This window comes from Pseudomonas sp. RW409 (genome assembly GCF_003184125.1).
Taxonomy (GTDB): domain Bacteria; phylum Pseudomonadota; class Gammaproteobacteria; order Pseudomonadales; family Pseudomonadaceae; genus Aquipseudomonas; species Aquipseudomonas chlororaphis_I.
In genome coordinates, this window is record NZ_QHHP01000040.1 from 1 (window position 1) to 57,671 (window position 57,671).

Below are 57,671 nucleotides of genomic sequence, written 5' to 3' on the forward strand. Positions count from 1 at the left end.
ATGGATCTGTCAGTGGGGGGCTGCCGGTCGGTACGCCGCCGCCCCTGGCGCAACAGCAGCGGGTCAACAGTCAGCTGCAACGCTCGATGAGCAACCTCAACAACACAGTAGCGGCCATCGCTGCCCAGCAGGCCGCGCAAGCGGCCGGGCGCGCGGCGGCGCTGACCGCTCCGCAGACCCTGCACAACGGCCTGGGGGGCAATGGCCTGAATGTGCTGGTCGGGGCCGACGGCAAGCCGCTGTTCGTCAACGCCGAAGGGCCGGTACAGACCGATACCAACGGCAAGGCGCTGGTGTCGATCAAACAGACCGCCGACAAGGCGATTCTCAACTGGGAAACCTTCAACATCGGCCGTGACACCACTGTCGAGTTCCAGCAGAACGCCGAATGGGCCGTGCTCAACCGCGTCAACAACAGCACCTCGCCGAGCCAGATCCAGGGCGCGCTCAAGGCCGACGGCACGGTGATGATCCTCAACCGTAACGGCGTGGTATTCAGCGGCAGCAGCCAGATCAATGTGCGCAACCTGGTGGCGGCAGCCACCACCATCAGCGACGAGCAGTTCAACAACCGTGGGCTGTTCAGCGCCAGCGACAGCGCGCCGACGTTCAGCGACGCCGCCGGCAAGGTTCTGGTGGAGCAGGGCGCGCAACTGCAGACCCATGTGCCAGGTTCTTCCACCTCCAGCGGCGGTTATGTGTTGTTGCTCGGCAAGGAAGTGGATAACGCAGGTAGCATCAACACCCCGCGAGGCCAGACCGCTCTGGTCGCCGGCGACAGTTTTGTGATCAAGAAAGGCTACAGCACCGACGGTAACCCGACCTCGACCACCCGCGGCAACGAAGTCGTCGCTTCAGGCGGCGGCAAGGTCAGCAACCACGGCTCGATCCAGGCGGCTACCGGCGACATCACCCTGAGTGCCCAGGAGGTGCTGCAAAAAGGCCTGGCCCTGAGCAGCACTTCGGTGGACGCCCGCGGCACCCTGCATCTGAATGCCCGGGGCAGCGACGCCAAGGTCACCCTGGGCGAGGGCAGTGCCAGCGCCATCCTGATCGACAGCAGCACCGCCCTGGACAGCCAGCGGGATGGGCTATTGACGCCAGCCTTGAACCTGGCTGGAAACGCGACGCCGGCTGATACCTATCGTCGCGACCAGTCACTGGTGGAGATCGTCAGTGGCGGCACCGTGGACTTCCAGAGCGGTTCGATCACCCTGGCCACTGGCGGCCAGGTCGCGGTGAATGCCGGGCAGCGCAGCCTGGTGCGCGACGGTGCGGTGATCGATGTGTCGGGGGCGGTGGGCGTCAAGGTGGCGATGGAGTCCAACAGCGTCAAGGTCAATATCCAGGGCAACGAGCAGCGTGATGCCTCGGTCAACCGCGACAGCAAGAACCTCAACAACAACGATGTCTGGGTCGATGCCCGCGAGCTGGTGCTGGTCCCGGCAGGGACCAACGGCTACGCCACGGATCGCTGGTACACCGCTGGCGGCTTGCTGGAGGTGGGCGGTTATCTGGGCACCCAGCCGCACAACGTCGGCGAATGGATGGCCCAGGGCGGCAGCGTACGTCTGAGCGGCAATGAGGTGGTGACTCAGCAGGGTTCGCAGATCAACCTCTCCGGCGGCACCCTGGACGTGCAGGACGGGATGATCCAGCAGACCTGGCTGCGGGCCGCCGATGGCCGGCTGATCGAGCTGTCCAGGGCCCCGGGTGACATTCTCTACAGCGGGCTCTACAAAGGCTTCGAAGAGCACAGCGTGCGCTGGGGCCAGACCGAGTACCACTACAACTCGTTGATTGCTCCCCGCGAGCGCTTGGAGCAAGGCTACAGCGTAGGTCGAGATGCCGGCCGTCTGGAAGTCAGCACCCGCAATGCGGTACTCGAGGGGCAGATCGTCGGTGACACCTTCCAGGGCGACCGCCAGACTCAGGCCCCGCGTCCGGGGCTCGACGGCTACCAGCAGGGACAGAACGCCGTGGCCCGGGGCGGGCAGTTGGTGGTGGGGGCTTATGTGCCTTACTACGTCAAGGACAGCGCCAGCCTGCAGTACGCCCTGGGTGCCGATGCCAATACCGTCAAGCAAGTGGTGCTGGGACAGGCCGCGACGATAGCCAATGGGCTGGACCTGGACACTGTCCTGCCCGATGAGCGCAAGGGCACCTTGTGGCTCGACACCGAGCAGCTCAACGGTTTCAAACTCAGCAGCGTCAAGGTCGCTGCCACCGGCAGCATCCTGGTTGAGGGTGCTTTGGAAGTCAGTCCCGGTGGCGATATCACCCTGTACGGTCCTCAGGTGCAGGTTGATGCCGGCCTGACGGCGCATGGCGGCAATCTGGCCCTGGGCAATGTGCTGCAGCAGATCACCAGCAACGGCAAGCTCGACACCACCCTGGCGGCGACGGGGGGCAAGCGCGCGACGCTGACGGTTGGCAGTGGCGTCCGGCTGGACACCAGCGGCCTGTGGAGCAACCTGTTGCTGGACCCCGCCGATGGCAGTCGCTTGCCTTACCTCAATGGCGGCAGCGTCTCGCTGCGCAGCAGCGCCGATGTCGCACTGGAGAGCGGCAGCCTGATCGACGTGTCATCGGGCGCGACGCTTATGAGCGACGGCAAGACCCGCGCTGGCAAGGGCGGTAATCTCACCCTGGCGGCCAATGCCAACAGCGCAGCGGCCATCGGCACGCTCACCCTGGACGGCGAGCTGCGCGGCCATGGTGTGAACGGTGGCGGCACCTTGAGCCTCCAGAGTGGCAAGGTGCTGATCGGTGAGCGCGCCGCCGATACAGCTGCCGACACCCTGGTGCTGGCCCCGCAGTTCTTCGACAAAGGCTTCGCCGCGTATGACATCACCGGCAACCAGGGCCTGCGGGTGGCCGATGGTGCACAGGTCGAAGTGACCCAACCGGTCTATCTGTTGGGCGATCAGGCCAGGAGCACAGCGACTGGAGCGGACCCGACCTCTGCGTTGGAACACCGGCTTCCCGGGCTTTACCAGGAAGACCCGATCAAGGCTGTACTCAGCCAGCGCCAGGGCGCGAGTATCAGCCTGCGGGCCGGCACCGCGCGCTCGAGCGCGGCGGACATGGCCAGTACCCAGCTGGTGGTGGGCAAGGGCGCGGCCATTAGCGTAGACCCCGGCCAGTCGATCGCCCTGGGCAGTATTGGCCAGTTGACCCTGGACGGTGCATTGAATGCCTGGGGCGGCGCCATCACCTTGAGCGGCATCTCGGTTGCGCCGGATGTGGCCGAAGCCGTCGAGAGCGCCGGTCATGGCCGTTCGATCTGGGTGGGGGAACAGGCGGTGCTCGATGTCGCCGCGCGGGCGGTCACCGCGACCGATGCCCTGCGGCGTCGCTACGGGAAGGTGGACGCAGGTGGCACCATCGTGATCGGTGGGCAAATCGACCCGCAGACCGGCATCGCCAGCGCGGCCAATCAATTTGTGGTGGTGCGTGAAGGCGCGCGCCTGGAGGCTTCCGGTGCCCAAGCCATGGTCGATGTGGCGGGTCAAGGGGCTGTGGCGATTGCCAGCAGTGGCGGCAGTATTTCCCTGGCGTCGAATAACGGCCTGTACCTGGACGGCAGTTTTAACGCCCGCGCGGGTGGCAGCGGTGCGGCCGGCGGCTCGCTGGATGTGGCGCTGGAGGTACCGCTCTACCGCACCAGTGCGTCGCAGCGGGTACGCCAGGCGCGAGAAATGGTGGTTGGCCAGGTCAGCGCCGACAGCCTGTTGCCCAGTGGCGCCGGTCCCGAAACCGTGCAAGACACCCTTGCCTATGGCCATGCCCGGCTGGGGCTGGATAAAGTTCAGGCGGGGGGCTTCGATAACCTGTCGCTGCTCAGCAATGGCCTGATCAGTTTCGACGGCGCGCTGTCGCTGTCTCTGGGGCAGAGCCTGCAGTTGTATGCCGGTGCCCTGGCGTTGAGCGATAGCGCTGCGGCCGGTTCGCGAGTGCAACTGGCCGCACCTTATATACGCTTGGCGGGTGTCGGTGCGGTGGATGCGCCTGACCGCTCGATTCGCCCTACGGTGCAGGGCGGGGTTTCGACCCAGGCTTCAACGGGCAGCCTGTTGGTCACGGCGGGTAACGTACTGGATATCCGCGACGGTGTGAGTATCGGTGCCCATGGCACCACCGCCAGCGGCCTGAGCCAGGCCATCGACCGCCGTGCTTTCGACGACACGCAACTGATCAGCCAGGGCGATATGCGCTTTCTGGCCAGCACCATCGATTTGCGCAACACCAACCTGAGCACCCAGTCCGACTTGCGGCTGGCCGCTGCGCAGATCTACCCGGCCACCGGCGCGGTGGCGCAGGTGCTCGCGGGTTATCGGGGCAATGGCCTGGACTACGATCCAGACCGGACCCTGAGTATCGGGCGCACCGGCAGCGTCGATCCGGCGCAACCCTATTCGGTGTTCGGCAAGCTGACTCTTGGGGCGGCGGTCATCGAGCAGGGCGGCGTGCTGCGGGCGCCCCTGGGCAATATTTCCCTGGGCACCCAGGAGGGGATATTGCGCTACACCAAACAGCTCAACCTGCTGCCGGGCAGCCTGACGTCGGTCAGCGCCGCGGGCCTGACCTTGCCCTATGGCGGCACGGTGGACGGCGTGACCTGGCGTTTCGACGGTAAACAAGTGGACTTGCTGGGCGTGGGCGGCACCAGTTCCAACGCCAACCTGGTGGTGGGCGCGCAGTTGCTGGGGCAGTCGATCGAGGTGCAGCAGGGCGCGGTACTGGACCTCTCCGGCGGCGGCCAGTTGCTGGGTGCGGCATTCGTTTCCGGGCGCGGTGGTTCGACCGATGCGCGCTACAACCCGCTGGTGCAGTTTGGCGCCAATGGTCGCTTCACCTTGCCGGGGCTGGACACCAACCCGGTGTACGCCATCGTGCCCGGAGTCCAGGCGAATGTTGCGCCCAGCGGTGGCGAGGCGGGGGCGACGACGCCCCTGGTGGGCCAGCAGATCAGCATCGACGCAGGCGTCCCCGGCTTGCCGGCGGGCACCTACACCTTGCTGCCTTCGACCTATGCCTTGCTGCCGGGGGCGTTCCGGGTCGAGATCAATGGCTTGGCCGCGCCATTCGGCGCGACCGCGCTGACCCGTGGCACGGTCATGAGCAACGGCTCCTGGTCCAGCGCGGGCCGGCTGTCCATCGCCCAGACCGGGATTCAGGATGCCTTGAGCCGCCAGGTGATCCTGACCCCGGCCGTGGTGCTGCGCAGTTACTCGCAATATAACGAAACCCCGTATGCCGATTTTGTCCGTAGCGATGCCGCGCGCCAGGGAGTGCCTCGCGCAGCGCTGGAGGCCGACGGCAAAACCTTGCGGGTCAGCCTGGTCGCCGGCCAGGGCAATGCCTCCAATGGTTTCGAGTTCGCCGGAGTGGCACGTTCGGCATCGGCCGAAGGCGGTTTTGGCGCGAGCCTGGAGGTAATGTCCGGATCGAGCGGCAGCGGCAGCGCGATCGAGATTCTGCCTGCCGGGGCCACTGCCAACGGCAATGGGGTGTCGTTCCATGCCGATGATCTGAATGCCATTGGTACAGCTCGCATGAGCATTGGCGGAGCACCGAACGTGGTGTATGGCCAAGGTGGCAATTTTGTCCAGTTCGACGCGAACAGTGCCGCTGAGTCGGTGACTCTGCGCCAGGGCGCGACTTTGTCGGCCCCTGAAGTGTTCCTCGTTTCCGGTCGATCCAATGGTGCGATTCAAGTCGAGCAGGGTGCATCGATCAATACCCTGGGGCGTGGCGATGTGGCCTATGACTCCACCGACGGTTTTATCTACCAACCGGGACTTCGCAGCGTGTTGGCCGTCTCCAACGGCGTGCTGCAAATGCTCGCGCCGACCAAGGACGATGCGGGCCGGGGGCCCGGCAGTATCTTGATCGGTGACTGTGTTCAGGCTACTTGCCAGGGCGAAACCACGCTGTACTCCCAGGGCACCATTGCCTTTGCCACCACCAACACCTTCAGGCTGGGTGATGCGGTGCGTTACGGCACCCGTCATCTGGCCCTGGCGGTCGGCGGGGTCAATGTCGGCAGCCCAGAGGCCCTGGCCGCTGCCCAGGCGCGCAATGCCCTGCCGTCGGGGTTGACCCTCAATCAGGACGTCATGAATCGTTTGTTGCGCGGCGATATCGCGAGTGGGGCGCCGGCCCTGGAAACCCTGTCGTTGACCGCCGGCCAGTCATTGAATTTCTACGGCAGCACCACCCTGAGCACCCTGGACAGCAATGGCCAGTCGATGCTCGACAACCTGATGCTCAGTACCCCGGCGATCTACGGCGACGGCGCGGCCGGCGATGTGGCACTGATCCAGACCGGCAACCTGATCTGGAACGGGGCAGCCGGTACGCCCGCTGCGGTGATCGCCAACGGTGCCGGCACCGGCAGCGGCACCCTGGAGATCCAGGCCCGGCGCATCGAATTCGGCTATGGCCCCAACACTCAGCCCGATCCTTTGGCCGACTACGCGCGCCTGGCCCTGGGTTTTGCCAATGTCAATCTCAGCGCCAGCGAGCGCCTGACCGCCAACCATAAGGGCAGCCTGGCGGTCTATCAGTCCCAGGGGGCCTATGAAGCTGGCAAGGGCTTCGTCTACAGCGGCGGCAACCTGAATATCAGCACGCCGTTGCTGACCGGCGAGGCGGGGTCGGTCAACCGCATCACGGCGGGGGGCGACCTGCGGTTGAGTCGCGCACCGGGCCAGCAGGCGGCCTTGCCGGCCATCGACAGCCTTGGCGCTGAAGTGTTGCTGGCCGGCAACAACGTCGAACTGGACAGCGCCGTGGTCCTGCCCAGCGGCAAGCTGACGGTCAATGCCGAGCATGGGTTGAACCTGACCGACCGCGCCCATCTGGACCTGGCCGGGCGCCAGGTCATGTTCAACGAAGTCAGCCAATACAGTTGGGGCGGCGATGTGATTCTGCAAAGCCGCGAGGGCGATATCCGCCAGGCGGCAGGGTCGCTGATCGATCTGTCGGCGCAGAACAACCATGGTGGGAGCCTGAAGGTGGTAGCCGTGGACGAGGGCGGCGGTCAGGTGGATCTACAAGGCCAGCTGCTCGGTGCCAGCTCGGGGCATTACGACGCCGGCGGCACCCTGGTGCCTTACAAGGCTGGCAGCGTCGATATCCGCGCCCAGACCCTGGGGGATTTCGCCGCGCTCAACCAGCGCCTCAACCAGGGCCAGGTGTTCGGCGCCCGCAGTTTCCAGATCAAGCGCGGCGACCTGACGATCGGCAGCGAACTCAAGGCCGGCGAAGTCAACGTTTCCGTGGATAACGGCCAGTTGACGGTGCTGGGTAGCATCGATGCCAGTGGCGAGCGGGTCGGCAGCATTCGCCTGGCTGCCAGCCAGGGCCTGACCCTGGCCGGCAGTGCCTTGCTCGATACCCATGGCACGGCCCTGCGGGTCGACAGCTACGGCAAGATCATCGATTCGCCGAATCGTGCGATGGTCGAACTCAACTCCGGCCTTGGCCAACTGACCCTGGCTGACGGTGCACGCATCGACCTGCGCCACGGCACCTCGGTCGCTGCCGGTACGGCGCCTGGCCAGTACGACGGCCAGGCCCGCGGGACGCTGGAACTCAATGCTCCGCGCCTGGATGCCAGCGACCCGACCCTGGGCGATATCGCCATCGATGCCAGTGGCCGGCTGAACATCCTGGGGGCTCGCTCCATCGCGGTAAACGGCACCGCCCGTTACACCGATGCCCCTGAGGGCACGGCGCCGGCTGCCAGCGGTCGGCCGTACCAGGTGATCGATCAGGCCTACCTGGACGCCAAGCATCAGGACAGCCAGCGCTTTATCGACAATGCCTTGAGCAATGCCAGCCTGATGAATGGCAAGTTGGCTGGCTTGAACAACGCCACCTATGCCGACGCCTTTCACCTGCGCCCGGGGCTGGAGATCGTCACCCAGGGCGATCTGGTGATCAGCGGCGACCTGGATCTCTCCGGTTATCGCTATACCAGTGTCAATCCCCATGCGCAGAAAACCTCGGTGTATGGCTCGGGCGAGCCGGGCAACCTGGTGATTCGCGCCGGTGGCAACCTGGACCTCTACGGCAGCATCAACGACGGTTTTGCACCACCACCGCCGACCCCGGACGATGCCGGCTGGGTGTTGACCCCTGGTCGTCAGGCCTTTGGTGGCGATGTGGTGGTGCCGGGGCCGGGTGTGACGCTGGCGGACGGTAGCCTGTTCCCGGCCGGCAAGACCCTCAACTATGCATTGCCGATCAAACCGGTGCGCCTGGCGCAGGGCACCTTGCTGCCGGTCGAGGCGACCCTGCAGGCACCGCTGGAACTGCCGGCCGGTACGGTGCTGCAAGCGGCCGTGCGCGACAGTGCCGGCAATCAGGTGTATGCCGCCGGTACTCTGATCCGCGAGGCCGTGACCCTGGCCAGCGGCATGACCCTGGACGCTGGCACACGGCTGCCCGCGGCGGCCTCGCTGGGCGCCATGATCTGGCCGGCCGGGGTGCCTTTACCAAGCCGCGACAGCTTTGACTCGAACAATCCGGACGGCGTGCAACTGGCCGGCTCGCTGGCGCTCAAGGTAGGCGCGTTGATTCCGTCGGAAACCGATATCAAGTTGCCGTCCGGGGTGATTTCGGTGCCGCTGCGCACGGTGACCAGTGGGCGCCAGGGCAGCAATTGGGCCGTCGCTTCATTGTTGCCGGAGGGCTCGTTGTCCTGGTCGATGCGCCTGGTTTCGGGGGCTGATACCCAGGCCGCCGACACCCGGGCGATCAAACCGGTGATGGCCGGTGACCTGACCTTGGCCGACACTCATTACGCGGTCTTTGAGGGGCACGAGACCATCATTATTCCGGGGACTCCGGAGCGTCCGGGCGGCGCATGGTTTTGGAGCGACCTGGGGGTGTTGATCGACCCGAGCTTCGTTGAAGGCACACGGGTTTCTCCTGCTGATGAAGGCTGGTGTGTCGATGGCCTGTGCAATCGCTTCAACTACGTCTGGAGTGATCTCGGGGTGTTGATCGACCCTAGTTTTATCGAGGGTACGCCGGTGACGGCGGAGTATGAGTCCTGGTGTTCAGACGGATTGTGTGTCTCGTTGGGCGAAGCCATCCCCGGTACGCCGGAGCAAGTCATCGTCGGCCCGGTGAACAAGGTGGTACCGGTCACCCAGAACTTCAGCGTACTGCGCACCGGTACTGGGGATCTGGACCTGCTGGCGGCGGGTAATGTGGCCATGCAGTCGTCGTATGGCCTGTATACCGCGGGTGCTTCCAGTGCGTCGCGGGCCGGCGACGCAGCGCAGGGTTTTGACCAGCCGCGCAGTCGGACTGCCAATGGTAGCGTGCTCGGCAGTGGTGCCGCGGCTTATGAAGGCCTGGTCAGCGAAGCTTCGGGCAGCCCGTATGCGGCCTGGTATCCAGATCAGGGCGGCAACCTGCTGCTGCGCACGGGGGGAACCCTGACTGGCGACATTCTCAGCAACTACAGTCTTCCGCGTAACGAAAACGCCCGTGCACAACTGCCCAGCGCCAACCTGGCCGACTGGCTATGGCGCCAGGGTAGCGGTGATAGCCAAGGGGTGACGCCGATTCCAACCAGTTGGTGGATCAACTACGGCACTTATGTGCCGGCCAAGGGTGCGGTCAACTCAATCAATCCCGAGAACGAGTTGATCGGGCAGATGCCAATCCTGCTGGGGTTTACCGGTATTGGTACCCTGGGGGGAGGTAACCTGATCGTGGATGTCGGGAGCGATGCCGGTATGCTTGCCCGTCGCGGCAGCGCCGACGGGCAGTCGTCGCCGCGCAGCCAAGGGCTGGTGCTGGCGGTGGGCAGCACTGGACGGGTGGGGGCTGACGGTCGGTTGATCCTGGCCGGTGGTGGCGACCTCGACCTGCGTGTCGGCGGTGATCTCAACCCAGGGCTGACGGCGCGGGCGTCGATCAGAAGCAATAGCGATAGCCTCGAATCGTTTGACTACACCCAGCAGAATCTCAATCTCAACGGTGTCCTGAGTAATCTGCGTGGCGCGCTCAACGTGGAGACCGGTCGGCTTGGCGGTATCGCCTTGAAGTACGGCAGCCTGCCGATTGATAACGACTCCAGTGAGGCGCGAGCGTATGACCCGTTCCAGGCCAGCCTGGGAGCCGCCAGCGGCGGTGTGACCTTGATGTTGGGTGATGCAGCGGCAAACCTCACGACCCGGGGCGATCTGGTGCTGGCGGGCACCGGCGATCCGGGGCGGGTGGCCAGCGAGAACTCCTCAGCCTTCACCTATCAGGGAACGACTTACGGATCGGGTGGCTATGGCTGGTTCTCGCTGTGGACCGATAACACTGCTATCAACCTGTTTTCGGCGGGTGGCAATCTGACCCCAAGCGTGCAAACGGGCGCGCTACGTCCGAACAGCACTATTCCTGTACCTGCATCCGAGCAGAACTACTCCACTACCGACGGCCGTTTTATCTTTCCGTCCCAGTTGACCACAGTGGCCGCCAGCGGCAGCATTTTCCTCGGCTCGTCGGCACTGGGCGCGAGCACCCCAAGCGCTCCCAACTACTCCTTGCTGTTGGCGCCTTCGCATAATGGTCGGCTGGATCTGTTGGCCGGCGATTCGATTTATGCCGGTGGCTACTCGGTCAACCGCTCGGGCGCAGACCTGGATACCTTGCCGACACCGTTCAGACCCGCTTTTGCTGGTTGGGACGCTGCTCGGAATCTCATAGTGAGCAACCTCAGCAGCGACGCCATTGCACCTACGATCAGCGAGCTGTCGCTGTTTGCCTTCGGCGCCAATACTGCCAGTGCCAACAGCGCCATCCAGTCATCACGGCTGTATGCGGCCCAGGGCGATATTGTTGGTTTTCGCGGTGGCGAGATACTGAGTTTCACCAGCGGTTCGCGACTGGGCCAGACTTGGTACGAAGCTGCGGGTCCCGTGTGGATGAAAGCCGGTCGCGATATCGTCAATTCGGGCACAGCCCTGGGGCGCCCGAGCACCATACCGGTAGTCATCGGCAATACCCTGGCCGACAAGACAGGCGCGGGTACCAGCATCGGCAACCTGTTCGTGCAGAATGCCGGGACCGATATTTCCGTGGTTTCCGCTGGCCGCGATCTGCTCTACAGCTCCTTCAACGTCGCCGGCCCCGGCACGCTGGAGATCAGCGCCGGCCGCAATATCCTGATGCAGGACAAGGCCTCGGTGAACAGTCTCGGTCCGGTGGTGGCCGGTGACTCGCGGCCTGGCGCCAGCATCGTCATGCAGGCCGGTGTCGGGGCCGCGGGCCTGGATTACCTGAAGTTCGTCACGCCGTACCTGGACCCGATCAATCAGGCTCAGGCTGGCGTGCCGCTGGCCGAGCAACGGGACAAAGTCGCCAAGACCTATGAAGCCGAACTGTTGAAGTGGCTCAAGGAGCGCTTTGCCTTCGAGGGTTCCAGTGACGAGGCACGGGGCTACTTTGCCAGCTTGCCGGCGGAGCAGCAGCGGGTCTTCGCCCGTCGCGTCTACTTCGAGGAACTGCGTGAGGGCGGCCGCGAGTACAACGATGCAAACGGCCCGCGTTTCGGCAGCTTCCTGCGCAGTCGCAATGCGATCGCTTCCTTGCTGCCAGCCGCCGATGTGGCGGGCAACCCGATCGTTTACGACGGCGACATCACCCTGTATGGCGGCGCGGGTGTACGCACGCTGTTTGGTGGTGACATCCAGATGCTGACCCCGGGCGGGCAACAGGTATTCGGCATCGAAGGCGAGGCGCCGCCGGCCAGTGCCGGGATCATCACCCAGGGTGCCGGCGATATCCAGTTGTACTCCCAAGGCAGCATTTTGTTGGGCCAGAGCCGGGTCATGACCACCTTTGGCGGGGCGATCCTCGGCTGGTCGAACGCTGGCGATATCAACGCTGGGCGTGGTTCCAAGACCACCGTGATCTATACGCCGCCCAAGCGGGTCTACGACAACTGGGGCAACGTCACGCTGTCGTCGAACGTGCCAAGCTCGGGGGCGGGGATCGCCACCCTGGCACCGATTGCCGAAGTGCCTGCCGGGGATATCGACCTGCTGGCGCCACTGGGTACCATCGATGCCGGCGAGGCAGGGATCAGGGTGTCGGGCAACGTCAATATCTTCGCCTTGCAAGTGGTCAACGCGGCAAACATCCAGACCCAGGGCAAGTCATCCGGGATACCGGTAGTGGCGTCGGTCAATACCGGGGCCCTGACGTCGGCCAGTTCGGCGGCGTCGTCGGCGACCCAGGCCGCCGAGGATGTGGCGCGCCAGCAGCAGGCGGCGGCGCGGCAGAATATGCCGTCGGTGTTTAGTGTGCAGGTGTTGAGCTTCGGCCAGGAACGCCTGGCGCCGACCCAGGATGGCGCTAGCCGGGCCAACCCCGGTTACAACCCGGACAGCCCGGTGCAGGTGCTGGGCGCCGGGCCGCTGAGCGATCAGGCGCGGCAGCAGTTGACCGAGGAGGAGCGGCGGCAACTGACCTTATAGGTTCTCTCGTGGTACCAAGCCTCGGGGTGATCGTTGATCACCCCTTTTTTTGCCTGCACCTGTAGGAGCGGCTGGTCACCGCCTTTGCGACGATTCATGGTTTAGGTGGTGGCATTTTAATGTCATTGCGCATTATTCTGCGCCACCCGAATACGCCTGTGGGCGTCGGGCGGCCTTATTTTCTGAATCAGAACTGGATGGATGCCAATGACTGAAGTCGTCATGAAATACCTGAAACTCGCTGGTTTGCTGCTGGCGACCACGACCTTGTTCGGCTGCGCCACCAGCCGTTCGGTGGTAGATATCGACGGGCCTGAAGTGGCCAGCGGCAACGGCCAGAAGGTGGTGATCAACGTGCTCGACGAGCGTCGTTTTGAAGCCGATCCGCGCAGTGCCGACATTCCTTCGCTGAAGAATGGCGAGATCAACGACAAGGCGATCACCGAGCGCGCGATTGCGCGCAAGCGCAATGGCTATGGCATGGGGCTGGGCGATGTGCTGTTGCCGGAGGGCGTCAAGGTCAGCACGCTGATTGCCAAGAGCATCGGCGCAGCCTACGGCAAAGCCGGTTATCAAGTGGTGCCGAGCACCGAGCAGGCGCCGGATGCCAGGACCATCACCGTGCATGTGGTCGAGTTCTGGTCATGGATGTCGCCGGGGGCCTTCTCCGTTGCGGTGAACAACAAATCGCATCTGAAGGTGGACACCGGTAGCGCGTCCTCGCCTGTCGAGGTCAAGACCTTGAAACGCGAAGGCATGCAGATGATTACCGAGGATGACTGGAAACTGATCACCGAGGCTGGCTTGCAGGCCATCAGCGAGTCCATGGCCAAGCAACTCTGAATCCAGGGTTGTTCAACTGCCGGGCGCCCGCATGCTGATGGCCCCCCGGGTGCTTACTTCCCTGACGCTTGCCCTGTAGCCGCTGCCGTAGGCTGCGATAAGGTCCGAAGGACCTTCAGCGGTCTTGAAACCGTCACGGCCATTCGGCCGATCGCAGCCTGCGGCAGCGGCTACAGGTGTGCGGTGTCAGGCCTGCAGGCGCCAGCCCATGACGTCGAGCAGGTCGCAGCTGTCGCGCAGCAGGATGGCGCTGGCGTTGGCCAGGTGTTGCAGGTCGGCGCTGTCGGCGTCTTTCAGGTCGAGGCGGGCGAGGCTTTCCAGCACTTGGGTGACGGCCAGCAGGCGCGCTGCGCTGTTGGCGTGGAGGACGTCGAGCGGGGTGTTCTTGTCGATCAGCAGGCAGGGGATGCTGCAGTCGATGCCGGTAAGGGGGATGTATTGCTGAGTCATTGGTAACGCTCCTTAAGCTATTTGAAATAGCCGCCCGGTATTCGTCGCCAAACAAATGGGGGTGGCAGCTGTACGTGGGTTGGCGAACCGGAAAAAAGCCTAAGAAAAAACCGGCAGACCCTAAGGCCTCCCACGCACAACTGCCATTGAGCTTTTGACGAAGGCATGACTTCGCAAAAAATTAGGCACTGATGCGTGTCTCTTAAGTTTTATTTCCAGGTCGCCAAACCCGGTCGCCTTATGGATGAGCAAGGACTATAGGGCGGGGGCTCGGCAGCAAACAAGTCAGCACTTTCTGCAAGTTGTGTAGGGCCAATCGCTGTCCGTTGCCCGTTGTTTTACGCGGGTTTCAGAGGGGCAACCTTTTCAGGATCGCCTGATTCAGCCGCCTGATCTTCGTCGTTACGTTCGAGGCAAATTCCTCATGGAGAACGTAGCCATGGCCTTTGTCATCAGGGAAGGCGACCCCACCACAACCGGCGGCAAGGTCATTGCCGGATCAGCCACCACCTTTGTCGTGGATCAACGGGTCGCCCGCATTGCCGACCCGGTGTGGTGCCCGGTGTGCCAGACGGTGGGCTATATCGCCGAAGGCCATCACACCTGGGCGGATAACCACCAAGCCACGGCGGTGGAGGGTGGCCTTGTGCAGTGCGGCTGCCCGACCGGGGCCAACCGCCTGATCGCTACTCAGCGGACGGTCTGCTCCGGGAATCAACCGACTATCCCGCTCGACAGCGATTACATCGGGCCCGCGGTGATCAATACCCAGCGCTGGGCCGACGCCATTCATAAGGGGTATCCGCAGAATGAGTTTGCCGATGCGGTGCCGCGGGATCAGGTACGCGGCCTGAGCGTTGCTCACGGCAATATCGTTTCTCCGCCGCTGTCCGTGCAGGACACACAACATCTGGTGGAACCGGGGTTTCATATCGTGCAAACGCCGATGACCCGCGCTGCGCTGGAGACGGTGCTGTTCGGCCAGGCTGATGAGGCTGTGCTGGAGAAATTCCGCCGGCTCAATCCCCAGCTATCGAGTCCTGCCAAGCCTGGGCAACTTGTTGTGCTCAGTCATCCCGACAACTACCAATGCACCCGTGAAGAAGCCTTGCTGATGGAAGCGGCGGAGAAGGTCAGTGCGGCCTTGGCGTCCATGAGCGATGAGGAAGCGGCCTTTATGCTCAAGCACCGGGCGCAGGTTGAGTCGATACTGTCCTATGGTTCGACTGCTTTAGGTGTTAGCACGGCGGCCGTGGGCAACCATATGGACAGCTTGAAAAGAACCTTGCTGGATATCGAAGAACTCCATCAGAAGTTCTTTCTGCGGGATGGGCATTTGCGCAGCGTTGAGTTCTTCAGTGAAAGGAGAAAGCTGTTTGCACAACTGGATACCAACCTGACCTCCATCACGAAAATGAGCATTGCCTTCCCCGATCACCCCAGCCTTAAAAGCGCCTTGGGGATTTCCAGTCGGAGTCTGGTGCATCGCTGGACCCAGGCGGGTGCGGTAGGTCAGATTCCAGGGTACGCCACGCATATTGAGGGTGTTTCCCGAGCCTCCAAGGTACTTAAGTTGGGTGGTTGGCTTGGGACAGCATTGGGCGGTGGAGCGTCTTATGTGAAGGTTCAGGACGTTTGCTCAGCGGGGAATAAGGAGGCTTGTGAGAAAGTACGGTTCACCGAAGCCGGAAGCTTTACGGGCGGGGTAGCAGGTGGAATGTTTGCGGGAATGGCATTAGGTACCGCCGCGACCGGAACTGTTTGTGTGGCCATCGGAGTCCCTACAGGTGGCATCGGTAGCGTGGTGTGCGGCTTGATAGTCATCGGAGGGGGCTCTTATGCGGCAGGGAAACTGGGTGAAGCTGGGGGCGAGAGCATTGGAGAGTTTATATATGAGAAAGGAAAATGAACCTGATTAGCTCCCCACATGATTTTTTTGTTGTTTTATGCATCCTGACTTTTCTTGGAATATTCAGCATGGGTGGTATCTATCTCTATTGGGGGTACACCCGCATGGAGGAAATACTTGGCCACGTTAAAAACTGCAAGGCAATAACCGGGAGCAGGTTCTATCTTCACATGGGTCCTTGGGGAAGGCTGGTAATGGTCGGCATGGTGGCAGGTTTTTTAGCTCGCCCTACTTCCCATGTTAAAAAAGGCATATTGGACGCCAACGAGATAGATACTTTCCCCCAGCCCTTTAAAAGAAGGCTCATCGTATCGCACTATATTATATGGGGGCTTGGGGGAAGCATGCTGTTGTCGGTTAGTGCAATGAAATTAATTGAGTGCTTCACCTGAATACAAAAAGGCCCTTTAAGGGCCTTTTTTATATCCTGCCGTCCCTCTCATATAGCAGCCAGAATTCCCTTCGGTATCCTCATAACGTTGTTGTGCCACTCATGAGGCTTCCATCTGCGCTTGAAGGAAACCAACGAGCGCGGTTGGCATTACGCGTTTGCTTTGGCATGAAGGCCCACCAGTAGGGCCTTCATTCAGGGCTTACATCCGGGCGACGATGATCACATCAGGGCCGGCGACCGCCCGCTACCGGCCACTCGCCAAGGCATAGATCATCCACAATCGCCTTGCCCATCTCGCTGAAGTAATGGGCGGCCCAGGCATAGCGATCGTCCCGCTCTAGAGCGGCATCCTGGGCCAGATACTTGGCATGAAACAGCAATTGCGATACGTGTTCCAAGGCCTCGCGCAGCGGTACATCTGGATTAACCCGGAACAACGGATGCTGGGCCTCGCCGCAAGGAGCAAAGGTGACGGTACCAAGGGTCTTAATAGTCATTGCGCACCTCCGGCTTGGGCCTTGGTGCAAAGGGTGGCGGGGTGAAGATACTGAGTCAAAACGTCCATGGAACTCACTCCTATTTGAGTGCTACCACGTTCGTTCTCAGGCGAAAGGGTGGCAGCTGTGCGCAGGCTGAGAAACCGGGACAATAGGAAACCCGGCAGGTCCGAAGACCTCCCGCGCACAGCCGCCATAACAAGGTGTGCGAGCGCAAAAAAGCGCCAGCAGTCTAATGCATGGTGGCGCCTGTGCGCCTATTGTTTCCACGGGTTCTCAGGCCCGATCGCTGGATTGGCAGCGACGAAAACAGGATAGATCCTGATAAAAAAATCACAAGACACGCATTTAGACCAAAGATTTCAGTAGAGCCCCCCGATGTCGGGAGTTCAAATCGGTCGTGGCCGGCCAACTCAGCGAGCCTGCTGGTCAGGGGCTCTAATTTTGTTGCGCACGTACAGCACCGCCCCACCGGTGGGCGAGCCGCCACGGGTATCCAGGTCGAACCATTTGCTCTGGCTACGGATCAGGCCACTGAGTTTGGTGTGACCGTACAGTCGGGAGTCGAATGCGGGACGCACCTTGCTGATGGTGGTGCCCAACATGGCCAAGGGCGCCCAGCCGTCCTCTTCGGCGATGTCATCGAGAATCTTGGCGATGAACTCCACCGGCACTTTTGCCGGTCGGCTGGAGGCTGAAGCGGCTGGTTGTTTACCCGGCTCCTCAATGGTGTCTGGGGTGGCCTGGGCTTTGTCGCCTTGAGAGGCGGACTCAGTGACGTCCTGGGCCCGGAGAATTTCGGTGTAGATAAACTTGTCGCAGGCCACGACAAAGGGCTTGGGCGTTTTCTCTTCGCCGAAGCCGTATACCGTCATGCCCTCCTCGCGCAGGCGCCCGGCCAGGCGCGTGAAATCGCTGTCGCTGGACACCAGGCAGAAGCCATCAAAACGCCGGGTATAAAGCAGGTCCATGGCGTCGATGATCAACGAACTGTCAGTGGAATTCTTGCCCTTGGTGTAGGAGAACTGCTGGATGGGCTGGATCGAATGCTCCAGCATCAGCTTCTTCCACCCGCCCAATTGCGGCCCGGTCCAGTCGCCATACATGCGCTTCACGCTGGCGATACCGTACTTGGCGATTTCCTCGAACAGCGCCTCGACAATCGACGCCTGGGCGTTGTCGGCGTCGATCAGCACGGCGAGGTGTTTTTGCTGGTTGGAATGCGTGGATTTGATGGCCATGGTTCATCCTTGTGAGCTGGCGACTGGAGTAGAACGTCTTCCTAAACGAGCATGAAGGGCCGGGCCACGGCGTTTGGAGGGGGCCGTAAGCAGAGCGCTGGGGATCGAAGCTACTATTTTGCCATCGCGCCGTCCACCACCGACTACCGGAAGACATTCAAGGACATTTGATATGTTCACGCAGCCAATTGCGGGCTCACAATCCGCCTGCGATATCATCTTTGAATCCATTACCAACAAGCTGGCAAAAACATGAAAAGACTATGTCTGCCTCTGCTGGCTATCGCCTGTTCCTCCTGCGCAAAAGATCATGAGAAACCGCCAGCAGACTTGAATTTCATTTCTGTCGAACGCAAAGCGGATCTTTCGCTGTATATCGTCCGCTACAAATCAAACATCAACCTTCTGGATCTCTACGCAAGAGGTATGGGAGAAGGTATTGCCTCAGCTCAGTTTATTTGTGCATTAGACGGGGACCATGACTTTTCCGTTGAGCATGAAATTGCGCGCTCTGCCTATGGCAGGATTCAGGCTGATGCAGCTCAAACGAATCAACCACCCTCAAACTTTTTCACTGAAGCTTTTTTGAGTGAAACCCTCGACAAAGGACAATCCCGTCGCGACCTCTCTGTCGAAGAATTGAACACCTTGTTAGCCAACAAAAAGACGATTCCGTGCAAAGCACTTATCACCGCCTATGGCTACAAGACCTATTACTCCAACACCCTGCAGTTGCCAGTTGCTGACCTGCTGCGGGAAATCAATAAGCCCACAGCACCATAGCGCCTGCGGACAACGCGCAGTTTTCAGCCCAGACTGCGCGATACCGCTCCCAAACACCCCAAGCACTCGCTGACAATTCTTCGACACTGGCTGCGGTACTATCCCCGCCTCCGTTTGCCGCAAGAGCCTCGAACCTGCATGTCTCAACCGTTGCCATCGACCGCTTCCAGCATCGCCTTGCCCTGCGTCCTCGCCGGCCCCCTGCTGCGCCGCCTGGAACACACGCGGCTGGTGCTGTGGTTGGTAGGCTCTCGTGCGCTGGAGCTGACGTTGCGTTTGCAGGTCGGCAGCGACGCGGAAAGCCGCGATTACCCGCTTACCGCCGAGCAGTGCCAGGTGATCCCGGTAGGGCAGCATGCCTTTATCCACCTGATCGACCTGCCGCTGGACAATCCCCTGCCCTGCGATGTGCCCATCGACTACGACGTGCTGATCAATCATGCCGATGGTTCAAGTTCAGGCATCGCCGAGTGGGCGCCGCATCTGCTCTACGGGCAAAGGCAGCAGCCGGATTTCGTCCTGCACAGCCGCATTCAGCAATTGGTCCACGGCTCGTGCCGCAAGCCCCATCATTCGGCGGACGAGGGTTTGCTCTGTGTCGATAGCCTGCTGGCGGAAACACCCGATCCGCAGCAACGCCCTGCCCTGTTGCTGATGACCGGCGACCAGGTCTACGCCGACGACGTGGCCGGGCCGATGCTGCGGGCGATTCATGCATTGATCGAGCGCCTGGGCTTGTTCGGCGAGCACCTGGAAGGCGCGGTGGTGAGCGACAGCGCCGCGCTTTATCAGCACCGCGCCAGCTATTACCAACGCGCCGAATTACTGCCGGCGCTGAAAAGCAACGAGACCCTGCGCGAGCGTTTCTTTGGCGGGGTGAAAAAGCCGATCTTCACCAGCAGCAGCGCCGACAACCATTTGGTGACCTTCGCCGAGGTCATGGCCATGTACCTGCTGGTCTGGTCGCCGGTGACCTGGAGTCTGATCGATCCACGCCCGCCGCAGCTCGCAGCCAAGGAGCAACAGCGCTACCAGCGCGAGCAGCTGCGGATCGAGGCGTTCGCCAAGGGCCTGGGTGGTGTGGCGCGGGTGTTCGCCCACCTGCCAAGCCTGATGATCTTCGACGACCACGACATCACCGACGACTGGAATCTCAGCGCCCAGTGGGAAGAAACCGCCTACGGCCACCCGTTTTCCAAACGCATCATCGGCAACGCGCTGATCGCCTACATGCTGTGCCAGGGCTGGGGCAACAACCCGGATGCCTTCGCCACGCCGCTGCAACACACCCGCGCCCTGAGTGCCGAGGCCCAGGGCGATGCGCTCTACCTCGACAGCGCCATCCAGGACACTTTGATCGACGAACTGCTGCGCTTCCAGCAATGGCAATACACCCTGCCCACCACCCCGGCGCTGGTGGTGCTGGACACCCGCACCCGACGCTGGCGCAGCGAGTTCAACCTGGCGCAGCCCTCGGGCCTGCTCGACTGGGAAGCCCTGAGCGAGCTGCAACATGAACTGCTGGATCACCCATCGGCGATCATCGTTTCCCCGGCGCCGGTGTTCGGCGTCAAGCTGATCGAGACGGTGCAGAAGGTCTTCAGCTGGTGCGGTCACCCACTGCTGGTGGACGCGGAAAACTGGATGGCCCACCGCGGCGCGGCCCAGGTCATCCTGAATATCTTCCGCCACTCGCGTACCCCGGGTAACTACGTGATCCTCTCCGGCGACGTGCACTATTCCTTCGTCTACGAAGTGCTGATCCGCCACCGCAAGGGCGGCCCAAAGATCTGGCAGATCACCAGCAGCGGCATCAAGAACGAGTTCCCGCCGACCCTGCTGGAATGGTTCGACCGCCTCAATCGCTGGCTGTATTCGCCGCGCTCACCCTTGAACTGGTTCACCCGCCGCCGGCTGATGCGCGTGGTGCCCTACAGCCCCGAACATCGCGAAGCCGGCGAACGGCTGTGGAACTCGGCGGGCATTGGCCAGGTGTTCTTCAACGACCACGGCCAGCCCCGGGAGATCTACCAGCACAACGCCAATGGCGCGCCGAAAACCCGGATGCTGGCGCCGGATGAGGACTGAACCCCACCGAGCGATTCGTGACAACGGATTCGCTCGGACGCGCTATGGTTCAGCAGGTTGATCGCACCACCCAATCAGCTCTTCAAAGGCCCCTTCATCCCCATGTTCGAACACCTCGACCTGCACGCCCTGCTTGTGACCTATGGCTATTGGGTGATTGTCCTCGGCTGCCTGCTGGAAGGCGAAACCGTGCTGATCCTGGGTGGTATGGCGGCGCATCAGCAGGTACTGGACCTGTGGGCGGTGATTGCCGTGGCGACGGTCAGCGGGATGTTCGGCGACCAGTTGCTGTTCTGGAGCGGGCTGCATTTCGGTGGGCGCTTGTTGCCGCGCCTGAAGGGCCAGCAGGCCGCCATCGAGCGGGTGACCGGGTTGATCCGGCGTTATCCCTCGACCTCGGTGCTGGCGGTGCGTTTCATGTATGGCATGCGCTGGGTCGGCCCGGTGGTGATCGGCGCCAGCGGCCTGTCGCCGCTGCGCTTCACCTTGCTGAACATGCTCGGCGCGCTGCTCTGGGCCACGCTGTTCGTCTGCGGCGGCTACTGGGCCGGCGATGCGCTGGAACATCTGTTCGGCGACTTGAAGCCTTATCGCCTGCCGATTGTCCTCGGTGTCGTGGTGCTGGTGGTGGCGGTCGCACTGTTTCGCCAACGCCGGGCCAGAAGCAGAAACGTCGCGCCACTGAACGACTGATCCAGCCTCCACCCCAACATCCAGAATTTTCATACTGACCCCCGCACTTTATTTCGTTTGCGACCCAACCCCGCTCTTGGCTTAGATAGCCGCCATGTTCCAGGTAGCCAGAGCCCTTAGCCCATGAGCAGCGAAAGCATCAGCCAGTCGATTTCCATCGTTCACCCCATCCGCCTGAGCCATGGCAAGAATGCCGAGGTGTGGGACGAGAACGGCAAGCGCTACATCGATTTCGTCGGCGGGATCGGCGTGCTCAACCTGGGGCATTGCCATCCGCGGGTGGTGGCGGCGATTCAGCAGCAGGCCACTCGGCTGACCCACTACGCGTTCAACGCGGCGCCCCACGGCCCCTATGTCGAGTTCATCGAGCGGCTGGCGCGTTTCATGCCCTTGAGTTACCCGGTCAGCGGCATGCTCACCAACAGCGGCGCGGAAGCGGCGGAGAACGCCTTGAAGATCGTCCGTGGCGCCACCGGGCGCACCGCGGTGATCGCCTTCGACGGCGGCTTCCATGGCCGCACCCTGGCCACCCTCAACCTCAATGGCAAGGTCGCGCCCTACAAGCAGAAGATCGGCGTGCTGCCCGGCCCGGTGTATCACCTGCCCTACCCGAGCGCGGACAACGGCGTGACCTGCGAGGAGGCGCTGAAGGCCATGGACCGGCTGTTCAGCGTGGAGATCGACGTTGCCGAAGTGGCCTGTTTCATCGTCGAACCGGTGCAGGGCGAGGCTGGTTTCCTGGCCCTGGACGTCGAGTTCGCCCGCGCCCTGCGGCGCTTCTGCGATGAACGAGGCATCCTGCTGATCGCCGATGAAATCCAGTCCGGCTTCGGTCGCACCGGCCAGCGCTTCGCCTTCACCCGGCTGGGGATCGAGCCGGACCTGGTGCTGCTGGGCAAAAGCATTGGCGGCGGTGTGCCCCTGGGCGCGGTGGTCGGGCGCAAAGCGCTGCTGGACAACCTGCCCAAGGGCGGCCTGGGCGGCACCTATTCCGGCAACCCCATCGCCTGCGCGGCGGCCCTGGCGACCCTGGACGAGATGAGCGATCACAACCTGCAAACCTGGGGCGAGTGCCAGGAGCAAGCCATCGTCAGCCGCTACCAGCGCTGGCAGGCCGAGCACCTGACGCCTTATCTCGGGCGCCTGACCGGGGTCGGCGCCATGCGTGGCATCGAACTGGTCAAGGCCGACGGCTCGCCGGCCCCGGAGCAACTGAGCGCACTGCTCAGCGCCGCGCGGGACGCCGGCCTACTGTTGATGCCCAGCGGCAAATCGCGGCACATCGTCCGCCTGCTGGCGCCGCTGACCATTGAACTCGAGGTGCTGGAAGAAGGGCTGGATATTCTGGAGGACTGCCTGGCGCGGTTGGCATAACACCAGATATTTGCGCAAAAGCCGCTCGCCATGGACACTGGCGCGCCTCATGCCATCGACAAGGAAGCGCGACATGCAGTGTCCCAGCAACAGAAAACGGCTCATGGCCGGCAATACAGTGAGCTACAGCCGCAGCGAGCAAGACTCATGAAGCAGAACCTTCCCTATGTGCTGGTATGCCTGCTGCTGATGCCGCTGTATTACTGGATGAAGCCTTACCCGCTGAGGAAGTGGACAGGCCTGGCCCTGAGCCTGGCCGGGCTGCTATGGATACTGTTCTTGCCGTCGATGCTGGGCGACCTCGATGCCGGGCTGATTGCCGTGGCGCTGGAGGCCATGGGCAGCTCGCTGTTTTTCAGCCGGCGCCGCTACCAGGACCACAGCTGAGGCGCTGCACTACAAGCCGAATACCCGCCGCGCATTGCCATGCAGGAACTTGTCCCGCACCGGCTCCGGCAACTCCAGGGCCTGGACCTGCTGCATGCATTTATCGAACGGCAACTGCGGGAAGTTGCTGCCGAACAGCACTTTGTCCTGCCCGTAGGTGCGCATGAAATGCAGCAACTGCGGCGGGTAATAAGCTGGCAGGTAGGCCGAGGTGTCGATGTAGATATTGTCGTGCTTCCAGGCCAGGCCGATCATCTCGTCGGTCCAGGGGTGGCCGATGTGCCCGGCGACAATTCGCAGTTGCGGGAAGTCCAGCGCCACCTCATCCAGATAAGGCACCGGCCGCCCGGTTTCCGAAGGCATCAGCGGGCCGGTGTGGCCGACCTGGGTGCAGAAGGGAATGCCCAGCTCCACGCACTTGGCGTACAGCGGGTAGTACAGGCGGTGGTTGGGCGGCAGTTTCCACAGCCAGGGCACAATGCGCAGGGCCTTGCAGCCCAGCTCGCCCACCGCCCGCTGCAGCTCGGCCAGCGCCGCCATCGGCCGGCTCAGGTCCACCGTGGCCACGCCGACAAAACGCTCGGGATAAGCCCGGGTGTAGGCGGCGATTTCATCGTTGCTGAACACCCAGCGCTCCGGCCGGCACCAGGCCGCCAGCATCAGTTTCTCCACCCCGGCCTGGTCCATCAGCTCGACGGTCTGCTCGATGCTCAGCGGCTGGTCCAGCAAATGCGCGGAACCTGACTTCTCGAACAGCCGCGCCACCTCCGGCAGCAACTGCCGTGCCCGGCCATTGGCCGGTTGTGCCCATGCGTCGATTGCCCCCTTCATGAGAGCGATCCCCCTCTGCTGACCGTGATTCAGGCGACGAGGGCCCAGGCTACGTCCGCGCCATGACAGCGACAATGTTCGCAGCGCTCGGCGGCGTTGACCGATCCGCCCAGGTTCGGCGCCCGTCCTTCACCTGGTTCTGCCTCCCTCCTTTCCCCCTCCCTGCCCCTCGGACCGACCAACGGTTCCAAGCGCGCATTTTGCTGGCATCGTCGCTGATCAGGCCGAAAAACAAACTTCTGGAAACATAACTAGCTGAAACGTATCAGCTCCAGCAAAAACGGCAATTATGCATAAATGCAAATTTATCCTTGACCCGAAAAATCGCCTCGCTTAAGGTGAAATTACTGTATGCACATACAGTATTTTTGATAAGCGAATCCATTCACGGACGAGGTATTACCTATGAAAAGCAACACTGAAAAATTCGGCAAGGCACCCCATCAACCCAGCCTCTGGACTCGGGCCGATGCGCTGAAAGTCCATGCGGACGATCCCACCACGACCCAACCATTGGTCAGTGCGGATTTCCCGGTATTGAGCAACGAGGTGTTCATCTGGGACACCATGCCGTTGCGCGACCTGGACGGAAACATAACCTCCGTCGATGGCTGGTCGGTGATCTTCACCCTGACTGCGGATCGTCATCCGAACGACCCGGAGTACATCGACGAAAACGGCAACTACGACATCACCCGCGACTGGAACGACCGCCACGGCCGGGCAAAGATGTACTACTGGTTCTCCCGTACCGGCAAGGACTGGAAACTCGGTGGCCGGGTAATGGCCGAAGGGGTTTCGCCGACCGCTCGCGAATGGGCCGGCACGCCGATCCTGTTGAACGAACAGGGTGATGTGGACCTGTATTACACCGCTGTCACTCCGGGCGCGACCATCGTCAAGGTGCGTGGCCGGGTGGTGACGACCGAGCATGGCGTCAGCATGGTCGGCTTCGAGAAGGTCAAGCCGCTGTTCGAGGCCGACGGCAAGATGTACCAGACCGAAGCGCAGAACCCCTTCTGGGGCTTCCGCGATCCATGGCCGTTCCGCGACCCCAACGACGGCAAGCTGTACATGCTGTTCGAAGGCAACGTGGCCGGTGAACGCGGCTCGCACAAGGTCGGGAAAGCGGAAATCGGCGACGTACCGCCAGGTTATGAAGACGTCGGCAACTCGCGCTTCCAGACTGCCTGTGTCGGTATCGCCGTGGCCCGCGACGAAGACGGCGACGACTGGGAAATGCTGCCGCCGCTGCTGACCGCGGTCGGCGTCAACGACCAGACCGAACGCCCGCACTTCGTGTTCCAGGACGGCAAGTACTACCTGTTCACCATCAGCCACACCTTCACCTATGCCGACGGTGTGACCGGGCCAGACGGGGTGTACGGTTTTGTTGCCGATTCGCTGTTCGGCCCCTACGTGCCGTTGAACGGTTCCGGCCTGGTGCTGGGCAACCCGTCTTCCCAGCCGTTCCAGACCTACTCGCACTGTGTGATGCCCAACGGCCTGGTGACCTCCTTCATCGACAGCGTACCGACCGACGAAAGCGGCACGCAGATTCGTATCGGCGGTACCGAAGCGCCGACGGTGGAGATCAAGATCAAAGGGCAGCAGACGTTCGTGGTGGCCGAGTACGACTACGGTTACATCCCGCCGATGCTCGATGTAACGCTCAAGTAATAGCGACACAGGGCGCTCAGGCAGCGGGCTCGAGTTCGATGAAGAACCCGTTGTGGATATGATCGAGATATCCCGCCTGGCTCACTGCGACTTTGCTCAGGAGCTTCATTGAACAATGCGTAGTACCAACCCTTCGCAACTGGCTACACGGATGTAGCCAGTTCTGCTCCTGCTTGCGGAAATCGCAGCAGCCTCCTCCTCTCTCCGGCCAGCAGTGGCCTTCCCGGGGTCAGCTCCCGGTCTTGACCTTGCTCCACACCCGGGTACGCACCCGTTCCATTTTCAGCGGCAGCGGCTCCAGCGGGAACAGCGTGGCCATCACTTCTGCAGACGGATAGACCCCAGGGTTGTCGCGGATCTTCTGGGCCACCAGCGCCGTGGCATCGCGGTTGGCGTTGGGGTAGCCCAGGTAGTCGGAAGACTGGGCAATCACTTGCGGGCGCAGCAGGTAATCGATGAACTTCAGGCCGTCCTGGGGATGCGGCGCATCCTTGAGCAGCACCAGGTTTTCCACCCAGACCGGCCCGCCTTCGCGGGGAATGCTGTAGACCAGACGGCGGCCGTTGTTGGCCTTCTGCGAGGCGACCTGGGCATCGAACACTCCGCCGCTCCAGCCCAGCACCACACAGATGTTGCCGTTGGCCAGGTCAGTGATGAATTTCGACGAATCAAAGTAGCGGATATGCGGCCGGACCTTGAGCAGCAAGGCCTCGGCCTTCTTGTAGTCCTCGGGGTTCTGGCTGTTGTAGGGCAGGCCCAGGTAATGCAGGGCGATGGGGATGATTTCACTCGGAGCATCGAGCATGGCGACACCACACTGGCTGAGCTTGGCCAGGTTCTCTTCCTTGAAGATCAGGTCCAAGGAATCCACCGGTGCCTGGTCGCCGAGCAGCGCCTTGACCTTGTCGGCGTCGTAGCCGATGCCCGTGGTGCCCCACAGGTAGGGCGCGGCGAAGCGGTTGCCGGGGTCGTTGCTCTGCACCTTGGCCAGCATCTCGGGGTCCAGGTGCGACCAGTTGCCAAGCTGGCTGCGGTCCAGTTCCTGGAGCACCCCGGCCTTGATCAGGTTCGGCAGCAGGTCGCTGCTGGCCACCACCACGTCATAGCCGCTGCGCCCGGCCATCAGCTTGCTTTGCATCACGTCGCTGTTGTCGAAAGTGTCCTGCAGCACGCTGATGCCGGTTTCCTTGTGGAACTGCCCGGGCGTGTCCGGGGCGATGTAGTCGTACCAGTTGTAGAAATGCACGCTCGGTTCGGCGGCCTGGGCCGTAGCGAAACCGAACAGTGCGGCCAGGGCCAGGGGCAAACAGCGGATAGCTTTCATCTGAGGACTCCGAGCGTTGGCACCCGTCCAAGGGACGTGCGCCTCGCCTGCTGATTATGGGTTGTTATGGCAGGGCCGAAAGCGGCGGAAAAACAGCGATGAGGTTTAAGGAATCAACAGTTCGCGACGGCCATCGGCGTGCTCGACGTATTCGCCGGACAGTTGCAGGCGCCGGTCATGCAGGTAGTCGTAATCGCGGCGGGCGGCCTTGAGTTGCCCGAGGTCGAGCTCCACCACCTGCCGGCACTCGTCGCGGCCGGCCTCGAACAGCAGCCGGCCGAAGGGATCGACCAGCGCACTACCGCCGGCGAACACCAGGCCGTCGGTGCCGTCGCCGACCCGGTTCACCATCACCGCGAAGGCCTGGTTCTCCTGGGCACGGGCCATGATCGCGGTGCGATGCACCGGGCCGTAGGGGTCCATGTTGCCGTTGCTCACCAGGATCAGTTCGGCGCCCAGTTGGCCGAGGGCGCGGGCGCTTTCCGGCAGTTCGATGTCGTAGCAGATCAGCAGGCCGACCCGCACGCCCCGCCAGAACACGGTGCTGTAGCGGTCGCCGGGCTGGAACAGGCCGCGCTCGTCGGGCCACAGATGGGTCTTGCGGTAACTCGTCGCCACCCCTTCGGGGGTCACCAGCAGCGAGGTGTTGTAGTAGTGGCCGGCGGCTTTTTCGGCAATGCCGACCACCACCGCGACCCCCTTGGCGCGCACCGCCCGCAACACGGCCTGGATACTCGGCCCGTCCAATGGCTCGGCGACATCGGCCAGTTGCTGCGGGTTGGCGAAACCGCTGATCTGGGTTTCCGGGAACACCAGCAGGTCGATGTCGTCGTCACAGTCGGCAATGCCCCGCAGGACCCGCTCGAGGTTGTAGGCCGTGTCGCCGTCACGGCCGGCCAGTTGCATCAGTTCAATCTTCATCGCGGATCCTTTGAAGTGTCGGCAGGTCTCCGAACGCCGCATGAGCGGCACCCGCCAGGGCTGGTGGCGAGTATGGAGGGCGCGCAGCCGTGTGGTAATCACTTCAATGGAGTACCCCGCCAGGGTTAGTTGGCGGGTCGAGTCAGCGCCAGACTGAAGGGCTCAGGCATGACCCGGTGGCTGGCGTGAAGCCGTCGGGGCTTTCAGCGCGCACCAGGTCCACAGCGCGCTGCACAGGTCCGGCAAGGCCAGCAGCAACAGCACCGGCGATATCAGCCCGGCGGCGACGAAGGCGGCAAAAAACACCGGCACCGACAGGCGGATCGCCACGGTCAGGGCCATGAATTCGCGCCGCTCGGTGTAGCCGGCCCAGACGTAATAGACCCCCAGGTACAGCGCCAGCTGGCCCATCACCCGGATCCACACCTCGTCGGTCAGGGCAAAACCGAACAACGGCAGCAGCAGGTTAGGCGCCAGCACCAGCGCGGCGCCCAGCAACAACATGTACAGGCCGAACAGAAACACGCTCTTGCCCGGATGGCTCATGGTTTTACTCCTTGGGGATGCGACGTCAGCCGATAGGCCTCGGCATCGAAATAACGGGTCTGCTGGCGGAACTGCCAGCTGAACCCCGGCCACAGGGCGACGTTGCGCCCGCTGTGAGGGTCGACGTACCAGCTCTGGCAACTGCCGACGCTCCACACCGCGCCGCGCAGCCTGCGGCGCAGGCCCTGGTTGAAGCGCGCCTGGGCCTGCGGATCGACATCGACACTGGTCACACCCAGGCGTTGCAGGGTGTCCAGGGCGCCGAGGATGTAGGCGATCTGCGACTCGATCATGTAGACGATGGAGTTGTGCCCCAGGCCGGTGTTGGGCCCCATCAGCAGAAACAGATTGGGAAAGCCGCTGACCGTGGTGCCCTTGTAGGCTTCGCTGCCCTGCCGCCAGGTATCGACGATGTCCACCCCGCCGCGCCCGAGGATCATCCCCGCCGGAAATGGCGTGCGCGCCTTGAAGCCGGTGCCGAAGATCAGCGCATCCAGGGCATGGCGCTGGCCGTCGACGGTGATCAGCGCGTCCTCGGTGACTTCACGGATACCGCTGGTGACCAACCGGGTGTTGGCCTGGGCCAGGGCCGGGAAGTAGTCGTTGGACAGCAGGATGCGCTTGCAGCCGATGGCGTAGTCCGGGGTCAGGCGCCGGCGCAGTTCCGGGTCCTTGACCTGGCGCCGCAGCAGGTTGAGCGCCAGCCATTGGTGCAAGGCCATCAGCCGCGGGTTGAACACGAAACCGAACACCCGGGTTTCATGGGCGGTGTAGATCAGCCCGCGCAACAGCCGCTGCATAGCGGGAAAACGCCGCAGCAGGCGCTGGCCGCTAGTGGAAAAGGCCCGGTCCGGCTTGGGGATGATCCACGGCGGCGTGCGCTGGAACACCGCCAGGCTGGCCACTTGCGGCTGGATCAGCGGCACGAACTGGATCGCCGACGCGCCGGTGCCGATCACCCCGACCCGCTTGCCGGCCAGGACGTACTCATGGTCCCACTGCTGGGAATGAAAGACCCGGCCCTTGAAGCGCTCCAGCCCCGGCAGCTGGGGATAATCCGGGGTCGACAAGGCCCCGGTGCCAGCCACCACCACCTGGGCAAAACGCACGCCGCCACGGGCATCGGTCACCTGCCACAGCGCGCGCTCTTCCAGCCAGCGCAGGCCGCTGACCGCGGTGTTGAAGCAGCAGTGTTGCAGCACCTGATACTTGTCGGCGCAGTGCCTGAGGTAATCGCGGATCTCCGGCTGCGGCGAAAAGCGCCGCGACCAGTCGGGGTTGGGCTCGAAGGAAAACGAATAGAGATGGGAAGGAATGTCGCAGGCACAGCCGGGGTACTGGTTGACCCACCAGGTGCCGCCGACGCCGGCTTCCTGTTCAAGGATCAGGAAGTCCTGCTCGCCGCGCTGGCGCAGGTTGATCGCCATGCCGATGCCGGAGAAGCCGGCGCCGATGATCAACACCCGATAGACCCGCGCCGGATCGGCCTGCTCCTGAAGTAGCGCACTCATGTTCCTGACTCCTGGCGGCACAAACGCCGGGCGTGACCGTCCGCAGCGCATGCACTGTTTATTTTAAACCTCTGTGGATCGAGGGCCGCCCGCCGGCCCGGGCGGCTAAATCGACTCGGCGTGCAGCCGGCTGGTCCGGTGCGCCAGGTTCTCCAGCGCCTGCGGGTCGAGCTCGGCGGCGATCACCAGGGCCTGGCGGCGCAGGGTTTGCAGCGGCGTGCGGCGGCCGAACACACCGGTGAAGTGCATGAACATGCGCATCCCGAAACCCAGCCCATCGCCCCTTTGCCGCGGCACCAGATGCAGGTGGGCATGGGGGATGTGCTGGTTGGTGGCCTTGCCGTCGTTGACGATCAGGTGCGTGCCTTCCACCCCGAAGCCGGCGCGACGCTGGGCGGCCAGCAAGGTATCGAACACCTGGTACAGGTGCTGGCGGATGACCGTGGGCAGTTGCTCGAGTTTTTCCACATGGGCCAGCGGGATCAGCAGCACGTGGCCCTGCCCCAGCGGGTGTACGTCCATGAAGGCCATGCAGTGGGTGTCGCGATAGACCAGGGCGCTGGGCAATTCGCCGGCTGCGATCTGGCAGAAAATACAGGTCATCCGTGAATCCTCGGTGGGTGGCGCTCCTTCGGGCGCTGTAAATGTAGCTCACGCCGCTCGCCGAGGTTCGGCGGAAGTTGTTACCGGACGTCGCGCGAACATCCGCGCCAGCAGCCAGCGGTCGCGCAGGTAGGGCTTGTTGTCCAGCAGCGCCGCCAGCCGTGGCAGGTTGACGAAGGGCACACCGGGGTAGATGTGATGCTCGACGTGGTAGTTGATGTTGGCCCACAGCAGGCCGATCAGCCGGTCGCTGACGGTCACGGTGTTCTTCGCCAGGTCCAGGCGCTGCGGGTCGCCGACCTCCAGGGTGGCCATGGGGAAGTGCTCGTAGCCCCGGGAAATCGGGTTGATCACCAGCGCCAGCAATAGCAGCGGCACGATGAAGATCAGCACGAACTGCAGCATCAGCCCCTGGCTGTAGCACCAGGCGCCGATCGCCGCCATCGACAGCAGATTGAACGCCAGCTCGCGCAGCACCCGGTTGCGCACTGCCTTGCCGTAGCGCACCAGGGAAAAGTAGATGAAGCGCGGCACGAACACGGCGATGCGCAGGAACATCCACTTCACCCCGCCGGTGTAGTTCCAGTCGTCGGGGTCCTTGTGCGGATCGCCCAGATAGCGGTGATGGTACTTGTGGCATTCGGTGAAGGAGGAAAACGGGAACACGATGAACCAGGCCATGAAGCGCCCGACCCACAGGTTCAGCGCCGCCGACCGAAAGCCGCTGGCATGCCCGCAATCGTGTTGCAGCACGGTGAAGGCATGCAGCTGATTGCCCAGCACCAGCACCGCCAGTGCCAGGCCCCAGGGGTTGTCGCCGAGCAGGATGTACAGCGCCGCCGCGCACCAGACCAGCAGGTGCAACAACGACCAGAGCGTGAACTTCAGCGGTTGCGGCTGCATCAGTGCCTGCAACTGGGCCTGGCGCTCGCGGTCGACCCGCAGTTCGGCGCGCTTGGCCAACCGCAACTGGTCTTCGGCGGCATGGTGGGTTGAATGACTCATGAATTGACCTTCCTCTGTCTGTATCGCTAATCGACTTGCAGGCGCACGTCGTCCGTCAATGGATAGCCCACGCACAACAGTGCCTGGCCTCGGTTCAGTTCGTCCGCCGACAGCCCGTGGTCTTCGCGCATGCGCACTTGCCCCGTCAGCCGGGTGCAGACGCAGGCGGTGCAGAAACCGCTGCGGCAGGAAAACGGTGGCTGCACGCCGCTGGCCAGGGCCGCGTCGAGCAGGGTCTGGCCTGGGGCAACGGTGAAGTTGAACGTCTGGCCCTGCATCAGCAGCTCCACGCGTTTTTCCGTGTCGCCGCTGGCCACTGGCGCCTTGGCCGGGGTGAAACGCTCCTGGTGCACACGTTCCGGGGCAATGCCCAGGGCCTCCAGGGCGGCGGTCACCTCATCCATCATGCCGCTGGGGCCACAGCTGTAGTATTCGCGGGCCTGCGGGCCGGGCAGCGCGCCGAGAATGTCCATCACCCGCTCGCGGGTCAGGCGCCCTTCGTGAGCCCCCGGGGTGTCTGGCCGCGACAGCACATGCACCAGCTGCAAACGCTCGCCGAAGGTCTGCCGCAACTGGTCGAGCTTGTCGCGGAAGATCACCGACTCCCGATTGCGGTTGCCGTAGATCAGCGACACCTGCGAGTCCGGCTCGAAGTGCAGCGCCGACTTGAGGATCGAGAAGATCGGCGTGATCCCGCTGCCCGCCGCCAGCAGCACCAAGTGCCGCCCCCTACCCGGCTGCGGAGCGAAGGTGAAGCGGCCGTGGGTGCCGAGGGTCTGCACCGCGTCGCCGGCGCTCAGCTCCTGCACCAGGCGATTGGAGACCTTGCCGCCGGCCACCCGCTTGACGGTGATCGACAGGGTCTTGTCCAGCCCCGGCGTGCTGCTGATGGAATAGGCACGGCAGCCCTTGGTCCCGTCGACGTCGACCTCCAGGGTCAGGTATTGCCCGGCGCTGTAGCGGACTTTGCGCAGCAGCGGCTGCTTGAGGTGAATGGTCACCGCGTCGTCGGTTTCCCGTTCGATGGCGGCGACTTTCAAGGTCAGGGGACGGTTCATGGCTGGCCCAGGGCGCTGTGCGCAGGTGTGGATTCGTGGGCGTCGTGCGCTGTGCCGAGGCGCCGTTGATGGGCGTGCTCATGGGCCGAGATGGGCGCCGGCAGCACCCGGTATTGCAGCAGGCGGACTTTCTCTGCGTGGTCCAGCGGCTGCCACCAGTCCAGCTTGTCCGCCAGCGCATCGAAGCGGCGCAGCATCAGCAGCACGAACAGGCCGAACACGCTGAGGTCGCGAAACACCATGGAGCCGGCGGCCGCCAGTTCCGGCTTGAGCCGCTCGAACAGCGCCGGGCTCTCCGACCAGTGGCCGACGGCCCAGTGATGGTGGCAGGCGTGGTAACCCTCGTTGAGGATATTCACCGGCGTTTCCAGCAGGGTCACGGTGTTGTACATCCAGTCCCTGGGGTCTTCCTGGCCGCCGTAGAAGGCGTGCTGGCTCCAGTGGATGACGCCCATCAGGAAGTTGCTCGCGCACCAGGGCACCAGCATGTAGAACACGGCGATCGGCAGGCTGTAGAACGCCAGCGCGACGAACAGCCCGCCATGCACCAGGTTGCCCATGACCATGGCCCGGGCCTGGCTGCGCTTGCGCTTGCTCTTGAAGTACAGCCAGGGCGAAACCATGAACTGCTGGTACATCACCTCGCGCACCATGTAGACGGCGAAATCCCAGGCGCTGGCATGGTCGTAGCGTGCGGTGGCGTAGACATCCAGCGGCCCGGCGTTCTCCCGGTGATGCTGTTGCAAATGCGCCGCCGCGTGGGGGATCAGGCCCATGGGAATGGCGAAGAACATGTACAGGAAGGAGTTGCCGACCCAGCGATCCAGCAGGCTCGAACGCTTGAAGATACCGCCTGGCACGTGGCCTTCCTGATGCATGGCGCTGAAGGAGCGGACGAAGCCGCGGATGTTCGGGCCGTAGACGAAGGCGTAGAACAGCAGCACCAGCAGCCAGGAGATTTCCTTGAGCCACAATTGGGCGATGAACACCGGCCCGGCGGTCAGGCCCAGGCTGATGGCGGCGGCGAGGATCGGCTCGTCCCGCGGGTCCTTGAGCAAGCGCTCGGCCAGTGGCTGCAACAAGCGGTGATAGCTCGTCACCAGCCAGCCGCCCAGGGCCTTCATTCCCGGCAACCACGACAACACCCGGCGCCCGGCCTGCAAGGTGCACGACAGGGCCAGAATCACGACGATGGCCGCGGTGTTGAACACCAGCAGCAGACTGAACAGCGGAACAGCCAGGCAGTGAAACCCGCGACCGACATTGGCCGGGCGCGGCGGATAGAGAAAATCGCTACTCATGCTTCTACTCCATTAGGCATGTTGCCGAGGCCGGAGCGACGCCAGGGGCGCCACAGCTCCGGCTGCGGTAGCAGGCGAATCAGGCGCTGTAGGACTCGCGCAGGAACTGCGCCAGCAACGGCGTGGCGGCGCCGCGGGAGATCGGGTGGAAGCAGATCGCCCGGGAGGCCGCCAGCAGATAGGCCACTTCGTCGGAGGCGATGAAAGCCATGCCGCCCAACAGCTCGACGCTGAGGTTGGTCGCACGCTCGATCGCTGCCTGTACCAGGAAGCGCGTGCACAGCGCCTTGTGGTAGGTGTTCATCGGCGCATCCTGTTGCGCCTGCAATTCGCCGGCGGTGCCGAGCAGCGCCTGATGGGCACCCTCCAGTTCGATGCACAGCAGCGCCAGTTGCGCGGGGTCGGCGAAGGCTTTTCGCAGCAGCCGGTCGACCAGGGCCGAAGCCACGCCCAGGTAGCTGCCGCCGACCATCAGCTGGAACCAGCTCAGGCCGTTGAGCGAGGTTTCCATAGCGGTCGCGGCCACCTCTTCGCTGTCGGCGCCGTCGGCCAGCAGCATGCGCTCGCTGGGCACGAACACGCCGTTGAACACCAGTTCGTTGCTGTCGGTGGCGCGCAGCACCGTGGCGTTCCAGAAGGGTTCGCGGGTGACCGTGCTGCCATCGGCAAAGACCACGGCAAAACCCTGGCTGACGCTGCCGTCGTCCTGCTCACAGGCGACACCGACTACGATCACGTCCATGTGGTGGCTCATGGTGCAGGGCTTCTTGCTGCCGTCGAGGACGAAACCGCCCTCCACCGGCCGCGCCTTGACGCTGCGGTTGAAGATCTCCGAGCCCGGCTTGCCCTCGGCGAAGGCCGAGGCGATCAGCAACTGGTTCTGGGTGATGCCCCACAGCAGTTCTTCCGCCGCCGGGATCAACCCACCCAATTGCACGATGGTGGCGATGGTGTGGTGGTGCATGGTCATCATCACCGCCAGGGACGGGCACAGCGAACCGATGGCCCGCAGGATTTCCACGGTTTCCTCCGGCGAGGCGCCGAGGCCGCCGTAGGTCTCGGGGATGATCAGGCCGGCGGCGCGGTAGTCGCGAAACAGCCCGCAGAGCACGGCCGGGTCGGCCTGCTCCAGGGCCATCAGGCCACGCTCCTGGAGGGCGGCGAGCAGGCCCGGCAGGTACTTCTCGGTGGCGTTGCGGGCGTTGTGCATCGACATGGTGTGGACTCCTTTCTCGTTGTCAGGGTTAACCGGCTTTTTCGATCAACTGCTCCACCGCGGGGGCGAAACCGAAGGCTCGGGCCAGGTCGAAGATCGCTTCGGCGTCCTCCAGCGGAGGACGCTTGCCGATGCTGTAGTCGCGCTGCAGGCCGGCCATGGTCAGGACCATGGTTTCGGCCAGGCAACTGAAGGTCACGCCCGTGGGCAGACCGGTGAGGTTCTGCTGGCCGAAACGCTGGCTGCGGTCGGGCAAATGGATCAGGCCGCCTTCGATCACCGTGACGTCCGGGCGCAGCGCCAGGGTGACGTGACCGATGTCCGGCGGCTGCGCGCAGTCGCAGATGATCGCGTTCTGGTGCAGGACCAGCGGGTCGATAAAGGCCGAGCCGTTGGAGGTGGCCGAGAGCACGGTTTCCAGGCGTGGCAGCCAGCTCCCCAGGTCCGCGGTGATCACCAGCGGCGGCTGCACCTGCGGCTTGCCCTGGGCCAGGGCATCGATGCGGTCGAACAGTTCGCGCAATTGCTCCTCGTCGCCAAGGTCGCGATCCAGCAGTTGCTCGACGCTGGCCAGGCTCGGCAGGAGCAGCACCAGGGTCTTGGCGATGCCGCTGCTGTGGCCGCCCTGGATCTGCAGCAAGGCGTCGCGATACAGCTCGCCGGCCACCAGCCGCAGCTCGTCCATGGCGCCCCGATTGGCCCCATTGCCGAGCAATACCAGGTGCTCGCAGAAGCGCCCCAGGCGCAGGCTGGCCAGGCGGCCCACCGAACCGTAGGCACCGATCACCCCGGTCAGGCGCTTGGCCAGCGGCGCGCCCCGATTGGCGCAGGTGCTCAGCAGCGCATCGACACCGACCATGGCCGTCAGGCTGTTGCCGGTGGTGGTGTGGAACCGCTCGTTGATGACATCGACACCAGCACTGGAAATCACCGAGGTGTAGGCCCCCAGGCCGACGAAATCCACCTCCAGCTCGGCGACGCTGTCCAGGTAGTTGGCCAGCAGCTTGCGCCGCTTGCCCAGGCTCAGGCGCATCAGGTCGCGTGGTTGCAGCAGGCTGCCGACCAGCCAGCCTTCGACATAGTCGCCGGCATCGTTGTAGACCCGCCGGGCGTGATAGGACACACCGGCATCGAGGTCCGGCTTGGCCCATTCGGAGAAGTCGTCGAGCCAGCCCTGCATAAAGGTTTTTTCCGCCGCCGACAGCCCCAGGCCGTCCACCACGCTGTCGCCGTTGACGCTCTCGGCGGTGGTCGGGTGCAGCAGGAAGGCGAAGCGACCCAGGCAGCGCCCGCTGCTGCGCGGTTTGCCGGGCACCACCCAGGGGCTCGGTACACCCCGTGGCCCGGCATAGCCGTGGGCTTCGAGGATCAAGCGATGCTGCTGGTTGTGCACCACCAGTTCCGCCACCGCCTTGAGGCCTTCGAGCAGCAGGTCGATGTCGGCGCGTTCGATGCACAGCGGTGGCTGGATGCGCAGCACGTTGCCTTCGGTGAGGGTCGGCAGGCAGTACACGCCATGCCGGCTTTTCAGGTAGCCGCAAACGATCGGTACCAGGGCGCCGAAGGCGCTGGCCAGGGACAGGGTATACAGGCGCTCGCCGCTCCAGCGGCGAAATTTCAGGCCAAGCATCAGGCCGCGGCCGTCGAGGCTGTGGAACACCTCGGGATAGTCGCGTACCAGACGCGACAGCCCGGCATGCAGATAGGCGCCCTGCTGCGCCGCGTGCTTGAGCTGGGCGCCGTCGTTGGCCGTGAGCTGGTCGAGCACGGCCAGGCCGATGGCGGCACTGAAGCCATTCACGGCGAAAGTGGAACTGTGGTGCCGGTCGAAATCGCGGCTCCAGCACTGCTCGCCGTAGATGCACGCGCCAATGGCCGCGACACCGCCGCCCAGGGCCTTGGCCAGCAGCACCACGTCCGGCTCCAGGCCGTGGGCGGTGGCGGCGAACAGCTCGCCGGTGCGGCCCAGGCCGGTCTGGATTTCATCGAGGACAAACAGGGTGCCGTATTGCCGGCAGAGGTTCTGCGCCGCCAGCAGGTAGCCTGGGGGCGGGGTGATCATGCCCGCCTCGCCCTGCACCGCCTCGACAAAAAAGGCTGCGGCGCGCCGGGTCTTCAGTTGTTCCTCGAGGGCCTCCAGGTCGCCATAGGGCACATGGCTGAAACCCTCGGCGCGGATCTGGAACGGTTCGCGGTAAATGGCCTTGCCGGTGACCGCCACCGCGCCCTGGGTCTTGCCGTGAAAACCAGTCAGGGTGCCGATCACCAGCTCGCGCTGGGTCGCGGCGCGGCACAGCTTGATCGCCGCCTCGACCGTCTCCGCGCCGCTGGTGGTGAAGGTCACTTTCGAGTGGCTGCCCGGCGCCAGCTCGATCAGACGCCGCGCCAGTTCTTCGGCGCCGGGGTTGATCAGTGGCTGGACCAGCGAGGCCTGGCCGCTGGCGAGGAATGTGTGGATCGCCTCGGTAATTGGCGCCGCGCCATACCCGAAGGGCACCGCGCCGAACTGGCCGACGAAATCGATCAGGGTCTGGCCGCTGGCGGTTTCGATCCGGGTGCCCTGGGCGCGAACCACGGTCTCGTTGAGGCCGACGAATTCCAGCAGTTCCTGGCGGGTGATATTGAGCAAAGAGTCAGCCATGGCTTACCTCCCCACCGCGCCGAGCGCGCCCTGGTTGATGACGCCATACAGATGCTGACTGACCTTGCTCACGGTGTCGTGCAGGTAGGCCAGTTCCGGGTCCAGGGAGATGCCGAAACGGTCTTCGAACTCGGCGGACAGACCGACGATCAGCACCGAGTCGACGCCCATCTCGTGGAACGAACGCTCGACGTCCAGCGACCCGGAATCGACCTCCAGCAGGCTGGCCAGGGTTTCGGTCACGGCAAAGGTTATTTCGTCTATATGCACAGTCGCCTCCCAGCGTATTTCGCTTCCTTTGCATGGCCGTTGGCCCGCGCCACCCCGTGGTGAAACCACGGGATCGACGCTTGGGCAGGCGTCATGATGCAAACGCGTTTTGAGTGTGGATGACCCGCTGCGGCAGGCCATTTGCTACACCCCGATGCTCGGCGTCATGCCGGCTCAGCTCAATACTCCGTAAGGAGTAGCGCCTGGTTTGTAGGCGCTGCCGCGGGCTGCGACAGGACCGAAGGTCCTCCAGCGATCTCAAGCCCCCTGCGCCCGCTTCGCGGTCGATCGCAGCCTCGCGGGCTCGGCAGCGGCTACAAACGCGCCGACCGGCAGGTCGCGCCTGGCTTTTGCTTTTGATCTACCCGCCCCATCGGGAGGCCGATTGGAGGTGTTCATCAGGGGGATGGCGCGCAGCGCCCCTCGACGCAGTCGAGGACATCGTATGGAGGTCGAAGCGAAGCCGACCGGAGTCGATGCCCCCTGATGGACGCCGGAGCGAGGGAACCTGAGCGCAGCGAAGGCCGTACGCAGGGGCAAGCGTTTTTGGTTCCTTTTTAGGCGTTTGTAAAAAGGGACTCGCCGTAAGGGCGAAACCCTAAGTGGCCGTTACCACAGGAATGGATATGTACACCGTCCAAAAAATGCAGCGCCTGCACGGAAGCCATCGCGGGCAATCGAGCGTCGACCGGCCGCTCCTACAGAAGCCTCCCCCGGCATAGATATGTACACCATCCAAAAAATGCAGCGCCCAAACAGACACCATCACGGCCAATCGAACACCGACCGGCCGCTCCTACAAAAAGCACAGGCGACGCCGAAGCACTGAGCCTCGTCAGCACTGAGGGGGTGGTTACTGGATGAAAGACAGGCAGCACTCACTCGTCGCAGAACAACGCCGCGATCTGCGCCCGACTCGACGCCTGGAGTTTGGAGAAGATGTTCTGCAGGTGGGTTTTCACGGTCTTGTCGCTGATGCCGAGGATCTGGCCAATCTCCCAGTTGGTCTTGCCTCGGGCCACCCAGCGCGAAATCTCCGCTTCGCGGCTGGACAGGATGGACAACAGTTGATGGTTCGGCCCCGGGTTGTGGCGCAACAGCTTGCTGCCCAGCGCCCGGTTCAGGGCGATGTGCAGGTACGGGGCGAAGACCATCATGCGCATTTTGCTTTCATGGGCCACGGTGGCCGAGATGTTGTGAAAGAAGTAGCCGGTGAAGGTGTTGCGGTGCAATCCGGGCAGCAGGGTCCAGCCCAGATTGCGTATGCCGTGTTCGCGAAAAATCTTCGCCCACACCTGGTCCTGCGAGTTACCCAGGCGCTCCAGGGTGGTGAACTTGGGGCGTCCGCAATGCTCGATGGGGTCGATGCCCAGCGGCGGAATCATGCCGTCGCGACCGACGATGGCCTTGATCAGGTCATCGGAGACGCTGTCCGGATGAATCAGGTGCGAAAAGAACACCCGGTGCGCACGGACCCGGCCGCTGGCGAACACGAAGTTCTCGCACGGCAGGATCTGCGGCAGCGCCAGCTGGGTCTGCTGTGTCAGCTCGGCGATGCTGCGCGCCGAGGTGATGGAGTTGAGCACGCTGGTCAGCTGCAACCGTTGCTGGCTGTCGGTGGGCGGCAACGACAGCACCGACCGCGGGCGGCTGGCCAGTTCCAGCCGCGGTTCGCAGAAGGCCGGCTGGGCGAACAGCAACGCCGCGGGTTTGGGCGCATGCACCGGGCCGATCGATAGACTGGTCATGCTTCCACGACCTGGCTGTCGACGGTGATGTCACGCAATACCCGGCCGTTGCTCTCCACCGCGACCACCGACTTGTCCAGCGGATGGGCTTCGGCCGGCGCCGTGCCCTCGAGTGCCGCCAGCCAGGGAGCGAACTGCTTGCGGCACTCCTGGCGCTTGATCTTGCCGCTGGAGGTACGCGGCAACGACCCGCCGAACACCAGCAACAGCACCGGCCGCGCCAATTGGTGCTGTTGCCACAGCCGCGCCTTCATGTCGCTGAACAGCTGCGGCAGGTCGAGGCTGCGCAAGGCCCGTCGCTCGATTTCCTGGGCGATCACCACCTGCTCGCTGTCGCCGGTCTCGATGCTGAAGGCCGCGGTGCCGTCCGGGCGAAAACTGTCATGGGTACGCAGCACGGTGTTCTCGATATCGCCAGGGTGATGGTTGACGCCATTGACGATGATCAGGTCCTTGAGCCGTCCGGTGACGAACAGCTCGCCATCGAGCAGGAAGCCCAGGTCGCCGGTGCGGAAGTAGCGCGACCAGCCCAGCGCCGGCGGGGCCGGGCGAAAGGCCGCGGCGGTGCTCTCCGGGCGCTGCCAGTAACCGCTGGCGACGCTGTCGCCGAGGATGCAGATCTCGCCGACCCGCCCGTCCTCCAGTGGCTGTTCGGTGTGCGGGTCGCAGATGAACGGGCCCTGCCCCGGAATGCCGCGGCCGCTGCTGACCAGGGTGCACAGGCGCAACTCGGCGTCGCTGCCCTGGCCGTCGTGCAGGCGCGCCACATTGTCCTCCAGCAAGCCGGCATGGAACTGGCGAATCACCGGCTCGCGCTTGCTGCCACCGGCGCTGACCATCAGCGTGCCTTCGGCCAGCCCGTAGCAGGGAAAGGCCGAGGTGCTGGCAAAACCGGCACGGGCGAAACGCTCATGGAAGGCGGCAATGGTCTGCGCCCGCACATGTTCGGCGCCGTTGAAGGCCACCTCCCAACTGCTCAGGTCGAGGCCGGCCAGCTCTTCGTCCTTGATCTTGCGCAGGCACAATTCATAGGCGAAGTTCGGCCCGCCGCTGACGGTGCCGCGGTAGGTGCTGATGGCCTGCAACCAGCGCAGCGGCCGTTGCAGGAAGTGGATCGGCGCCAGCAGGGTCGAGCCGAAGCCGACGAACAAGGATTGCAGGATGCCGCCGATCAGCCCCATGTCGTGATACGGCGGCAGCCAGCTGACCAGGTGACTGTCCTTGTGGGTCAGAAAGCCGCGGCTGATGCTGCGCGAATTGTGAATCAGGTTGCCGTGGGTCACCGCCACTCCTTTGGGAATCCCGGTGGAGCCGGAGGTGTATTGCAAAAAGGCGATATCGTCCCGGGTCACAGGAACCGTCCGCCATTCGCTGGCCAGGGCCAGGTCCAGAGTCGCCATGTCCAGCACCCGCGGACTGTCGGCCTGCCCCAGCCGGGCCTGGATGGTCGGGACATCCTCGCCACTGGCCAGCGCCGCCGTCGGCTGGCAGTCGTCGATGATGCCGTCCAGCCGGTCCAGGGTCTTGGTCGCCCCCGGCGGATAGGCCGGCACCGCCACCAGCCCGGCATACAGGCAGCCCATGAAGGCGATCACATAGTCCAGGCCCGGCTTGAGCAGGATCAGCACCCTGTCCCCCACCCGGCAATGCCCCTGCAACCGGGCCGCCGCCGCTCTCGCCGCGCGGTCCAGTTCAGAGAAGGTGATCAGGGTTTCTTCGTCTCGCCCGTTGTGCAGAAAACGATAGGCCAATCGGTCCGGGATCGTATGGGCGTGAAGCTGCAGACATTCCGAAAAATTCGCATACGGAACGTCGCTATCGTGGTCGTTCGTAGTCATTATTTTGTGTCCAGGCAGCCGTACTTAGCCATCTCCCGCAAGGCCCGAAATCTGCGGCCTTGCGCATCCATTACGCTTGATCATCCTCTGGGAGCGCGCACTCGAAGTTAATACTCCGAACGGCGTATACCCGCAATTTCCGCCCCCGGCGCATATTCGCCTCACAGCTCGATGCATGCATGGCTTTTTGCCATACGGCCTTGCAGTCATCAGCCCTTTTCAAAGAGGTGAAGCCGACTATCCGGGCCTGCGCAAGCTGGGCTTGTGTAACTGGCCATGTCATGAAATCCAGGCCGGAACGGGAGCGTTCCGGTTTCGCCACCAGCGTGCGCAGCACCGGGAGAACAGGATGTCTTTTAGCGAATACGCCACCTTCGACGCGGTCGGCCTGGCCGATCTGGTAAGAACCAGACAGGTACGCCCCTCCGAACTGCTGGAGGAAGCCATACGCCGCATCGAAGCCTTCAACCCGGCGGTCAACGCCGTGGTCTACAAGGCCTACGACAAGGCCCGGGCGCAGGCCGCCGAACAGGACAAGGCGCCAGCGACGGGCGCGCTGCACGGCGTGCCGTTCCTGCTCAAGGACATCCTCGGCGACTGCCAGGACCTGCCCTCGACCCTGGCCTCGCGCATGCTGCAAGCACGGGTCATGCCCCAGGACTGCGAGCTGGTGAAGCGTTTTCGCCAGGCCGGGCTGGTGTTCGTCGGCAAGACCAACGCTCCGGAGTTCGGCATTCTGCCCACCACCGAAGGGGCCTTCTACGGCCCGGCGCGCAACCCGTGGAACCTGGAATATTCCACCGGCGGCTCCAGTGGTGGCGCAGCCGCCGCGGTGGCCACCGGCATGGTCCCGGCGGCCCATGGCAACGACGGCGGTGGCTCGATCCGCATTCCCGCCTCCTGCTGCGGCCTGGTCGGCCTCAAACCGACCCGGGCGCGCAATTCCCTGGCCCCGGACTTCGGCGAGCTGCTCAGCGGCCTGCTGGACGAACATGTGCTGACCCGCAGCGTGCGCGACAGCGCCGCCCTGCTCGACGCCACCCACGGCGTGGTGCCGGGCGACCCGTACCGCGCGCCGCCCATGCAGGGGCGTTTTCTCGACCAGCTCGGCCGCGAACCGGGGCGCCTGCGCATCGCCTTCTCCGCCACCGACCCGGCCGGGCGGCCATTGCACCCCGACTGCATCGCGGCGGTGGAAAGCACCGCGCGCCTGCTCGAATCCCTCGGCCACCATGTGGAAGAAGCCGCGCCGCAGCTGGACCTGCAAAGTTTTGCCGAAGCTTTCAGCGCCCTGTGGTTTTCCGGTATCGCCTTCGCCGTGGAACTGATGAGCCTGCAACTAGGACGCGGCCCGCTGCCCGGCGAACTGGAAAACCTGACCCAGGCCGTGCATCAACGCGGCCTCGGCGTGAGTGCGGTGGAGTACCAGATGTCCGAGCTGGTATTGCAGCAGGTCGGCCGGGAAATGGCGCGCTTCCACCAGACTTACGATTGCTGGCTGACCCCGACCCTGGCCCGGCCGCCGCTGCGCAACGGGGTGGTGGATATCCATTCCAGCGACCTGGAAAACACCTACGGTCCGCTGATCGACTACAGCCCGTTCACCGCTATTCACAACGCCTCGGGGCAACCGGCGATTTCCCTGCCGCTGCACTGGAACGCCGAGGGCCTGCCGATCGGCCTGATGCTCAGCGCCGCCTTTGGCGAGGAAAGCCTGCTGTTCCGCCTGGCCGGCCAGCTGGAACAGGCACGGCCGTGGAAGGACCGGCGGCCGCAGCTGTTCATGCAGCACCGCCCCAACGAAGCGGTTATCGGCTAAGGAGAGCAGCCCCCATGCGCACGCTGGACACCTCGACCGCCCCGCCTTATTGCCCTGCCGGCTCAGGCCAGGAGCAGCCTCTGCCGGGGGCCATCCCCTGGCCCACCGATGGCCTGAACCGCGAGCAACTGGCGCGTTATGGCAAGGAGCTGATTCGCCAGACCCTGCCTTTTACCGTGGAAAACCGCCGCCTGAGCTGGTGGCATTTCTACTCGACGCTGCTGGTGATCGGGCTGTTCGGCGCGGCCGTGGCCATGCCGTTGTGGTGGCCGCTGCGCCTGGCGTGCAGCGTGCTGCTGGGCTTGTCCCTGGTGCGTATGTTCGTGCTGTACCACGACTACATGCACGGAGCGATCCTCAAGGGCTCGCGTTTCGCCGAGGTGTTTTTCAAGACCTTCGGCTTGCTGCTGATGGCCCCGCCGACGCTGTGGAAGCAGTCCCACGACTACCACCACGGCCACAGCTGCCAGTACGTCGGCGCGGAACAAAACCGCCTGCCGCTGCTGTCCACCCACACTGACCTGGGCACCTTTCCCCTGCTGTCCACCGAGGAATATGCCCGCGCCGGGCGCCTCAAGCGCTTGCGTTATCGCGTCGCCCGGCACCCACTGATGATCCTCCTGGCATCATTCAGCATCTTCATTTTCAGCATTTGCATGGTGTCGCTGATCACCCAGCCGCGGCATCGGCTCTGGTCGCTACTGGCCCTGGCGCTGAACCTGGCGAGCGCCGTCGCCCTGGCGCTGCTGGCGCCGGACATCCTGCTGTACGGAGTGCTGGTCCCCAGCCTGTCCGGCTCGGCACTGGGCGCCTACATGTTCTATTGCCAGCACAACTTCCCCGGCGTGCGTTACCCCGAGCGCGCCGACTGGGACTACGCCGCTACCGCGGTGTTCTCCTCCAGCTACATGCGCACCGGCCCACTGATGGCCTGGTTCACCGCCAATATCGGCTATCACCATGTGCATCACGCCAACTCGGGCATCCCCTTCTACCGCCTGCCGCAAGCCATGGCGGCGATCCCGGCGTTGCAATCGCCGATCACCACTTCGCTGCGCCCGCGGGATATCTACCGCTGCCTGCGACTCAAGCTGTGGGACCCGGCGCACCAGCGCATGATCTCGTTCGCAGAGTTTCACCAGCAGGCGCAACGCTGAAGGAAATGCGGCGGAAGCGTTGCCCAGCGAACGCTCGCCAGGGAAGATCGGCGCCGGAATTTTCCCGTCGATCGTGGGTCAGTAGAGCCACGCTTTTTCGCACCGGTCCGTTGGTCCGTGACAATGGGGCCTCGCTCCCATAAATTAGGCGCCCTGAAAAGGCCCGGTGCTTTTCTAGCCTCATTTCCAGTTAAACGAAGTAGTGAAATATCAATGTCCGATTCCAATACAGAAGAATCCGTAAACGCCTTGTCGTCCAAAGCGGAATACGAAAACGCCATCAATCTTTCACAGCACGTGTCCCAGGCCAAGACCATCAGCGAGATGGTCCTCGATGCTTTCCAGTCCACCAAGGAAAGCGACCAGATCCGCGAATTGCGCGCCGAGATCCGCCAGGCTCACGACCGCTTCGACGACGACCGCGCCTATGAACTCATGGGCCAGCTCAAGCAGCTCAAGGACGCCGAGGCCGCCGACAGCGCCGCCCTCGAAGACCTGAGCAGCAAGTTCCCGATCAGCCGCATCCTGTCCAGCTACAAGGACGACCCGAGCTTCCAGGAGCTGGTCTACGGCCTGGCGCTGAAAGTGCTGAACCAGACCCACCAGGCCATCAGCAGCCCAGGCGGCGGCAAAAGCAAGGCACGGCCGAAGAAAGAAATGGAAGTGTTCGCCATCAGCAAGGACGGCATCAGCGTCACCCTGCCGATCCGCCCGCGCTCCAAGGCCAACGTCGACCGTGAAGCCTTCGAATTCCTCGGTTTCGCCTTTGTCGGCGAAGGCGACGAGGCTGAGCTGGAAAGCGAAGTGTTCTTCGACAAGGACGGCAACGAACAACCAGCCACCCGCAAGAACATCGTCACCGCGATCCAGCAGCAGACCGCGTTCGAAGGCTACAGCGCTCTACAACAGCAATAACCCGTACCCGCGAGCTGGCTCGCGCAGAGGGCGGATCGCGCAATAGCGCGGCGCCCCTCAGCGGCTGGCTCCTGCGAATGAAAGACCGGGCCCCCCTCAGTTGCCCCGGTAATCGGCGATGGGATACATCGCGCACAACGCCTCGGTCTGGAGTCGGAACTGCTCTTGCAACTCAGGCTCCAGGTGGTACTTCTGCTCGCTGAGGGGCGTGACCTTGTCCAGTATCCGGCACACCAGATCGACCACTTCACGACACCCTTGGGAATCGATGTAGCGTTGGGCGATGGAACCGGTGCCGAGACACAAGCCATTGGCGACGAATGAGGACCGGGTTTCCCCCAGTGCGCGGTTTTTACCCACGATGATGCCGCATCGCTCCAGTGCCGAGGCGGCAATCGAACCGCTGATGCCCCCACGCAACCTGAGCAGAACCGTGTGGTTCTCCGTCCCCCCGCCCACGACCTCGTAGCCCTGCGCCATGAATGCGCTGGCCATTGCATCGGCTGTGCTGCGAATCCGCCCCATGTAGGCATCGAACTCGGGGGACATCGCGTAGCCCAGCGCAGCGGCCTTGGCCGCGATCATGTTGACCGCCGGCGCGCCTTGCATCCGGGGGAATACCGCTTGCTCAAGGACCCGACTGAAGCTCGCCCTCAGGCCGGGAACCTTGGTGTCGGCGTCCCGGCCGGAAAGAATGAGGCCGCCACGAGGCCCCGCGAGTTGCTTGTGGGTACACGCGGTGGTGACATGCGCCACGTCGATCGGGCTCGGATGCCGCCCCGTTGCGACCAGCCCGGCGATATAGGAGATATCCGCCAGGAGGATGGCCCCGGCCTCGTCGGCAATAGCGCGAAAGCGTTGGAAGTCCACGACCCGGGAATAGGCGGTCGCACCGCAGATGATGATGCGCGGACGATGGGCGAGCGCCAGTTGGCGTACCTCTGCGTAATCGATCACGCCCTGCGAGGTGGTGCCGTAGCGGATCGCCTTGTAGTGGGCGCCGGTGAATGCGACAGGGCTGCCGTGGGTCAGGTGCCCGCCATGATCGAGGGCCATTCCGAGAATGGTGTCCCCCGGCTCGAGCAGGGCAGCCAGCACTTGGTAGTTGGCGTTCGAGGCGGAGTGTGACTGGACGCTGGCATATTGCGCCCCGAACAACTCCCGCGCCCGGCGAATCGCCAGCGACTCGACCAGGTCGACGTTCTCGCAACCAACCTGATGACGCTTGCCTGGCATGCCCTCGGCGGTGACGTTGACCAGTGCCGAGGCAGACGCCGCCAGGATGCGAGGGTTGGCCGCGCAGGAGGATGAAACCAGGGACAGTGTGCGGTGTTGACGCGTGACTTCAGCGTCCAGGATCCCGGCCAGTTCGGCGTCTTCAGCGCGCAAATCCGCCAAACCACGTCGCAACAGGTCGGCCTGGTCCCTCAGTGGTTCTGTATAAGCTGCCATCGTTCGGTGTTCCTTCCTTGTCATTTGCGTGCTACGAACGACAGCACGCTTCCTGGTTTAACGTTCGTGGGCAGCTAATTAATCAAAAAATTAAACACTTTCCAAATTAAATGCTTCTTTTCCGAAGAGCGGGAAGGGACAGCAGGTTTGCGTCGCTGCTGGATGTTCGCCTATCAAGGCGATGGCACCGCGCATTTCGGGGCTTTATTGTCATGACAGGGACATGCAACACTTGCCCCCCGCGGCGCCCCCGGTCCGAACCCTCCCAAGGATTCCGGGCGCGCCCGATACCGACAGCGAAATATTCCAGGATGGATGCAGGCTGGCTAAAGGAGCACTAGCGAGTTGGTACAGACCACAAAGCCGACAAGCTCTTGCCGCATCAATCCGACTGTTCTCACCCCCTGGCGTCGAGCAGTTGAATGTCATGCACGCCACGCACGCTATGAAAGCCCCTAAGCGTGGCGACTATAAGGAAATGGTGAGCATTTGATGCACAGAAGAGAAAGAACAGAGTATTTGAAGAGCAATATCAAATACCTGATAAAAAGCCGCGGCGAGACGCAACTGTCTTTATGCAATGCCAGTGGCCTGACCAGGACGACCATCTACAACATTCTGGAAGGCAAGGTCAGCAACGTACAGCAATCCACCATTCGCAAAATCTCTGATTTCTTCGGTGTCTCCTACGAAGAAATAGAAACCGTCGATTTTGAAGAGAAGGAAATCATCGACAGCAGTATTTCCCCACAAGGAAACATGAACCCGGCGGCGGTTCCGATCCTCAAGGAAAGCCTGTTGATGATCAACATGGACAAGCGGATTGGCGAACTGGCCATACTTCACCCACTGACCTATTACTTCGGCGCCTCCTACAACTTGATAGCGGTGCTGCTGGAGAATGAGATCAAGGGAATGTACGAGGCCGGCGACCTCTTGATCATTCAAAAGGGAGTGTCGAGCGACGACAAGGAAAAACTGGTCTACGACAGACAGGCAAGAAAGCTGTTCATCATCAATGAGCCATGCTCCGACTCAGACCGAGTACTTGTGGTGGGTGACATCATCGAGGAGCGATTCAATGGCAGCTTATGAAGGCGAACTCGAGAACAGCAAATATAAACTTCTGGGCTTTGAAAACAACAAGAGCCTGGCGGTGATCATGATCATCGCTACGGGCAAAGTCATAAAGATCAAACTGAGCGAAGTGCTTAACAGCGAAATAATGGAAAACCTGAACAAAATGGAAGTTAAAAACATCTACAAGAAGTTCTACTCCCAAGGAGGAGCGCTGACCGCATACGATCTGAATGACCGCCACGAAAGCTCATGGATGATTTATATCATCCTCAATCTACTGCTCTTTACCTTCTATATCTTCACCAGCATTGCCGCCACCAAGCCCATTTATCTTGAATCCCTTGGCATCATTATCACTCCGGGCACCTTCCTTTATCCCCTGACATTCCTGATCGTTGACCTGTTGAACGAAAACTTCGGACTGCGGCTGGCAAGAAAAGCGATCTTCTTTGCCTTCGCCAGCAACGCCATGATTATCATCCTGCTCTATGGCTCGACCTTTCTCCCCGGCTTGCCAGGCTGGAAGCTCGACACCCCGTACAACGACGTGATCATTCATGTGTCATCTGTCCTGGTGGCGTCCTCTGTCTCTTTCCTGGTTTCCGAGAACATCAACTCGTACTTGCTGTGCAAGATAAAAGAGCTGACGAACTCCAGGTTCCTGTTCCTGCGGATATTCTTGAGTACGCTGTTCGCGGTCATTATCGACAGCTTTGTGTTTTGCTACATCGCCTTTTATGGCTCGATGCAAAACAACGACATCCTGAACATGATTTATGTGCAGATCGCGATCAAGGTGTGTTTTGCCTTCTTCAACATCTTGCCTGCCTATGGAGCAAGGTCACTGTTCAAGAGATATATGACGGACAGCCAGACAAAGTAGTGCAACCGCTCTTTATCTCAAGCTGATGGATTCAACACTCATCCGGCAGGTGGATGCAGTGTTGAAATCCATTGACGTACTGTCGGTCAAGCCGTCATTGCAGATTCATCTTGCTTCTCAAGCTATTCATGACTTCTGTCTTGTTCCCCAGATAGTCATTCAGCCCTCTTGCACGAAGATTGCACGCATCGCAATTGGCGCAACCGCTGCCAATCACGCCGTTGTAGCACGTCAGGGTCTGCTCGCGGATCAGGCTCAACTGATTGTGATGATCCGCCAGCGCCCACGTCTCCGACTTGTTCAGCCACATCAGTGGCGTATCAAGACGCAGGCGGTATTCCATGCCCAACTCGACGGCCTTGTTCAAGGCCTTTACAAACTCGTCACGGCAATCGGGATAACCCGAGAAGTCCGTTTCACACACCCCGGTAATGACCGTTTCAGCCTGTACCTGGTAGGCATAGATAGAGGCCAGGGTCAGAAACAGAATGTTTCTTCCCGGCACGAAAGTGCTAGGCAGGCTTTCACCTGAACTGTTCACCGTCGGCACCGGAATATTGTCTCGAGTGAGACTGCTGATCGCCAACTCATTGAGCAACGAAGCATCCAGCACTTTGTGGACTGTCGCCCCCAGCTGCTTCGCGAGCTGCTGCGCCACGTCTATTTCTGCGCGGTGGCGCTGGCCGTAATCAAAGGTAATACAGTGCACTTCATCATAGAGCGGCAATGCGTGGATCAGACAGGTCGTCGAGTCCTGCCCGCCACTGAATACGACAACAGCTTTTTTCTTCATCATTCTGCTTCCTGCATGAATAGAGTCATTTGAATATTTAAACAGCCCACTGACTGACACTCAATAAAAAGCCCCGCGCTTCTGTCGAAGGCGGGGCTTTTTCATAGCCTTTGCAGCTTATGGCGCGTAGGTCAGCAGCAGTTCGCTCGGTACCTTGAAATCCAGGGACATCATCACGCTCAGCGCGGTGATGGTGAAGATCGAGAACACGAACAGCTTGCGGGCCCAGACGGTGTCGTCCACCGCCTTGTAGCCGGTCCAGGCCATGTACAGCCAGTACATGCCCATCGCGGCCGCGACGGCCAGGTAGCTCATGCCGGCATACCCGCTGAAGGTCAGCATCAGGGTCGCCACCAGGAACGCCAGGATGTAGAGCAGGATGTGCTTCTTGGCCACCAGGATGCCGCGCTTCACTGGCAGCACCGGAATCGATGCGGCCAGGTAATCGTTGAAGCGGAAGATCGCGATGGCGTAGGAATGCGGCATCTGCCACAGGCTGAACATCACCAGCAGGGTCAGCGCGGCCATGTCGAAGCTGTTGCTCACGGCCACGTAACCGATCACCGGCGGCATCGCCCCGGACAGGCTGCCCACCAGCGTGCCGTGCACCGACTTGCGCTTGAGGTACAGGCTGTAGAAGCCGACGTAGATGACAAAGCCGATCACGGCAAACAGCGCCGCCAGCGGATTGGCCACCTTGTACAACAACGCAACGCCGGCGACACCCAGGAGGGTCGCGTAGACCAGTGCCACTTTCAGGGAGATCAGGCCCTGAACCAGCACGCGGTTCTTGGTGCGCTCCATCTTCAGGTCGATGTCGCGGTCGATGCAGTTGTTGAACACGCAACCGGAAGCTACCACCAGGGACGTGCCGATCATCGCGGCCAGGAAGATGGCCAGATCGACATGTCCCTTGGAGGCCAGGAAAAAACCGCCCGCCACAGAAAGCACGTTACCGAAAATGATCCCCGGTTTGGTGATTTGGATAAAGTGCTTGAGCGACATCGGGTCTTACCTCACTTCGCCATCATGTAGGTGTGGATGCTGAACATGATCCACAACGACAGACCAACCAGCAGGACGATCACCAGCGCAGCGAAGACGAACGCGATCACGTTGTTACGCTGGGCCTCGGAGCGGTCCAGGTGCAGGAAGTACACCAGGTGAACCAGGACCTGGATCACCGCGAAGGCGAGCACGATCATCAGGGTGATGGATTTCGGCAGGGTCGGGTACATCACCAGGCCGAACGGGATGATCGTCAGGATCACCGACAGGATGAAGCCGATGGCGTACGACTTTACGCTGCCGTGGCCAGCATCATGGCTATCATGGGAGTGTGCATTAGCCATTACATAGTCCCCATCAGGTAAACAACGGTGAAGACGCAGATCCAGACCACGTCCAGGAAGTGCCAGAACAGGCTCAGGCAGCTCAGGCGGGTCTTGTTGGTTGCGGTCAGGCCGTGCTTGTTGACCTGATACATCATGATCGCCATCCAGATCAGGCCAGCGGTCACGTGCAGACCGTGGGTGCCGACCAGGGTGAAGAACCCGGACAGGAAGCCGCTGCGGCTAGGGCCGTAGCCTTCGGAGATCAGCAGGTGGAACTCGTTGACCTCCATGCCGATGAAGCCCAGGCCGAACAGGAAGGTCAGGGCCAGCCAGCCCAGGACCTGCTTCTTGTTACCCCGGAAGAACGCCAGCATGGCGAAGCCGTAGGTGATCGAACTGAACAGCAGCAAGGCGGTTTCGCCGAGCACGTAAGGCAGTTCGAAGATGTCGTGGCCCGACGGGCCACCCGCTACGTTGTTTACCAGTACCGCGTACACCGCGAAGATCGACGCAAACAGGATGCAGTCGGTCATCAGGTAGAGCCAGAAACCGTATACGGTCATCTCGCCCGAGTCGTGGTGATGGTCATCGTGCCCATGGTCATCGACATGGGTGTGTCCAGCATTGGTCACTAAGTTCGACATGGTTTAAGCCTGTTCCAACGAGGTTTCTACACGGTTGGCCGGAATCTTCTTCTCGGCTACCAGGCGAGCGTGCTGCTCGGCTTCGATGCGTTCGATCACGTCGACCGGCACCATGTAGCCTTGATCATCGCGAGCCGCGTGGATCACGAAATAGATCACGGTACCGGCCAGGCTAGCGATCGCCAGCCACCAGATGTGCCAGATCATCGCGAAACCGAAGACGGTCAACAGAGCACCCATCACCAGGCCGGTGGCGGTGTTGTTCGGCATGTGGATCGGTTCGTAGCGAGCAGGCTTCTGGTACGCGGTACCGTCTTCCTTGGCTTCGGTGAACGGGTCGATGCCATTGGCCTTCGGCAGTACGGCGAAGTTGTAGAACGGTGGTGGCGACGAAGTCGACCATTCCAGGGTGTGGGCATTCCATGGGTCGCCGGAAACACACTGGTTCTGCTTGCGATCACGCACGCTGACGTACAGCTGGATCAGCTGGCAGGCGATACCGATGGCGATCATCACCGCACCGAACATGGCGACGTACAGGTACGGCACCCACTCAGGGTTGGTCGTGGCGTTCAGACGACGGGTCATGCCCATGAAGCCCAGTGCATAGAGCGGCATGAACGCGACGAAGAAGCCCGAGATCCAGAACCAGAATGCAGCCTTGCCCCAGCCTTCGTGCAGCTTGAAGCCGAACGCTTTCGGGAAGTAGAAGCTGAAACCAGCGATGTAGCCGAATACAGCACCACCGATGATCACGTTGTGGAAGTGCGCGATCACGAACAGGCTGTTGTGCAGGACGAAGTCGGCACCCGGGATGGCCAGCAGTACGCCAGTCATGCCGCCGATGGCGAAGGTCACCATGAAGCCCAGGGTCCACAGGACCTGGCTGGTGATACGCAGACGGCCGTGGTAGATGGTGAACAGCCAGTTAAATAGTTTCACACCCGTCGGGATGGAAATCAGCATGGTCGCCAGGCCGAAGAAGGCGTTGACGCTGGCCCCCGAACCCATGGTGAAGAAGTGGTGCAGCCAGACCATGAAGCCCAGTACCGAGATCGCGCCGGAAGCGTAGATCATCGAGTGGTGGCCGAACAGGCGCTTGCCCGAGAAGGTCGAGATGACTTCGGAGAAGATACCGAACGCCGGCAGGATCAGGATGTACACCTCAGGGTGACCCCAAGCCCAGAACAGGTTCACGTACATCATTGGATTGCCACCAAGTTCATTGGTGAAAATGTGGAAATCCATGTAACGGTCAAGCGTCAGCAGTGCCAGGGTAGCGGTCAGGATCGGGAACGAAGCGACGATCAGCACGTTGGCCCAGGTGCAGGTCCAGGTGAAGATCGGCATGTCCATCATCTTCATGCCCGGGGTACGCATTTTCAGCACGGTGGCCAGGAAGTTGACCCCCGTTAGCGTCGTCCCTAGCCCGGATAGCTGTAGCGCCCAGATGTAGTAGTCGACACCCACGCCCGGACTGTATTGCAGGCCCGACAGCGGCGGATACGCAACCCAGCCGGTCTTGGCGAATTCGCCGACGCCCAGGGACAGGTTGATCAGCACGACGCCGGAAACCAGCAGCCAGAAGCTCAGGGAGTTGAGGAACGGATAGGCAACGTCACGCGCGCCGATCTGCAGCGGCACTGCAAGGTTCATCAGGCCGGTGAAGAATGGCATCGCCATGAAGATGATCATGATCACACCGTGGGCGGTGAAGATCTGGTCATAGTGTTCAGGAGGCAGGTAGCCCGGCGAACCCTCGGTGGCCATGGCCAGCTGGGTACGCATCATGATCGCGTCGGCGAAGCCGCGCAGGAGCATGACCATGGCGACGATGATGTACATCACGCCGATTTTCTTGTGGTCGACCGAAGTCAGCCATTCGGTCCACAGGTAGGACCACTTCTTGAAGTACGTGATACCCGCGACAAGCGCCAGACCACCGAGGATGATCATGGCAACGGTCACCATGACAATCGGCTCGTGGAACGGTATCGCGTCCAGACTTAATTTACCAAACATCGTTTACTCCTCTGCCCCAGCAGCTGAATGCGAGCTCATATCAGTCCCTTCCACAGCGGCCACTTCTTTCTTCTCGTGCTTGACCGGCTTGCCTGGTTTCATGCCTTCATACTTGTCGACGATTTTCTGAAACAGGTCCGGCGTGTACGAGGAGTACAGCGCGACAGGGTTGTTCTGGCTTGGCTTGGCAAGGGCTTCGTATTCAGCTTGATCAAGCTGTTTAGGTGCGGCCTTGACTTCGGCTACCCAGGCGTCGAAATCTTCCTGGCTCGTCGAGATCGCTTTGAATTTCATGCCGGTGAAGCCAGCGCCACTGTAGTTAGCGGAGATGCCTTCCATTTCAGCTTTCTGGTTGGCGATCAGGTGCAGCTTGGTCTGCATGCCTGCCATCGCGTAGATCTGGCCGCCCAGAGCAGGGATGAAGAACGAGTTCATCACGGCGTCGGAGGTGATCTTGAAGTTCAGCGGAGTGTGCTCCGGGAAGCGGATTTGGTTAACCGTGGCGATACCCTGGTCCGGGTAGATGAACAGCCACTTCCAGTCCAGCGCGACCACTTCGATGTTGATCGGCTTGGCGTCGGATTCCAGCGGACGATACGGGTCCAGCGCGTGGGTGGACTTGTAGGTCACATAACCCAGGGCAATGATGATGAGGATCGGGACCAGCCACACCGCGATTTCGATCTTGGTGGAGTGCGACCACTTCGGCGCGTAGGTCGCGTTGGTGTTGGACGCGCGGTATTTCCAGGCGAACGCGAAGGTCATCACGATCACCGGGATCACGACCAGCAGCATCAGCAGGGTAGCGGTGATGATCAGGTTTCGCTCATCCAGACCGACCTGTCCTTTCGGGTCGAGCAAGGTCCACTTGCAGCCTCCCAGCATTAACATCATGCCAAGCAGCGGCAAAAAGCCTAGTAATCGGGGGTACCTGTTTTTACTCATCTCACGACCTCTAAAGCAGCTTGCGCAATGCAGTTGGGTTTTGATGGCCAACACTTCACCGTGCCAAGGGTTGGCATTTTTTCTTCGATTGAATAAGGGCCTGCCCGGCGCGTTACGCGCTGTTTGACAAATCCTGGGCTAGCAGTGAGTTCTTATTCGAATTCGTGGTCAAAGGCCTTGTTACAGACCAATTCCATTTGGTGCGGATATTTGGAAGGTGCCGACACCTGGGGTCGCATGGAGCGTCCAACGCCCCTCGACCGCCGCCGTAAGCTCAGGGTGAGCAGCGCCGGAAATTCAGTGCGGGCGATTGTAGATATGTAGCGTTTTATAAACCATGTCTTATCCCGAAATAATTTTTATCGGTTCGCGCAACAATGCGTGGCGATTATTGCAACGGGTCGCGATCATATCGAGATTCATTCCCAATAAAAAGCCCCAAAAACGCCTTCCAGCCAGCTCGAAAAACGCGCCTTGCGCCAGCGGAAAATCCACCGATGGCATCGCGCTATCCCTTGTAAAACGAGGGCTGAAACGATTTATTTAGATAGCCGGCTATGCTTGTTTTGCCACTCACTGCGCCAACATGAACTGACAGGCTTTTTCCGTTTCTGACACAAAAAAAACGGCGCACTGTCATCTGCGCAAACACCGGTGCGACACCCTCCATGTGACAACATGTCGCACTTTTATCGCACGTCCGATTGCCCCATATCACGCCCCTTTCGCACATTGTCCTACACACAAAAAAGCCCCGGCCCCGAACATCGGGACCGGGGCTTTTTACGCCGGGTCAGGCGCTTTGGCGACGGTTACGAATGATGCCCAGCGGCACCAGCACCAGGGTCAGCACAAAGGCCACCAGCGCCCATTGCGCCAGGGACAGGCCCAGCACCGGCGGGTACGGCGTGGAGCAGAAGCCATCGACCTGGAACCCCAGCGGGAAGACGGTCGCCAACGGCAGGCTGTCGACGATCGGCTGCAGCACATCGATGCCGCAACTGACCGCAGGATGGGCCTGGGTATAGACGTGATGCCCCGCCACCGCCGCGCCGAACAGCGCGCTGATCACGACCAACGCTTCCAGCACCGTGAGACTGCGACGACTGCGCATGGCCGCGCCGATGAAGGCGAAAATCGCGATCAGCAAAAACGCGTAGCGCTGCAGGATGCACAGCGGGCAAGGCGCCTCGCCCAGCACCACCTGCATGTACAGCGCGCCGCCGATCAGCGCCAGGCAGATCACCCCCAGCAACACCAGAAAACGTCGCTCGCGCCCCAAGCGCAGTGTGTCGTCAGTCATCCTCAATTCCTTTCTGTCTGTGGCTCAACCCGATGGCAGCGCTTGCAACTGCTGCATCAGGCTGAGGTTGTCTTCGATATGCCAATTGGCGGTGATCCGGCCGTTGGCGATCTGATAAATGTCGGTTGCCCGGAAGTCTACACGCTGACCATGACCTTTGAGTGCATTGAAGGTCCCGCTGAAGTGCCCGCGAAAATGCAGGTGCAGCACCACCCGGTCCCCGGCCACGATCATCTGCTCGATTTGTGCGCTCAAGTCCGGCACCGCCGTGCGAAAGAAGCGCGACGCCAGCAGCGGCCCGGTCGGGCCCTGGACCCGCCCTGCAGGCGGCGTCATATCGACGAAGTTCTCCGCCAGCGCCGCCTTGGCCAGGCTTTCATCGCCGCTGTTCCAGAAACTGCCGTAGCGCCGCGCGGCCAGTTCCATGGCTTCGCGCTGGGGCTTGGGCAGGCTCTGATCGACGACCAGGGTCTGCGCCTGGAGCAAGTCCGGCTCGGCGAAAACCAGGGGACTGGCGAGCAAGGTTGCGGCCAGGGTGATGCGGGAAATGGCTGAGAGTTGCATGGGATGATCCTGATCAGTGCGAACGAGCGCCTATCATCAGCATCGGGGAATTAACGATAAACAGGTTAAGAACGGATTAACCTTTAAAGGATTTTTACGAGTGCGGCCTGTAGCCGCTGGCGCAGCCTGCGATCGAGCGCGCAGCGCTCGCAATACTATCCCCCAGTACCTCGGGTAAACCGCGAGCTCAGGCTGGCAGTCGCTGCGCAACCGATCGCAGGCTGCGCCAGCGGCTACAAAGAGGCCAGCCTCCGGGCGGGGGCTGGCCGATGGGGGTTACTCCAGGGCCGCGGCCGGGCCGAAGAACTCGTAGCGGCTTTGCTTTTCCGGTACGCCCAGGGCCTTGAGGTGGCGCTTGATCGCCGCCATGAAGGCTTTCGGGCCAAGGAAGTAGGCGTCCAGGTCACGCTCCTGTGGCAACCATTCGGCCAGTTGTTCCTGGCTCAGCAGGCCGACCTTGTCCGCCGCCGGGCTGACGCCGTCGTCTTCGGCGTAGCAGTAGAAGCGCTTGAGTTGCGGATGACGCGCGGCCAGACCGTCGACCCAATCGCGGAACGCATGCACCCCGCCGTTGCGCGCGCAGTGGATAAAGTGCACCGGACGCTGGCTGGCCAGGGCGGCCTCGAGCATCGGCAGGGTCGGAGTGATGCCGACGCCACCGCTGATCAGCACCAGCGGCTTGTCGCTGTCCGCCAGGGTGAATTCGCCCGCCGGCGGGAACAGCTGGATGCTGGCGCCAACCTGCATCTGGTCGTGCAAATAGTTGGAAGCGCGGCCACCGGCTTCGCGCTTGACGCTGATGCGGTACTGGCCGGCGTCGGACAGGGCCGACAGCGAGTAGTTGCGGCGGATTTCCTCGCCATCGAGGAACAGTTGCATGCCGATGTACTGACCCGGCTCGGCGGCGAGAATCGGGCCGTTATCCACAGGCTCGAAATAGAACGAGGTGATTTCCGCGCTCTCCTGCTCCCGGCGGACCAGCTTGAATTCCCGCGCGCCGCGCCAGCCGCCCGGGGCCTGGGCCTTCTGGTCGTAGATCGCGCCTTCGGCACCGATCAGGATATCCGCCAACTGGTTATAGGCCGCGCCCCAGGCGCTCATCACCGCCGGC

Annotated in this window: 43 protein-coding genes (1 of these 43 running past the window's edge); 15 read left to right on the forward strand and 28 right to left on the reverse strand. The window is 62.4% G+C overall.

The features are described from left to right. Positions 1 to 20: 20 nt before the first annotated feature. Positions 21 to 12,497: a filamentous haemagglutinin family protein gene (locus DK261_RS18470; RefSeq protein ID WP_256597589.1), complete on the forward strand. Its 12,477-nt coding sequence runs from the start codon at positions 21 to 23 to the stop codon at positions 12,495 to 12,497. Between the two features lie 207 nt (positions 12,498 to 12,704). Beyond that, complete coding sequence (locus tag DK261_RS18475; RefSeq protein ID WP_232018441.1) at positions 12,705 to 13,340, forward strand: flagellar biosynthesis protein; 636 nt, start codon at positions 12,705 to 12,707, stop codon at positions 13,338 to 13,340. 186 nt (positions 13,341 to 13,526) lie between these two features. Here DK261_RS18475 and DK261_RS18480 read toward each other — a convergent pair whose 3' ends face one another. Continuing rightward, a complete protein-coding gene (locus tag DK261_RS18480; RefSeq protein ID WP_110176112.1) occupies positions 13,527 to 13,790 on the reverse strand; it encodes a short-chain dehydrogenase in 264 nt (87 codons plus the stop codon). Between the two features lie 439 nt (positions 13,791 to 14,229). Between DK261_RS18480 and DK261_RS18485 the strand changes: the two genes are divergently transcribed. Both DK261_RS18485 and DK261_RS18490 read left to right on the forward strand, forming a co-directional pair. Continuing rightward, a complete protein-coding gene (locus tag DK261_RS18485) occupies positions 14,230 to 15,699 on the forward strand; it encodes a PAAR domain-containing protein (RefSeq protein WP_110176113.1) in 1,470 nt (489 codons plus the stop codon). After that, positions 15,696 to 16,091 (forward strand): hypothetical protein, encoded by a 396-nt coding sequence (locus tag DK261_RS18490; protein ID WP_038634921.1) that lies wholly within the window; start codon positions 15,696 to 15,698, stop codon positions 16,089 to 16,091. The genes DK261_RS18485 and DK261_RS18490 overlap by 4 nt, the downstream gene beginning before the upstream one ends. A gap of 226 nt (positions 16,092 to 16,317) precedes the next feature. Here the strand turns inward: DK261_RS18490 and DK261_RS18495 are convergent, their stop codons facing one another. Further along, on the reverse strand, positions 16,318 to 16,590 hold the full coding sequence (locus DK261_RS18495; protein WP_038634924.1) for a DUF3077 domain-containing protein: 273 nt from the start codon (positions 16,588 to 16,590) through the stop codon (positions 16,318 to 16,320). 413 nt (positions 16,591 to 17,003) lie between these two features. Next, on the reverse strand, positions 17,004 to 17,831 hold the full coding sequence (locus DK261_RS18500) for an NYN domain-containing protein (RefSeq protein WP_110176114.1): 828 nt from the start codon (positions 17,829 to 17,831) through the stop codon (positions 17,004 to 17,006). A gap of 252 nt (positions 17,832 to 18,083) precedes the next feature. Between DK261_RS18500 and DK261_RS18510 the strand changes: the two genes are divergently transcribed. The 5 genes from DK261_RS18510 (at position 18,084) to DK261_RS18530 (ending at position 23,156) form a co-directional block, all read left to right on the forward strand. Next, the gene (locus DK261_RS18510) at positions 18,084 to 18,614 is read left to right on the forward strand and encodes a hypothetical protein (RefSeq protein WP_256597587.1); all 531 of its coding nucleotides are present in this window, start codon (positions 18,084 to 18,086) and stop codon (positions 18,612 to 18,614) included. A 138-nt stretch (positions 18,615 to 18,752) separates the two neighbouring features. Then, the gene (locus DK261_RS18515) at positions 18,753 to 20,702 is read left to right on the forward strand and encodes an alkaline phosphatase D family protein (RefSeq protein WP_110176116.1); all 1,950 of its coding nucleotides are present in this window, start codon (positions 18,753 to 18,755) and stop codon (positions 20,700 to 20,702) included. Between the two features lie 102 nt (positions 20,703 to 20,804). Beyond that, entirely contained in the window at positions 20,805 to 21,395 is a 591-nt protein-coding gene (locus tag DK261_RS18520; RefSeq protein ID WP_110176117.1) for a DedA family protein, read from the forward strand. Between the two features lie 123 nt (positions 21,396 to 21,518). Further along, positions 21,519 to 22,769, forward strand: a complete 1,251-nt coding sequence (locus DK261_RS18525) for an aspartate aminotransferase family protein (protein WP_110176118.1) — start codon at positions 21,519 to 21,521, stop codon at positions 22,767 to 22,769. A gap of 147 nt (positions 22,770 to 22,916) precedes the next feature. Next, on the forward strand, positions 22,917 to 23,156 hold the full coding sequence (locus DK261_RS18530; RefSeq protein WP_110176119.1) for a hypothetical protein: 240 nt from the start codon (positions 22,917 to 22,919) through the stop codon (positions 23,154 to 23,156). 9 nt (positions 23,157 to 23,165) lie between these two features. Here the strand turns inward: DK261_RS18530 and DK261_RS18535 are convergent, their stop codons facing one another. Then, positions 23,166 to 23,987, reverse strand: a complete 822-nt coding sequence (locus tag DK261_RS18535) for an amidohydrolase family protein (RefSeq protein ID WP_103331698.1) — start codon at positions 23,985 to 23,987, stop codon at positions 23,166 to 23,168. Between the two features lie 405 nt (positions 23,988 to 24,392). On the opposite strand from DK261_RS18535, the gene DK261_RS18540 reads away from it, so the two are divergent. Beyond that, on the forward strand, positions 24,393 to 25,667 hold the full coding sequence (locus DK261_RS18540; RefSeq protein WP_016703507.1) for a glycoside hydrolase family 68 protein: 1,275 nt from the start codon (positions 24,393 to 24,395) through the stop codon (positions 25,665 to 25,667). A gap of 229 nt (positions 25,668 to 25,896) precedes the next feature. On the opposite strand, the gene DK261_RS18545 is transcribed toward DK261_RS18540, so the two are convergent. The 13 genes from DK261_RS18545 to DK261_RS18605 form a co-directional block, all read right to left on the reverse strand. Further along, entirely contained in the window at positions 25,897 to 26,991 is a 1,095-nt protein-coding gene (locus tag DK261_RS18545) for a polyamine ABC transporter substrate-binding protein (RefSeq protein WP_110176120.1), read from the reverse strand. Between the two features lie 105 nt (positions 26,992 to 27,096). Continuing rightward, positions 27,097 to 27,912 (reverse strand): carbon-nitrogen hydrolase family protein, encoded by an 816-nt coding sequence (locus tag DK261_RS18550; RefSeq protein WP_110176121.1) that lies wholly within the window; start codon positions 27,910 to 27,912, stop codon positions 27,097 to 27,099. Between the two features lie 162 nt (positions 27,913 to 28,074). Beyond that, a complete protein-coding gene (locus tag DK261_RS18555; RefSeq protein ID WP_009050682.1) occupies positions 28,075 to 28,458 on the reverse strand; it encodes a hypothetical protein in 384 nt (127 codons plus the stop codon). Then, positions 28,455 to 29,969, reverse strand: a complete 1,515-nt coding sequence (locus DK261_RS18560) for an NAD(P)/FAD-dependent oxidoreductase (RefSeq protein ID WP_110176122.1) — start codon at positions 29,967 to 29,969, stop codon at positions 28,455 to 28,457. Before DK261_RS18560 ends, DK261_RS18555 begins: the two co-directional genes overlap by 4 nt. Before the next feature lie 105 nt (positions 29,970 to 30,074). Further along, on the reverse strand, positions 30,075 to 30,572 hold the full coding sequence (locus DK261_RS18565) for an HIT family protein (protein WP_009050684.1): 498 nt from the start codon (positions 30,570 to 30,572) through the stop codon (positions 30,075 to 30,077). Between the two features lie 48 nt (positions 30,573 to 30,620). Then, positions 30,621 to 31,577 (reverse strand): fatty acid desaturase, encoded by a 957-nt coding sequence (locus DK261_RS18570; protein WP_009050685.1) that lies wholly within the window; start codon positions 31,575 to 31,577, stop codon positions 30,621 to 30,623. Positions 31,578 to 31,603: 26 nt separating this feature from the next. Beyond that, entirely contained in the window at positions 31,604 to 32,635 is a 1,032-nt protein-coding gene (locus DK261_RS18575) for a ferredoxin--NADP reductase (RefSeq protein WP_041984282.1), read from the reverse strand. After that, positions 32,632 to 33,936 (reverse strand): fatty acid desaturase, encoded by a 1,305-nt coding sequence (locus DK261_RS18580; protein ID WP_028683343.1) that lies wholly within the window; start codon positions 33,934 to 33,936, stop codon positions 32,632 to 32,634. Before DK261_RS18580 ends, DK261_RS18575 begins: the two co-directional genes overlap by 4 nt. A gap of 79 nt (positions 33,937 to 34,015) precedes the next feature. Then, positions 34,016 to 35,152 (reverse strand): acyl-CoA dehydrogenase family protein, encoded by a 1,137-nt coding sequence (locus tag DK261_RS18585; protein WP_016703514.1) that lies wholly within the window; start codon positions 35,150 to 35,152, stop codon positions 34,016 to 34,018. A 28-nt stretch (positions 35,153 to 35,180) separates the two neighbouring features. Further along, complete coding sequence (locus DK261_RS18590; RefSeq protein ID WP_110176123.1) at positions 35,181 to 37,793, reverse strand: aminotransferase class III-fold pyridoxal phosphate-dependent enzyme; 2,613 nt, start codon at positions 37,791 to 37,793, stop codon at positions 35,181 to 35,183. 3 nt (positions 37,794 to 37,796) lie between these two features. After that, the gene (locus tag DK261_RS18595; RefSeq protein WP_016703515.1) at positions 37,797 to 38,063 is read right to left on the reverse strand and encodes an acyl carrier protein; all 267 of its coding nucleotides are present in this window, start codon (positions 38,061 to 38,063) and stop codon (positions 37,797 to 37,799) included. Positions 38,064 to 38,941: 878 nt separating this feature from the next. Continuing rightward, positions 38,942 to 39,811 carry a LuxR C-terminal-related transcriptional regulator gene (locus DK261_RS18600; RefSeq protein ID WP_007929724.1) on the reverse strand — a complete coding sequence of 290 codons (870 nt, stop codon included), beginning with the start codon at positions 39,809 to 39,811 and terminating at the stop codon, positions 38,942 to 38,944. Continuing rightward, entirely contained in the window at positions 39,808 to 41,649 is a 1,842-nt protein-coding gene (locus DK261_RS18605; protein WP_110176124.1) for a fatty acyl-AMP ligase, read from the reverse strand. The genes DK261_RS18600 and DK261_RS18605 overlap by 4 nt, the downstream gene beginning before the upstream one ends. 349 nt (positions 41,650 to 41,998) lie before the next feature. On the opposite strand from DK261_RS18605, the gene DK261_RS18610 reads away from it, so the two are divergent. The 3 genes from DK261_RS18610 (at position 41,999) to DK261_RS18620 (ending at position 45,540) form a co-directional block, all read left to right on the forward strand. Then, positions 41,999 to 43,468, forward strand: coding sequence for an amidase (locus DK261_RS18610; protein ID WP_110176125.1), 1,470 nt, complete (start codon positions 41,999 to 42,001; stop codon positions 43,466 to 43,468). A 14-nt stretch (positions 43,469 to 43,482) separates the two neighbouring features. After that, positions 43,483 to 44,625, forward strand: coding sequence for a fatty acid desaturase (locus tag DK261_RS18615; RefSeq protein WP_110176126.1), 1,143 nt, complete (start codon positions 43,483 to 43,485; stop codon positions 44,623 to 44,625). 213 nt (positions 44,626 to 44,838) lie between these two features. Beyond that, the gene (locus tag DK261_RS18620; RefSeq protein WP_009050693.1) at positions 44,839 to 45,540 is read left to right on the forward strand and encodes a hypothetical protein; all 702 of its coding nucleotides are present in this window, start codon (positions 44,839 to 44,841) and stop codon (positions 45,538 to 45,540) included. A gap of 96 nt (positions 45,541 to 45,636) precedes the next feature. On the opposite strand, the gene glyA is transcribed toward DK261_RS18620, so the two are convergent. Then, positions 45,637 to 46,992, reverse strand: a complete 1,356-nt coding sequence (gene glyA / locus DK261_RS18625) for a serine hydroxymethyltransferase (protein ID WP_110176127.1) — start codon at positions 46,990 to 46,992, stop codon at positions 45,637 to 45,639. Positions 46,993 to 47,484: 492 nt separating this feature from the next. Here glyA and DK261_RS18630 point away from each other — a divergent pair, with 492 nt between their 5' ends. Further along, complete coding sequence (locus DK261_RS18630) at positions 47,485 to 48,087, forward strand: helix-turn-helix transcriptional regulator (protein WP_009050695.1); 603 nt, start codon at positions 47,485 to 47,487, stop codon at positions 48,085 to 48,087. Beyond that, positions 48,074 to 48,955 carry a queuosine precursor transporter gene (locus tag DK261_RS18635; RefSeq protein WP_009050696.1) on the forward strand — a complete coding sequence of 294 codons (882 nt, stop codon included), beginning with the start codon at positions 48,074 to 48,076 and terminating at the stop codon, positions 48,953 to 48,955. The genes DK261_RS18630 and DK261_RS18635 overlap by 14 nt, the downstream gene beginning before the upstream one ends. Before the next feature lie 94 nt (positions 48,956 to 49,049). Here DK261_RS18635 and queC read toward each other — a convergent pair whose 3' ends face one another. From queC to hmpA, 10 genes are all read right to left on the reverse strand, one after another. After that, entirely contained in the window at positions 49,050 to 49,748 is a 699-nt protein-coding gene (queC, locus tag DK261_RS18640; RefSeq protein ID WP_110176236.1) for a 7-cyano-7-deazaguanine synthase QueC, read from the reverse strand. Between the two features lie 117 nt (positions 49,749 to 49,865). After that, positions 49,866 to 50,753 carry a heme o synthase gene (gene cyoE / locus DK261_RS18645; RefSeq protein WP_007929705.1) on the reverse strand — a complete coding sequence of 296 codons (888 nt, stop codon included), beginning with the start codon at positions 50,751 to 50,753 and terminating at the stop codon, positions 49,866 to 49,868. Positions 50,754 to 50,764: 11 nt separating this feature from the next. Beyond that, positions 50,765 to 51,100: a cytochrome o ubiquinol oxidase subunit IV gene (gene cyoD / locus DK261_RS18650; protein ID WP_007929704.1), complete on the reverse strand. Its 336-nt coding sequence runs from the start codon at positions 51,098 to 51,100 to the stop codon at positions 50,765 to 50,767. Further along, complete coding sequence (locus DK261_RS18655; protein ID WP_053280784.1) at positions 51,100 to 51,726, reverse strand: cytochrome o ubiquinol oxidase subunit III; 627 nt, start codon at positions 51,724 to 51,726, stop codon at positions 51,100 to 51,102. Before DK261_RS18655 ends, cyoD begins: the two co-directional genes overlap by 1 nt. Positions 51,727 to 51,729: 3 nt before the next feature. Then, a complete protein-coding gene (gene cyoB / locus DK261_RS18660; RefSeq protein WP_016703521.1) occupies positions 51,730 to 53,748 on the reverse strand; it encodes a cytochrome o ubiquinol oxidase subunit I in 2,019 nt (672 codons plus the stop codon). Between the two features lie 3 nt (positions 53,749 to 53,751). Next, positions 53,752 to 54,693: a ubiquinol oxidase subunit II gene (cyoA, locus tag DK261_RS18665; protein ID WP_009050698.1), complete on the reverse strand. Its 942-nt coding sequence runs from the start codon at positions 54,691 to 54,693 to the stop codon at positions 53,752 to 53,754. 342 nt (positions 54,694 to 55,035) lie between these two features. Further along, positions 55,036 to 55,197: a hypothetical protein gene (locus DK261_RS33050; RefSeq protein ID WP_155290711.1), complete on the reverse strand. Its 162-nt coding sequence runs from the start codon at positions 55,195 to 55,197 to the stop codon at positions 55,036 to 55,038. A gap of 289 nt (positions 55,198 to 55,486) precedes the next feature. Further along, complete coding sequence (locus tag DK261_RS18675; RefSeq protein WP_110176128.1) at positions 55,487 to 55,996, reverse strand: disulfide bond formation protein B; 510 nt, start codon at positions 55,994 to 55,996, stop codon at positions 55,487 to 55,489. Positions 55,997 to 56,020: 24 nt separating this feature from the next. Further along, the gene (locus tag DK261_RS18680; protein ID WP_110176129.1) at positions 56,021 to 56,560 is read right to left on the reverse strand and encodes an ester cyclase; all 540 of its coding nucleotides are present in this window, start codon (positions 56,558 to 56,560) and stop codon (positions 56,021 to 56,023) included. 276 nt (positions 56,561 to 56,836) lie between these two features. After that, positions 56,837 to 57,671, reverse strand: partial view of an NO-inducible flavohemoprotein gene (gene hmpA, locus DK261_RS18685; RefSeq protein WP_110176130.1) — the 3' portion only. Its footprint extends 347 nt past the window's final position; 835 of the gene's 1,182 nt are visible here — the last part of the coding sequence; the start codon falls outside the window, past its right edge; it ends in the stop codon at positions 56,837 to 56,839.

Bases quoted from the DNA above. Each gene is read 5' to 3' on its own strand.
- DK261_RS18500 (WP_110176114.1), bottom strand. From the start codon at position 17,831: ATGGCCATCAAATCCACGCATTCCAACCAGCAAAAACACCTCGCCGTG.
- glyA (WP_110176127.1), bottom strand. From the start codon at position 46,992: ATGGCAGCTTATACAGAACCACTGAGGGACCAGGCCGACCTGTTGCGA.
- DK261_RS18635 (WP_009050696.1), top strand. From the start codon at position 48,074: ATGGCAGCTTATGAAGGCGAACTCGAGAACAGCAAATATAAACTTCTG.
- DK261_RS18540 (WP_016703507.1), top strand. From the start codon at position 24,393: ATGAAAAGCAACACTGAAAAATTCGGCAAGGCACCCCATCAACCCAGC.
- DK261_RS18590 (WP_110176123.1), bottom strand. From the start codon at position 37,793: ATGGCTGACTCTTTGCTCAATATCACCCGCCAGGAACTGCTGGAATTC.
- DK261_RS18520 (WP_110176117.1), top strand. From the start codon at position 20,805: ATGTTCGAACACCTCGACCTGCACGCCCTGCTTGTGACCTATGGCTAT.
- DK261_RS18600 (WP_007929724.1), bottom strand. From the start codon at position 39,811: ATGACCAGTCTATCGATCGGCCCGGTGCATGCGCCCAAACCCGCGGCG.
- DK261_RS18570 (WP_009050685.1), bottom strand. From the start codon at position 31,577: ATGAGTCATTCAACCCACCATGCCGCCGAAGACCAGTTGCGGTTGGCC.
- DK261_RS18485 (WP_110176113.1), top strand. From the start codon at position 14,230: ATGGCCTTTGTCATCAGGGAAGGCGACCCCACCACAACCGGCGGCAAG.
- DK261_RS18490 (WP_038634921.1), top strand. From the start codon at position 15,696: ATGAACCTGATTAGCTCCCCACATGATTTTTTTGTTGTTTTATGCATC.
- DK261_RS18575 (WP_041984282.1), bottom strand. From the start codon at position 32,635: ATGAACCGTCCCCTGACCTTGAAAGTCGCCGCCATCGAACGGGAAACC.
- DK261_RS18560 (WP_110176122.1), bottom strand. From the start codon at position 29,969: ATGAGTGCGCTACTTCAGGAGCAGGCCGATCCGGCGCGGGTCTATCGG.
- DK261_RS18655 (WP_053280784.1), bottom strand. From the start codon at position 51,726: ATGTCGAACTTAGTGACCAATGCTGGACACACCCATGTCGATGACCAT.
- DK261_RS18565 (WP_009050684.1), bottom strand. From the start codon at position 30,572: ATGACCTGTATTTTCTGCCAGATCGCAGCCGGCGAATTGCCCAGCGCC.
- cyoA (WP_009050698.1), bottom strand. From the start codon at position 54,693: ATGAGTAAAAACAGGTACCCCCGATTACTAGGCTTTTTGCCGCTGCTT.
- cyoD (WP_007929704.1), bottom strand. From the start codon at position 51,100: ATGGCTAATGCACACTCCCATGATAGCCATGATGCTGGCCACGGCAGC.
- DK261_RS18610 (WP_110176125.1), top strand. From the start codon at position 41,999: ATGTCTTTTAGCGAATACGCCACCTTCGACGCGGTCGGCCTGGCCGAT.
- cyoB (WP_016703521.1), bottom strand. From the start codon at position 53,748: ATGTTTGGTAAATTAAGTCTGGACGCGATACCGTTCCACGAGCCGATT.
- DK261_RS18585 (WP_016703514.1), bottom strand. From the start codon at position 35,152: ATGTCGATGCACAACGCCCGCAACGCCACCGAGAAGTACCTGCCGGGC.
- DK261_RS18675 (WP_110176128.1), bottom strand. From the start codon at position 55,996: ATGACTGACGACACACTGCGCTTGGGGCGCGAGCGACGTTTTCTGGTG.
- DK261_RS18615 (WP_110176126.1), top strand. From the start codon at position 43,483: ATGCGCACGCTGGACACCTCGACCGCCCCGCCTTATTGCCCTGCCGGC.
- DK261_RS18620 (WP_009050693.1), top strand. From the start codon at position 44,839: ATGTCCGATTCCAATACAGAAGAATCCGTAAACGCCTTGTCGTCCAAA.
- DK261_RS18580 (WP_028683343.1), bottom strand. From the start codon at position 33,936: ATGAGTAGCGATTTTCTCTATCCGCCGCGCCCGGCCAATGTCGGTCGC.
- DK261_RS18475 (WP_232018441.1), top strand. From the start codon at position 12,705: ATGACTGAAGTCGTCATGAAATACCTGAAACTCGCTGGTTTGCTGCTG.
- cyoE (WP_007929705.1), bottom strand. From the start codon at position 50,753: ATGTCGCTCAAGCACTTTATCCAAATCACCAAACCGGGGATCATTTTC.
- DK261_RS18525 (WP_110176118.1), top strand. From the start codon at position 21,519: ATGAGCAGCGAAAGCATCAGCCAGTCGATTTCCATCGTTCACCCCATC.
- DK261_RS18545 (WP_110176120.1), bottom strand. From the start codon at position 26,991: ATGAAAGCTATCCGCTGTTTGCCCCTGGCCCTGGCCGCACTGTTCGGT.
- DK261_RS18680 (WP_110176129.1), bottom strand. From the start codon at position 56,560: ATGCAACTCTCAGCCATTTCCCGCATCACCCTGGCCGCAACCTTGCTC.
- DK261_RS33050 (WP_155290711.1), bottom strand. From the start codon at position 55,197: ATGCCATCGGTGGATTTTCCGCTGGCGCAAGGCGCGTTTTTCGAGCTG.
- DK261_RS18555 (WP_009050682.1), bottom strand. From the start codon at position 28,458: ATGAGCCATCCGGGCAAGAGCGTGTTTCTGTTCGGCCTGTACATGTTG.
- DK261_RS18495 (WP_038634924.1), bottom strand. From the start codon at position 16,590: ATGACTATTAAGACCCTTGGTACCGTCACCTTTGCTCCTTGCGGCGAG.
- DK261_RS18605 (WP_110176124.1), bottom strand. From the start codon at position 41,649: ATGACTACGAACGACCACGATAGCGACGTTCCGTATGCGAATTTTTCG.
- DK261_RS18530 (WP_110176119.1), top strand. From the start codon at position 22,917: ATGAAGCAGAACCTTCCCTATGTGCTGGTATGCCTGCTGCTGATGCCG.
- queC (WP_110176236.1), bottom strand. From the start codon at position 49,748: ATGAAGAAAAAAGCTGTTGTCGTATTCAGTGGCGGGCAGGACTCGACG.
- DK261_RS18630 (WP_009050695.1), top strand. From the start codon at position 47,485: ATGCACAGAAGAGAAAGAACAGAGTATTTGAAGAGCAATATCAAATAC.
- DK261_RS18515 (WP_110176116.1), top strand. From the start codon at position 18,753: ATGTCTCAACCGTTGCCATCGACCGCTTCCAGCATCGCCTTGCCCTGC.
- DK261_RS18550 (WP_110176121.1), bottom strand. From the start codon at position 27,912: ATGAAGATTGAACTGATGCAACTGGCCGGCCGTGACGGCGACACGGCC.
- DK261_RS18510 (WP_256597587.1), top strand. From the start codon at position 18,084: ATGAAAAGACTATGTCTGCCTCTGCTGGCTATCGCCTGTTCCTCCTGC.
- DK261_RS18480 (WP_110176112.1), bottom strand. From the start codon at position 13,790: ATGACTCAGCAATACATCCCCCTTACCGGCATCGACTGCAGCATCCCC.
- DK261_RS18535 (WP_103331698.1), bottom strand. From the start codon at position 23,987: ATGAAGGGGGCAATCGACGCATGGGCACAACCGGCCAATGGCCGGGCA.